Origin of the sequence: Flavobacterium arabinosi, assembly GCF_048158725.1 — a bacterium.
GTDB classification, from domain to species: Bacteria; Bacteroidota; Bacteroidia; order Flavobacteriales; family Flavobacteriaceae; genus Flavobacterium; species Flavobacterium arabinosi.
In genome coordinates this window covers 57,672-115,342 of sequence record NZ_JBLNKX010000002.1, presented here as the reverse complement: position 1 = coordinate 115,342, position 57,671 = coordinate 57,672, and the positions used below count along the sequence as shown (strand labels likewise).

Annotated in this window: 50 protein-coding genes (2 of these 50 cut by a window edge); 33 read left to right on the top strand and 17 right to left on the bottom strand. The window is 33.7% G+C overall.

Going from position 1 to position 57,671, the window contains the following annotated elements:
* The 5 genes from ACM55K_RS04605 to ACM55K_RS04585 all read left to right on the top strand — a co-directional run.
* A protein-coding gene (locus tag ACM55K_RS04605) for a sigma-54-dependent transcriptional regulator (protein WP_416849079.1) crosses the window boundary here: on the top strand, window positions 1–193 show its final stretch. 971 nt of this gene lie to the left of the window's left edge; only the last 193 of its 1,164 coding nucleotides appear in the window; its start codon lies off the left edge, out of view; its stop codon occupies window positions 191–193.
* Window positions 194–280: 87 nt separating this feature from the next.
* Window positions 281–1,021 carry a DEAD/DEAH box helicase gene (locus tag ACM55K_RS04600; protein ID WP_416849078.1) on the top strand — a complete coding sequence of 247 codons (741 nt, stop codon included), beginning with the start codon at window positions 281–283 and terminating at the stop codon, window positions 1,019–1,021.
* Between the two features lie 16 nt (window positions 1,022–1,037).
* Entirely contained in the window at window positions 1,038–1,256 is a 219-nt protein-coding gene (locus ACM55K_RS04595; RefSeq protein ID WP_291249006.1) for a DUF2007 domain-containing protein, read from the top strand.
* A gap of 23 nt (window positions 1,257–1,279) precedes the next feature.
* Window positions 1,280–2,077 carry a Cof-type HAD-IIB family hydrolase gene (locus ACM55K_RS04590; RefSeq protein ID WP_416849077.1) on the top strand — a complete coding sequence of 266 codons (798 nt, stop codon included), beginning with the start codon at window positions 1,280–1,282 and terminating at the stop codon, window positions 2,075–2,077.
* Between the two features lie 8 nt (window positions 2,078–2,085).
* Window positions 2,086–2,607 carry a GNAT family N-acetyltransferase gene (locus tag ACM55K_RS04585; RefSeq protein WP_416849076.1) on the top strand — a complete coding sequence of 174 codons (522 nt, stop codon included), beginning with the start codon at window positions 2,086–2,088 and terminating at the stop codon, window positions 2,605–2,607.
* Between the two features lie 104 nt (window positions 2,608–2,711).
* On the opposite strand, the gene ACM55K_RS04580 is transcribed toward ACM55K_RS04585, so the two are convergent.
* Window positions 2,712–4,745, bottom strand: a complete 2,034-nt coding sequence (locus ACM55K_RS04580) for a S9 family peptidase (RefSeq protein ID WP_416849075.1) — start codon at window positions 4,743–4,745, stop codon at window positions 2,712–2,714.
* Window positions 4,746–4,904: 159 nt separating this feature from the next.
* On the opposite strand from ACM55K_RS04580, the gene mtaB reads away from it, so the two are divergent.
* Window positions 4,905–6,233, top strand: a complete 1,329-nt coding sequence (gene mtaB / locus ACM55K_RS04575; protein WP_416849074.1) for a tRNA (N(6)-L-threonylcarbamoyladenosine(37)-C(2))-methylthiotransferase MtaB — start codon at window positions 4,905–4,907, stop codon at window positions 6,231–6,233.
* Between the two features lie 258 nt (window positions 6,234–6,491).
* Here the strand turns inward: mtaB and ACM55K_RS04570 are convergent, their stop codons facing one another.
* Both ACM55K_RS04570 and ACM55K_RS04565 read right to left on the bottom strand, forming a co-directional pair.
* Window positions 6,492–7,208 (bottom strand): 3-ketoacyl-ACP reductase, encoded by a 717-nt coding sequence (locus ACM55K_RS04570; RefSeq protein ID WP_416849072.1) that lies wholly within the window; start codon window positions 7,206–7,208, stop codon window positions 6,492–6,494.
* A 150-nt stretch (window positions 7,209–7,358) separates the two neighbouring features.
* A complete protein-coding gene (locus ACM55K_RS04565; RefSeq protein ID WP_416849071.1) occupies window positions 7,359–8,180 on the bottom strand; it encodes a DUF6929 family protein in 822 nt (273 codons plus the stop codon).
* Between the two features lie 173 nt (window positions 8,181–8,353).
* Here ACM55K_RS04565 and ACM55K_RS04560 point away from each other — a divergent pair, with 173 nt between their 5' ends.
* From ACM55K_RS04560 to ACM55K_RS04550, 3 genes are all read left to right on the top strand, one after another.
* Window positions 8,354–9,235, top strand: coding sequence for a PPK2 family polyphosphate kinase (locus ACM55K_RS04560; protein WP_416849070.1), 882 nt, complete (start codon window positions 8,354–8,356; stop codon window positions 9,233–9,235).
* Between the two features lie 187 nt (window positions 9,236–9,422).
* Window positions 9,423–10,871 (top strand): PhoX family protein, encoded by a 1,449-nt coding sequence (locus tag ACM55K_RS04555; protein ID WP_416849069.1) that lies wholly within the window; start codon window positions 9,423–9,425, stop codon window positions 10,869–10,871.
* A gap of 88 nt (window positions 10,872–10,959) precedes the next feature.
* On the top strand, window positions 10,960–12,732 hold the full coding sequence (locus tag ACM55K_RS04550) for a cytochrome-c peroxidase (protein ID WP_416849068.1): 1,773 nt from the start codon (window positions 10,960–10,962) through the stop codon (window positions 12,730–12,732).
* Window positions 12,733–12,777: 45 nt separating this feature from the next.
* Here the strand turns inward: ACM55K_RS04550 and ACM55K_RS04545 are convergent, their stop codons facing one another.
* Window positions 12,778–13,329 carry a hypothetical protein gene (locus ACM55K_RS04545; RefSeq protein WP_416849067.1) on the bottom strand — a complete coding sequence of 184 codons (552 nt, stop codon included), beginning with the start codon at window positions 13,327–13,329 and terminating at the stop codon, window positions 12,778–12,780.
* 233 nt (window positions 13,330–13,562) lie between these two features.
* Between ACM55K_RS04545 and ACM55K_RS04540 the strand changes: the two genes are divergently transcribed.
* From ACM55K_RS04540 to ACM55K_RS04530, 3 genes are all read left to right on the top strand, one after another.
* The gene (locus ACM55K_RS04540; protein ID WP_416849066.1) at window positions 13,563–14,942 is read left to right on the top strand and encodes an MATE family efflux transporter; all 1,380 of its coding nucleotides are present in this window, start codon (window positions 13,563–13,565) and stop codon (window positions 14,940–14,942) included.
* 81 nt (window positions 14,943–15,023) lie between these two features.
* Window positions 15,024–15,932 carry a prohibitin family protein gene (locus ACM55K_RS04535; protein ID WP_416849065.1) on the top strand — a complete coding sequence of 303 codons (909 nt, stop codon included), beginning with the start codon at window positions 15,024–15,026 and terminating at the stop codon, window positions 15,930–15,932.
* Window positions 15,933–16,001: 69 nt separating this feature from the next.
* A complete protein-coding gene (locus tag ACM55K_RS04530; protein WP_039110009.1) occupies window positions 16,002–16,232 on the top strand; it encodes a hypothetical protein in 231 nt (76 codons plus the stop codon).
* A gap of 2 nt (window positions 16,233–16,234) precedes the next feature.
* On the opposite strand, the gene meaB is transcribed toward ACM55K_RS04530, so the two are convergent.
* From meaB to ACM55K_RS04515, 3 genes are all read right to left on the bottom strand, one after another.
* The gene (gene meaB, locus ACM55K_RS04525; RefSeq protein ID WP_416849064.1) at window positions 16,235–17,323 is read right to left on the bottom strand and encodes a methylmalonyl Co-A mutase-associated GTPase MeaB; all 1,089 of its coding nucleotides are present in this window, start codon (window positions 17,321–17,323) and stop codon (window positions 16,235–16,237) included.
* A 95-nt stretch (window positions 17,324–17,418) separates the two neighbouring features.
* A complete protein-coding gene (locus ACM55K_RS04520) occupies window positions 17,419–18,066 on the bottom strand; it encodes an NAD(P)-dependent oxidoreductase (protein WP_416849063.1) in 648 nt (215 codons plus the stop codon).
* Window positions 18,067–18,122: 56 nt separating this feature from the next.
* The gene (locus ACM55K_RS04515) at window positions 18,123–18,530 is read right to left on the bottom strand and encodes an Rrf2 family transcriptional regulator (protein ID WP_416849062.1); all 408 of its coding nucleotides are present in this window, start codon (window positions 18,528–18,530) and stop codon (window positions 18,123–18,125) included.
* A 144-nt stretch (window positions 18,531–18,674) separates the two neighbouring features.
* Between ACM55K_RS04515 and ACM55K_RS04510 the strand changes: the two genes are divergently transcribed.
* From ACM55K_RS04510 to ACM55K_RS04500, 3 genes are all read left to right on the top strand, one after another.
* Complete coding sequence (locus tag ACM55K_RS04510) at window positions 18,675–19,586, top strand: AEC family transporter (RefSeq protein ID WP_416849061.1); 912 nt, start codon at window positions 18,675–18,677, stop codon at window positions 19,584–19,586.
* 27 nt (window positions 19,587–19,613) lie between these two features.
* A complete protein-coding gene (locus tag ACM55K_RS04505; protein WP_416849060.1) occupies window positions 19,614–20,840 on the top strand; it encodes an MFS transporter in 1,227 nt (408 codons plus the stop codon).
* A gap of 277 nt (window positions 20,841–21,117) precedes the next feature.
* Complete coding sequence (locus ACM55K_RS04500) at window positions 21,118–21,756, top strand: peroxiredoxin (RefSeq protein ID WP_416849059.1); 639 nt, start codon at window positions 21,118–21,120, stop codon at window positions 21,754–21,756.
* A gap of 91 nt (window positions 21,757–21,847) precedes the next feature.
* Here ACM55K_RS04500 and ACM55K_RS04495 read toward each other — a convergent pair whose 3' ends face one another.
* The 7 genes from ACM55K_RS04495 to ACM55K_RS04465 all read right to left on the bottom strand — a co-directional run bounded on the left by ACM55K_RS04495 (window position 21,848) and on the right by ACM55K_RS04465 (window position 29,984).
* On the bottom strand, window positions 21,848–22,729 hold the full coding sequence (locus ACM55K_RS04495; protein ID WP_416849058.1) for a DMT family transporter: 882 nt from the start codon (window positions 22,727–22,729) through the stop codon (window positions 21,848–21,850).
* A gap of 7 nt (window positions 22,730–22,736) precedes the next feature.
* Window positions 22,737–23,318, bottom strand: coding sequence for a GDP-mannose pyrophosphatase NudK (gene nudK / locus ACM55K_RS04490; RefSeq protein WP_416849057.1), 582 nt, complete (start codon window positions 23,316–23,318; stop codon window positions 22,737–22,739).
* Between the two features lie 61 nt (window positions 23,319–23,379).
* Entirely contained in the window at window positions 23,380–24,651 is a 1,272-nt protein-coding gene (locus tag ACM55K_RS04485; RefSeq protein WP_416849056.1) for an adenylosuccinate synthase, read from the bottom strand.
* Window positions 24,652–24,712: 61 nt separating this feature from the next.
* On the bottom strand, window positions 24,713–25,168 hold the full coding sequence (locus tag ACM55K_RS04480; RefSeq protein ID WP_035670620.1) for a Fur family transcriptional regulator: 456 nt from the start codon (window positions 25,166–25,168) through the stop codon (window positions 24,713–24,715).
* Between the two features lie 120 nt (window positions 25,169–25,288).
* A complete protein-coding gene (locus ACM55K_RS04475; RefSeq protein ID WP_416849055.1) occupies window positions 25,289–27,511 on the bottom strand; it encodes a RelA/SpoT family protein in 2,223 nt (740 codons plus the stop codon).
* 99 nt (window positions 27,512–27,610) lie between these two features.
* Window positions 27,611–29,158, bottom strand: coding sequence for a serine hydrolase (locus tag ACM55K_RS04470; RefSeq protein ID WP_416849054.1), 1,548 nt, complete (start codon window positions 29,156–29,158; stop codon window positions 27,611–27,613).
* 40 nt (window positions 29,159–29,198) lie between these two features.
* The gene (locus tag ACM55K_RS04465; RefSeq protein ID WP_416849053.1) at window positions 29,199–29,984 is read right to left on the bottom strand and encodes a TrmH family RNA methyltransferase; all 786 of its coding nucleotides are present in this window, start codon (window positions 29,982–29,984) and stop codon (window positions 29,199–29,201) included.
* A gap of 150 nt (window positions 29,985–30,134) precedes the next feature.
* Between ACM55K_RS04465 and ACM55K_RS04460 the strand changes: the two genes are divergently transcribed.
* From ACM55K_RS04460 to ACM55K_RS04440, 5 genes are read left to right on the top strand one after another with little or no spacing between them, the layout of a single operon-like run.
* The gene (locus ACM55K_RS04460; RefSeq protein ID WP_416849052.1) at window positions 30,135–30,737 is read left to right on the top strand and encodes a trimeric intracellular cation channel family protein; all 603 of its coding nucleotides are present in this window, start codon (window positions 30,135–30,137) and stop codon (window positions 30,735–30,737) included.
* A 32-nt stretch (window positions 30,738–30,769) separates the two neighbouring features.
* Complete coding sequence (locus tag ACM55K_RS04455; protein ID WP_416849051.1) at window positions 30,770–31,723, top strand: FemAB family protein; 954 nt, start codon at window positions 30,770–30,772, stop codon at window positions 31,721–31,723.
* Complete coding sequence (locus tag ACM55K_RS04450; protein ID WP_416849050.1) at window positions 31,720–32,829, top strand: DegT/DnrJ/EryC1/StrS family aminotransferase; 1,110 nt, start codon at window positions 31,720–31,722, stop codon at window positions 32,827–32,829. Before ACM55K_RS04455 ends, ACM55K_RS04450 begins: the two co-directional genes overlap by 4 nt.
* Window positions 32,829–34,316 (top strand): oligosaccharide flippase family protein, encoded by a 1,488-nt coding sequence (locus ACM55K_RS04445; RefSeq protein WP_416849049.1) that lies wholly within the window; start codon window positions 32,829–32,831, stop codon window positions 34,314–34,316. The genes ACM55K_RS04450 and ACM55K_RS04445 overlap by 1 nt, the downstream gene beginning before the upstream one ends.
* The gene (locus ACM55K_RS04440; RefSeq protein WP_416849048.1) at window positions 34,309–35,064 is read left to right on the top strand and encodes an acyltransferase; all 756 of its coding nucleotides are present in this window, start codon (window positions 34,309–34,311) and stop codon (window positions 35,062–35,064) included. Before ACM55K_RS04445 ends, ACM55K_RS04440 begins: the two co-directional genes overlap by 8 nt.
* A gap of 13 nt (window positions 35,065–35,077) precedes the next feature.
* Here ACM55K_RS04440 and ACM55K_RS04435 read toward each other — a convergent pair whose 3' ends face one another.
* Window positions 35,078–35,965: a glycosyltransferase gene (locus tag ACM55K_RS04435; RefSeq protein ID WP_416849047.1), complete on the bottom strand. Its 888-nt coding sequence runs from the start codon at window positions 35,963–35,965 to the stop codon at window positions 35,078–35,080.
* 46 nt (window positions 35,966–36,011) lie between these two features.
* Between ACM55K_RS04435 and ACM55K_RS04430 the strand changes: the two genes are divergently transcribed.
* Genes ACM55K_RS04430 through ACM55K_RS04420 form a run of 3 tightly spaced genes read left to right on the top strand, consistent with a single transcriptional unit; the run spans window position 36,012 to window position 38,624 of the window.
* Complete coding sequence (locus ACM55K_RS04430; protein WP_416849046.1) at window positions 36,012–37,115, top strand: glycosyltransferase; 1,104 nt, start codon at window positions 36,012–36,014, stop codon at window positions 37,113–37,115.
* Window positions 37,116–37,122: 7 nt separating this feature from the next.
* Entirely contained in the window at window positions 37,123–37,527 is a 405-nt protein-coding gene (locus ACM55K_RS04425) for a sugar 3,4-ketoisomerase (RefSeq protein ID WP_416849044.1), read from the top strand.
* Window positions 37,524–38,624, top strand: a complete 1,101-nt coding sequence (locus tag ACM55K_RS04420; RefSeq protein WP_416849042.1) for a glycosyltransferase family 4 protein — start codon at window positions 37,524–37,526, stop codon at window positions 38,622–38,624. Before ACM55K_RS04425 ends, ACM55K_RS04420 begins: the two co-directional genes overlap by 4 nt.
* Before the next feature lie 11 nt (window positions 38,625–38,635).
* On the opposite strand, the gene ACM55K_RS04415 is transcribed toward ACM55K_RS04420, so the two are convergent.
* Entirely contained in the window at window positions 38,636–39,523 is an 888-nt protein-coding gene (locus ACM55K_RS04415) for a glycosyltransferase family 2 protein (RefSeq protein WP_416849040.1), read from the bottom strand.
* Window positions 39,523–40,209, bottom strand: coding sequence for a cell division ATP-binding protein FtsE (locus ACM55K_RS04410; protein ID WP_416849039.1), 687 nt, complete (start codon window positions 40,207–40,209; stop codon window positions 39,523–39,525). Before ACM55K_RS04410 ends, ACM55K_RS04415 begins: the two co-directional genes overlap by 1 nt.
* Before the next feature lie 247 nt (window positions 40,210–40,456).
* Between ACM55K_RS04410 and ACM55K_RS04405 the strand changes: the two genes are divergently transcribed.
* From ACM55K_RS04405 to ACM55K_RS04360, 10 genes are all read left to right on the top strand, one after another.
* Window positions 40,457–43,471 carry a tetratricopeptide repeat protein gene (locus ACM55K_RS04405; protein WP_416849037.1) on the top strand — a complete coding sequence of 1,005 codons (3,015 nt, stop codon included), beginning with the start codon at window positions 40,457–40,459 and terminating at the stop codon, window positions 43,469–43,471.
* Between the two features lie 88 nt (window positions 43,472–43,559).
* Window positions 43,560–44,423, top strand: a complete 864-nt coding sequence (locus tag ACM55K_RS04400) for a PhzF family phenazine biosynthesis protein (protein WP_416849035.1) — start codon at window positions 43,560–43,562, stop codon at window positions 44,421–44,423.
* Window positions 44,424–44,546: 123 nt separating this feature from the next.
* Entirely contained in the window at window positions 44,547–46,304 is a 1,758-nt protein-coding gene (locus ACM55K_RS04395) for a TonB-dependent receptor (RefSeq protein ID WP_416849033.1), read from the top strand.
* A 56-nt stretch (window positions 46,305–46,360) separates the two neighbouring features.
* Entirely contained in the window at window positions 46,361–46,810 is a 450-nt protein-coding gene (locus tag ACM55K_RS04390) for a hypothetical protein (RefSeq protein ID WP_416849032.1), read from the top strand.
* Between the two features lie 207 nt (window positions 46,811–47,017).
* Window positions 47,018–48,694 (top strand): asparagine synthase B, encoded by a 1,677-nt coding sequence (gene asnB / locus ACM55K_RS04385; RefSeq protein WP_416849030.1) that lies wholly within the window; start codon window positions 47,018–47,020, stop codon window positions 48,692–48,694.
* A 198-nt stretch (window positions 48,695–48,892) separates the two neighbouring features.
* Entirely contained in the window at window positions 48,893–50,836 is a 1,944-nt protein-coding gene (gyrB, locus tag ACM55K_RS04380) for a DNA topoisomerase (ATP-hydrolyzing) subunit B (RefSeq protein ID WP_416849029.1), read from the top strand.
* Window positions 50,837–50,914: 78 nt separating this feature from the next.
* Window positions 50,915–51,850, top strand: coding sequence for a malate dehydrogenase (mdh, locus tag ACM55K_RS04375; RefSeq protein ID WP_416849028.1), 936 nt, complete (start codon window positions 50,915–50,917; stop codon window positions 51,848–51,850).
* A 226-nt stretch (window positions 51,851–52,076) separates the two neighbouring features.
* Window positions 52,077–55,052 (top strand): protein translocase subunit SecDF, encoded by a 2,976-nt coding sequence (secDF, locus tag ACM55K_RS04370; RefSeq protein WP_416849027.1) that lies wholly within the window; start codon window positions 52,077–52,079, stop codon window positions 55,050–55,052.
* 140 nt (window positions 55,053–55,192) lie between these two features.
* The gene (locus ACM55K_RS04365; RefSeq protein WP_416849026.1) at window positions 55,193–55,804 is read left to right on the top strand and encodes an acyloxyacyl hydrolase; all 612 of its coding nucleotides are present in this window, start codon (window positions 55,193–55,195) and stop codon (window positions 55,802–55,804) included.
* 147 nt (window positions 55,805–55,951) lie between these two features.
* Window positions 55,952–57,671 carry the 5' portion of a T9SS type B sorting domain-containing protein gene (locus tag ACM55K_RS04360; RefSeq protein WP_416849025.1) on the top strand. Its footprint extends 554 nt past the window's final position, so only the first 1,720 of its 2,274 coding nucleotides appear in the window; the start codon lies at window positions 55,952–55,954; its stop codon lies beyond the right edge, outside the window.

The following is a 57,671-nucleotide window of genomic DNA, read 5'->3' as shown; positions in this document are numbered from 1 at the left end:
GTATTTTGCAGATAAGATTGCTTCTGAGCAAGGAAATGCCATAAAAAAGTTCTCAAAAGATGCGATCTATTTGTTGCAAGAATACGATTGGACAGGAAATATCCGTGAATTGCGAAATGTAGTAGAACGCTTGATTATCCTTGGCGGAAGCGAAATTTCCGAGAATGATGTGAAGTTATTCGCATCGAAATAATTAAATAATTTAAAGATTAAATAATTTAAAAAATTAATGGAGTACTCTTTTAATTTTTGAATATTTAAATCTTTCAATCTAAAATAAATGAAACTAAAAAAAATAAACGAAGCGTTACAAGAAGCCTTAATTGAAAATGGTTTGACTGAGGCCAATGCCATGCAAAAAGAAACATTTTCGACCATGAAAAGTGGTTCGGATTGTATTATTATTGCACCAAAAGGAAGCGGGAAATCAACTACAATTGTGCTGAATGTAATCCAGAGATTGGTAGGTGCAACCGAGGAATCACCAAGGGCGTTGATTATTGTCGAAGACAAAGCCAAAGTATTGGAAATGGAATCACTTTTTGAAAAATTCGGAAAGAATTCTAATTTAGAAGTCTATGGGGTTCATGATAAAGGGGATATGGAATACGATAAAAATTATATTTCTAGCGGAATTGATGTATTGATTGGGACTCCAAATAAGTTAAGTGAAATGTTTACCACTGCCGGTTTTAATGTAAACCGATTGAAAATGTTTATCCTTGATGATGCAGACCCAATTTTGAGATTGCGTCATGAAACTAAAATCATGCGTATTTCGAATAGCATTGTCAGAACCCAACGTATTATTTTTTCGGAGCAATTTACAGAACGAATAGAAGTCCTTGCTGAAAAAATGCTAGTGGAGCCTTTTGAATTCGATTTTGATGGAGAGGATGAAGAAGAGGATGAAGAAGAGGATGAAGATGGTGAAGATTTTGAGGAAGAAGAAGATTTCGAGCCTGAAGTTGGAGATGACTTCGAGGAGCAAGAAGGTGATGAAGAAAATGGTAATAAATAATTAAATAAATAATAAGATGGGATTAATGAAAGTGTTTTCGGGAAGTGAAATTTTAGCTTTAGCGTTACAACAGAGAATTGAAGCAATAGGAGTTGATACCGTTTTAAAAAACAACATACAATCAGCTCGATTAGGAGGTTTTGGAAATTCAGATTTAGCAGTGGAATTGTTCGTTCAGGAAACCGAGTTTTCAAAGGTGAATCCCGTTATTGAAGAATTCAGAATGAGTATTTAAACGCATTCACAATAAAAAACAGAATGAAATATAAAATGTTAGTTTTGGACATGGATGACACTTTGTTAACCGATGACCATATCATTTCAAACGAGAATAGAGAGATGTTGTCTAAGGCCCAGGAACTGGGGGTTTATGTTATTTTGGCATCCGGACGACCAACACCTGCGATGATTGCTTACGCCAAAGAATTGCAATTGGATAATTCTTATATGATATCGTATAATGGAGCTGTAATTACTGATTTAAAAGAAGATAAAATCATTTTTGAGCAAACGTTAACCCAAGAACAAATTCATGAATTGTATGATTACAGTTTAAAAAGTAAGACACATATTATTACATACCTTGATGGGAAAATTGTGAGTGAGACGGATTCTGAATACATTGATATTGAAAAAAATATCACCGGTTTAGAACACAATAAAGTCGTTAGTTTTAAAGAGGAGGTTAAATCGGCAGCCATAAAATGTATTTTATTGGAAGAGCCCAGTTATTTAAAAGAAGTTGAAAAAGACTTGAGAGCAACCATGCCTCATCTTAGCGTATGCATGTCAAAACCTTTTTTTCTGGAAGTAGCGCAAAACGGAATTGATAAAGGTGCCAGCATCAAATTTTTAGCCGAAAGATTGAATATTCATCAAAGTGAAATCATAGCCGTTGGAAATGCGGGAAATGATTTGACCATGATCGAATATGCAGGATTGGGGGTTTGGGTAGATAACGTAGATCCAGAATTAAGAGATAAAGGAGATGTTATTGTAGCTTCAAATAATGATCACGGTGTGGCTGAAGTGGTGAGACGATTTATTTTGAATTAAATAATAGTATGAAATCCATTGAAACAGAAAGATTAATTTTGCGGGAATTGCTCCCTACGGATGATATTGGAATGTTTGAACTTGATTCTAATCCTGAAGTGCATAAATATTTAGGGAATAAACCGGTAACTCATATTGACGAAAGCCGAGCTTATATTGAAAATATAAGACTGCAATATTTGGATAATGGAATTGGTCGTTGGGCAGTAATTCTGAAAGAAACCAATGAGTTTATTGGTTGGTCTGGTTTAAAATTAAATAAAGATTTAGTTAATAATCACGAAAATTTCTACGAAATCGGCTATCGATTTATTCAGAAGCATTGGGGAAAAGGATTTGGAACAGAATCTTCAATTGCTTTTATGGAATATGGTTTCAATGAAATGAAAATTGATACTATTTACGCTTATGCCGATTCAGGTAATAGTGGTTCCAAAAATATCCTTGAAAAAATAGGAATGCAATATGTTAATTCTTTCGTATATGATGGCGAAGATGAAGTTTGGTATGAAATGAAAAATCCTCGGTAATGCTAGATTAGCGAGGATTTTTTAGTTCTTAAAAAAAAGTATGTTTAATAAGAAGTTGCTTAAAAGTTAACTCCGTATTAATTATTAGATTAAACGGAATGATTTTATTTATTTTTAGCCTCGTAAGTTACCGTGTCAATATCAACAGTAATTTCCTTTAATCTTTTTGCAACATTTTCGGGCATTTCTAGTTGGTATTTTCCTCCTAAAACTTCCGCTAAGAATTTTTCGGTTTCGGCATACATTGCCATTCTGTTTATCGGTTTTGCAAATCCATGACCTTCATCATCAGCCAGCAGGTATGAAACTTGTTTCCCTTTTTCTCTCAAAGCAACAACAATTTGTTCAGCTTCGGCTTTTTTAACTCTAGGGTCGTTTGCACCTTGGATTATCAATAAAGGTTTCACAATTTTATCTGCACTAAACAATGGGCTAGCATCGTGTATTCTTTTTTTACCTTCTTCCGTATTTGGATCACCAACCATTCCGTATAAAAATGCTCTGCCAGATTCCCAATAGGCAGGTATTGATTCTAATAGTGTAAAGATATTACTTGGTCCAACAATATCAACACCACATGCATATAAATCTGGAGTAAAAGCTAAACCAGCCAAAGTTGCATAACCTCCGTAGCTTCCTCCCATAATAGCCACTTTGTCTTTATTTACAATTCCTTCAGAAATTAAATGCTTAACACCCCAAGTAATATCGTCCTGCATCAGTTTTCCCCATTGTAAATCACCAGCATTTAAAAATTCTTTTCCATAGCCACCACTAGATCTAAAGTTAGGTTGAAGAACGGCATATCCTCTATTGGCTAAGAATTGTGCTTCTGCATCATAACCCCAAGTGTCTCTTGGTCCTTTTGGTCCACCATGAACTAAAATTACTGTTGGTAAATTCGTACTGTTTTTTCCAACGGGCAAAGTTAAATACCCTGTAATTTCTAAACCATCGCTACTTTTATAACGAATAGATTTCATTGGAGCTAAATATAGTTCAACCTTTTTTAAAGCAGGTCTTGGTACATATTGTGAAAGTAATTCTTTGGTTTCTGAATTAAAAAAGTAAACTTCAGCCGCAAATTTGTCTCCCCAAACTGCTATCAAAAATTTCTTTTCATCTTTGGTTTTACTTTGAAAATCTACTTCTCTACCTGGAAATTTTAATTTTAGGAATTTGTAATTTTCTTCCCATTTTTTATCTTTCCAAGTGTAAATGGTTTTGTCATCTGTATAGGACGTAGAAATTAATTTTCGGGTTAGTTCACTAACTTTTAGACTACCGAAATCAACTCTGTTTTTCGGATCACTTTCTATTTTGGTCATTTTTTGAGTGTCTAAATCCATTAAAAATAGGGTCGAAAGATTTAAATCACCTTTGTTGGTTACAAAATAGGCTTGCTTGTTGTCCGGTGTCCAGCTGGTAATATAAGCTTGTTCTGTTACTGATGTTTCATAGATTTGAGTCAGTTTGTCTCCTTCTTTTTTAAATATCGCTGTAGTTCCTTTGTTATCGGTTTTAGATAGTACTCTTAAATTTTCATCCCAGTCAAAGTCATACCCTGTGACCCTATCTTTGTTTTCGTATATTTGAGTAAGCTCGCCTGTAGATATTTTAAGTTGGTATAAATCGTGCCAAGCCTTATCCCTGTCATTTAATGAAATCATCATCAAATCTGGATTTTTCTTGCTAACCAAGTTTATTTGTGCTGTAACTTCTTTTAAAGGGGTTAGGTTTCTGGAAACTGGAACCTTGTTTGTTTCTGTTGCTGTCATTGGGTCAACGGCAAAGACATTGACATTTTCATCCCCATTCTCATCTTTTACATACAAAATATATTTGCCATCGCTTGACCAGAAATAGCCATACATTGGGCGTTTACTATTGGTAAGCGGACGTGCTTTTTCAAAAGGTTCGTCAAATTTTTTAACCCAGATATTCATTATTCCTTCATATACTTTCATGAAAGAAATCCATTTTCCATCCGGGCTTAATTGTCCGCCGGAAATTTCGGGATTACCAAAAAATAATTCCCTGTCTAAAACTGGAATTGTAGTCTGATTCGTTTCGGTTTGAGCCATCATACTACTAATAGTGATGAAGAATACAAAGAGGCATAAGGATTGTTTTTTCATAAAATAAAGTTTTAAATGGTTTACTGCTTAGTTACTGTTTTAAAAAATAGTTATAAGAAATTTATCTTTTTATTTCTAGGGTTTTCTTTGTAAATTTGCAAACTATACTTGCATCAATGTAAATATAATAAGAAAATACGTAAGTAGTTGATTATCATCATGAAAAATAGAAAAAAAGTTGCTTTTTATACGCTTGGTTGCAAATTGAATTTTTCGGAAACCTCTACAATTGCCCGTAATCTTCAAGATGAGGGTTTTGATCGGGTAGATTTTGAGGAAGTGGCTGATATGTATGTGATTAATACGTGTTCGGTTACTGAAAATGCAGATAAGCAGTTCAAGCAAGTAGTGCGAAAAGCAATGAAATTGAATGATAAAGCCTTTGTGGCGGCGGTGGGTTGTTATGCGCAATTGAAGCCGGAAGAATTAGCGAGTGTAGATGGTGTGGATTTAGTTCTTGGTGCTACAGAAAAATTTAAATTGGCAGATTATATTAATGATTTGTCTAAAAATGATTTTGGGGAGGTGTATTCCTGTGAAATTGCCGAAGCTGATTTTTACGTGGGAAGTTATTCGATAGGAGACAGAACCCGCGCTTTCTTGAAAGTGCAGGATGGTTGTGATTACAAATGTACCTATTGTACGATTCCATTAGCTAGAGGAATTTCGAGAAGTGATGAATTGGAAAATGTGTTGAAAAACGCTTCTGAAATTTCGAAACAAAATATTAAGGAAATTGTTCTTACCGGAGTAAATATTGGCGATTACGGAAAAGGGGAATTTGGAAATAAAAAACATGAACATACATTTTTAGAATTAGTTCAAGAATTAGATAAAGTGGAAGGAATCGAAAGATTGCGAATTTCGTCTATTGAACCGAATTTATTGAAAAATGAAACGATAGAATTTGTATCGAAAAGCAGGACGTTTGTACCGCATTTTCATATTCCGTTACAATCAGGAAGCAATGATATTTTGAAATTGATGAAACGTCGTTACCAACGTGAAGTATATACCGAAAGAGTAAATAAGATTCGTGAAGTTATGCCACACGCTTGTATTGGTGTAGATGTGATTGTTGGTTTCCCTGGAGAAACAGATGAGCATTTCTTGGAAACCTATCATTTTCTGAATGATATGGATATCTCGTATTTGCATGTTTTCACGTATTCAGAACGGGATAATACAGAAGCGGCAGCAATGGAAGGTGTTGTTCCTGGAAATGTTCGGGCCAAGCGAAGTAAAATGATGCGCGGTTTGTCGGTTAAAAAACGTCGTGCTTTTTATGAGAGTCAGTTGGGAACAAACAGAACTGTTTTGTTTGAAAGCGAAAATAAAGAAGGATATATTCACGGTTTTACGGAAAATTACGTGAAAGTAAAAACACCTTGGAATCCAGAATTAGTAAATACATTACATGAAATCAATTTGACCAAAATTGATGAAGACGGAAGTGTGCGAATGGATTTTGTAACTGTTTTGGTATAAAAAGATAATTTTTTAGCACAATTAATAGGTTCCGCTACGAATTTAGTCACTAATTTTTAATCTTAATTTTAAGGTATTAACACAAACCTATTTAAATCTTTTCAATGCTTGGTTAAAGAATTCGAAAAGGTAATAAGAGTTATAAAATCTGCTGAATCTGCAAAATCTGCGTGAAAAATTTTTAGCACGCAGATTTTGTAGATTTTTGCAGATTTTTTTTGCACAATCTGTTTTGTCATTTTCTTTGTTTAAATGGTATTACGGATTTGTAGACCAAATACTGCTGTTTTTTATAAAAACGCGTCGGTTTAATTTGAGTTGTGCGATAATTAATTCAGCCATGTCTTCAGCTTGCATGACTTTATCGGGATTACCGTCAGTCAATTTTAGTTCTTTTGCCATATCAGTAGCAACAGTACTTGGCGTTAATGCCGTCACACGAATATTATGCTTTCGAACTTCCTGCATCAACGATTCCGTCAATCCTAAAACTGCAAATTTAGAAGCGCTATAAGCACTGGTTAAAGCATTGCCGCTTAATCCAGCTGTTGAAGAAATATTGATGATGTCACCTGTTTGTCTTTCAATCATATTTGGCAAAACGGCACGGGTCACATAATAAGTTCCCATTAAGTTTACCTGAATAATGCGTTCCCAAGCGGCTGGTTCTAGTTCTAAGAATTTTCCAAAAGCAGCAATTCCGGCATTATTGATTAAAATATCAATGGTTCCAAATTCAGCCAATGCTTTTTCTACAGCACTATTTACTGAATTGATATCGGCAACATCAGCGGTTATTGTAATTGCTTTTACTCTTAAAGATCGCACTTTTGCAGCTACGCTATCTATTTCCTCCTGTGTTCTGGCAATTAGAATCACATTTACACCTTCTTTGGCTAAGGCCAAAGCGATAGCTTTTCCAATTCCTTTTCCAGCTCCTGTAATTAGAGCATTTTTATTTTTTAAGTCAGTCATTTTTTTTAAATATTTGGTGCCAATAAAAGGCTTAGTTTACTGTAAAAGTACCTCGTTTTAAATTTGAAATCTATTTTGGGTTTCTATTTAATCTAAATTTAACGTTGTAATATTTTGGCTGAAACTAATATTTTTTATCTAATTGATTTTTTACTTTAAATCTAAAGTCAATTTGTAAATATCCGTTTCCAGAGCTTCGGTGTCTTTATCTTCACAGAGCAGGAATTCGATTTTTTCTTTTGACTGATTAAATAAAGTTACTCCTTCGAATTTGTGGGTTTCTGATACCTTTTGAGTAAATTCAACTTCGAAAGTTTCTAATGATAAAGCTCCTATGAAACTTCCGAATACTTCTCCGTCCTCATATGTTGAGGTCGTATTTTCTGCTGCTGCCAAAAAATAGATTTTATCTGCCACGAGAATGGCATCGGTAAAGGTAGCTTCGATGTTTTGGATTTTTGGCAATGGGATTGGGGAAAAGTGAATGTCATTTCCTTCTTTGTCTAAAACAAAGATACCATTTTTAGATTGTGCTCCATTTCCCCGTTGAAACAAATGCCATTTTTCGTTGTGAAATAAAGCACCTTCTATGTTTAAATTGTCATCTGAAATAGAAGCGGTTTGTTTTATTTTTCCATAAATAGCCGACAAATCTTTGTCTTCTATTGCTGTAGAAGTAAGATCGTAACTGACGCGTTTGTTTCTGTTGGGCGTGGAACCAGAACCGAAAAGATAGAATTTATTTCCTTTTTGGGTTATGGATTCAAAATCGAATTTGTCCTTTTTTGGAATGTTTTCCTGACTGTTTTCGAAGAGCTTTATTTTATGGAGTTCTTTTTCTTGGATGTTGTATTTGTAAAGAAAAGAGCTGTTGTCAGAGATAATAAATAAGGAATCGTCTTTGTAAATGAGTCCTGAGGCGGAACCAATGCCGTTGATTTGAAATAGTAATTCGAGTTGAAATGGTAGCATGTTTTTTATTTTGAAAACGGATGCCCTAGCCCAGACAGAAGTGGAAATCCTTTTATTATTTTTCTTTAAAATAATAAAAGATTGCAACGAATAGCTGGAAATAGCTCCTGAAATTCATCAGGATTAATCCTTATTATTTCTTATATTTGAGATGTAAAGATAAAATATTTCTTATGAAGTCTATAAAACCCGATGATTTTAAAGTGATTGGCAAAATTGAATTGTCTAAAATCCCTACGAACTTGTTTAGCAAAGCCGATGATGATGATAAAGAAGAGAAACTGGAGAAGGTGCAGGTGAAATTGAGCGAAATACAAGATGTGATGTATGCGCACAATCGCTATGGCGTTTTGGTTTGTCTGCAAGGCATGGATACTTCGGGGAAGGACAGTATGATTCGGGAAGTTTTTAAGGAATTTAACTCACGTGGTGTTGTGGTTCATAGTTTTAAAACGCCGAATTCAAGCGAGTTAGAGCATGATTATTTGTGGAGACATTATTTGGTTTTACCAGAAAAGGGAAAGTTTACGGTTTTTAACAGATCGCATTATGAAAACGTTTTGGTCACCAGAGTGCATCCTGAATATATTATGAATGAGAATTTGCCGGGAATTGATAGTGTTTCAGCTATTACCGAAACATTTTGGGAAAATAGAATGCAGCAAATCAATAATTTTGAGAAGCACATTACTCAAAATGGAACTATTATGCTGAAATTCTTTTTGCATATGAGTAAAGAAGAGCAAAGACAACGCTTGTTACGTAGACTGGAAGAACAAAAACACAATTGGAAATTCTCAACCGGTGATTTGAAAGAAAGGGAACGTTGGGATGATTATATGCATTATTACGAAGAAGCAATTAATAAAACATCTACTGACTATGCGCCTTGGTATGTCATTCCTGCTGATGATAAAGAGATGGCCCGTTATATTGTAGCCAAAATTATTTGGGAAGAAATGCAAAAACATACTGATATTAAAGAACCTGAAATGGATGAAAAAATCAGGGAGAATATTGAAATGTATAAAGAGATTTTAAAGAAAGAAAAATAGTTTGAATGATTTTATTTTGAAAGTTATTTCAAGTTTATCATTGTATTACTTTACCGTTAGTATGTAAATTTATTGTTTTTTAGAGTTGGATACCCTATTGAACTCTTGGCTTTTTGTTAATATTCAGTTCATTTGAAGTTAAAATTCAGTGCATTTCTTTGCCTTGAATTTAAAACTATCGACCAAGATGAAAAGAATTATTTTACCAATGTTATTTTTAGCTTCATTAATCTCTTGTGAGAATGATGCTAAATCTTCGAAAGAAACTACCGATGTAGTTTTAGCAAACCAATCTGTAACACCAGTATTATTGAAAAAACAAGCAGGTTTTGAAAGCTTGGAGCTTTTTTCACTGATTACTTCAGATGATGTTTTGGCAGGTAGTCCAAATTATGTTTTTGGTGGTTCAGCTGACGGATCAGGATTGTTGAAAAATTCAGATGGGACTTTTACTTTTTTAGTAAATCAAGAAGATAATTTTGCAGTTTCCAGAATTACTTTAGACAAAACATTCAAACCTACAAAAGGGGAGTATTTGTTGAATTCTAATGGAGGAACTTGGAGATTATGCGGTGCTACTATGGCAACTGTTGCTGAACATGGTTTTGGACCACTTTATTTAACGAGTGGTGAATCAGGTGAAGAATCTCGTACTCATGCTTTAAATCCTTATGGGGATGTTGGGTCAGCCTCTGTTTCTAAAGAATTAGCGGGTTTAGGAAGATTAAGCGCAGAGAATGCTTTGCCTTTAAAAAAGACTGCCTTTGCAGGAAAAACTGTTGTTGTAATAGGTGATGATGATTCCGGTACTTATGGAGGTCAGGTATTTATGTATGTTTCCAATACCGTTGGTGATTTAGCGAATGGTTCTTTATACATGATGAAAAGGACAGATGACAATCAAAGGGAAAAAGATATGGCTGTTGGTCAAACGTATCCTGTTTCGTTTGTGAAAATCGAAAATCATACTACAATGACAGGAGCCCAAATTAACGCATCGGTAAATACGCTGAAAGCGATTAAATTTGGTAGAGTAGAAGACTTAGATTACAGAAAAGGAGGAGATGTGGCAGATCGTGAAATCTACTTTAATGTTACCGGTCAAAATACTACAGGAATTAACACAGATGCTTCAAGAACAAAATACGGTAGAGTTTACAAGTTAAATTTAGACGCTGCAAATCCTTTGACAGGAACTTTACAAGTGATTCTTGACGGTGACGATCGTACAGGAATTGCTGGAAAATTTCAAAATCCAGATAACATTTGTGTTACAAAAAACTATGTATATGTGCAGGAAGATGCGAATGGATATGGAGACGAAACGCATGATGCTTACATTTATCAGTACAATATTGCAACTAAACAATTTAAAGTTGTAGTAGAGTTAGATCACCGTCGTGATGCGACTGATGCTGCAAAATATAATGTAGGAGGAACAAGTAAATTTGGAGATTGGGAATATGGAGCATTAATTGATGTGTCGGAACAAGTAGGAATTGACGATACTTTTTTATTGAGTGTGCAGCCACATACTTGGAGAGGAACAAAATATAAAGGAGTTGATGGAGGAACAAATCGTCCAAATGAAGATCAAGCCAGTCAAATTGTAATTATCAAAGGACTTGCCAGATAATTGATCTCTAAATTAAACAGTTACAAAATCCACGGTTTCTTATTAGGAATCGTGGTTTTTGCTTTTCTCCTCATTTTTAAAATTTCTTATGAAAAATTTCTTTTTTCTTTTACCATTGATGTTCCTTTTCTCTTGTAAAAATCAACACAAGCACGAAAAAATAAATGATTTGTTTCAATCGGATATTCGGGTTTTAATTCAAGATGTTGCTCGAATGGAACTCTTGGTGAAATCAGATTCTATTTCGACACAAATTCAAAAACAATTTCTGGAAGCACATCAAAGCTATAAAAAAGTAGAAATGATTAGTGAATATTATTTTCCTGTTGTTTCTAAAGCGATTAATGGTCCGGCACTGGATGAATTTGAAGAAGATGAAGGAAAAACAGTTCCTCCTGAAGGATTTCAAGTAATTGAAGAACTGCTTTTTCCAAGGTATGACTATCGATCAAAAGAAGAATTGCTAAAAGAAATAGGAATCCTTTCTGCCAATTTAAAACGATTAGACAAAGTTTCGCAAACTAATGAATTAACGGATTCCCATGTTTTCGATGCGATGCGTTTAGAGGTTTTTAGAATTATCACTTTGGGAATCACCGGATTTGATTCTCCAATTGCCCAAAATTCTATTCTGGAAGCAGTATCTTCATTAGAAAGTATCGAAAAATACTATCAAATTTATGTTGACAATTCAGAGGAATCGACTTCTAATTTAGTTTTGAAAGCAATTGAAGAAGGAACAGCATATTTGAAAAAGAATACCAAGTTTAATGAATTAGACCGAGCTGTTTTTATTCGAAAATTTTTAAATCCGTTAAGTAAAGGGTTGTATAAAACTCAAATGGCTTTGAAAATTCCTTTGATAAAAGAAACGAGAGGATTAAAAACAACTGCCCAAACGCTTTTTGATAAAAGTGCTTTTGATGCCGAAGCTTTTTCAGCATTTCCAGATTATGAAACGACTCCAGAAAAAATCGAGTTAGGGAAATTATTGTTCAACGATCCTATTTTGTCCGGGAATAATTCTCGTTCCTGTGCTTCCTGTCATCATGCTGACAAAGCTTTTACCGATGGATTAGAAAAAGCAGTTTCATTAGATGGACAATCGTTGGTTAAAAGAAATACGCCAACGCTATCTAATATTGCTTTTCAACGTGTTTTCTTTTCAGACTCCAAAGTCAATTATCTGGAAGACCAAGCTGTAGCTGTAATTACAAATGAAAATGAAATGCACGGTTCTTTGAAAAAGTCAGTTTTGGCTTTAAAAAAGGATGCGAGGTATGTTACTAAATTCAAAAAAGCATTTCCAAAAAGCGCTATAGATGAATTTGCAATAAAAAATGCATTAGCATCTTATATCAGATCTTTGAGTGATTACAATTCAAAATTTGATGAATATATGCAGGGAAATGAAACTTTTGATTTGGATGAAATTGCTGGATTTAATTTATTTACCGGAAAAGCAAAATGTGCTACTTGCCATTTTATTCCATTAACTAACGGAACAGTACCACCGAGTTTTGTAAAATCCGAAAGTGAAGTATTAGGTGTTCCTGATGCAACTAAAAAAATGGATGCTGATTTAGGAAAATTCGAATTAACAAAAGCTAAAATTCATCGCAATTCTTTCAAGACGCCTACTTTAAGGAATGTTGCGTTAACAGCTCCTTACATGCACAATGGTGTTTTTAAAACCCTGGAAGAAGTAATTGATTTTTACAATGAAGGTGGTGGAAATGGATTGGGATTTAATTTACCAAATCAAACTTTACCTGAGGATAAACTGAATTTAACGGACTTGGAAAAACAGCAACTTATTCTCTTTATGAAGACTCTAACGGATAAAAAGTTTTATAAATAGAAAATGCCCTGATTTTCAGGGCATTTTTTTTAAAGACTATATGTTTTATAGCTCAAAACCATAAGCTAAACGAACTCCTACTTGTCCAACACCTTTTCCTATAGAACCGTTGTTGTTCACTTTTGCAAAGTCTGAATAGTGCTCGTAGTGTAATGATACATCAATGTATTTTGAAGCATAACCAATAGTAGGCGATAATAATAAAGACGTTTTGTTGTAACCATTACTTACTGCAAAAGCAGCACCAGCTTCTCCCATTACATAAAATTGGTCATTCCATACAAAAGCTTTAAAACCTGCTTTAGCTGGAATAAATCCTAAATCATTACCGTCTGCTTTACTTACAAATAAGTTACTATAACCAGTTGTCAAAGTTAAAGAGTACCTTTTTGACAAATCGTATTGAACTCTAGCATCAGCTCCTAGTGCTAATTTGTATGGATCACTAACGGAGTATCCTGCATTTACACCAAATCCTAAACGGAATCCTTGATCATAATTAGTAGCTTCTTTTGTTTCTTGTGCTTGTACATTGCTAGCAAACATCATTGCTATTGCGAATACAAATAACATTTTGATTTTTCCTGTGCTTTTCATAGTTGTAATTTTTTATTAATAATTTTTTTTGGTGCTGTCTTGATTTTTATTTGATTCAAAACAACGTTACAAATGTATAGCCCGCAATTGCTCGGAATGTTATAGAATTAATGGGTTTTGTTATAGAATTCCTCTTTATATGTAAATAATAACTAAAAGAGAGGCTTTATATTTTCAATTGTATCAATACAATTGAAACCTTCTAATTATCTTTGCCAACAAAAAAATAGAAAGTGAATTTATCTCAATATACCAAAGAGTTTTCTTATAATATAAAATTAGCTTATCCTGTAATTTTGGGAATGCTAGGCCATACATTAATAGGTATTGTGGATAATTTCATGGTAGGTAATCTTGGTTCCACTGAGTTGGCAGCTGTTTCTTTGGGTAATAGTTTTATCTTCATTGCATTATCTTTAGGAATAGGTTTTTCTACAGCTATAACCCCATTGACTGCCGAGGCTGATGCCGAAAAAGACGATAAAAAAATCCGAACTACTTTTCACCATGGATTACTGCTGTGTACGGTTCTGGGAGTAGCGTTATTCATTTTGACGGTATTGTCTAAACAAATAATGTACTTGATGCACCAACCCAAAGCAGTGGCAGATATGGCTGCGCCTTATATTGATTGGGTGGCTTTTTCTTTAATTCCGGTTATAATGTATCAAGGATACAAACAATTTGCAGACGGTTTAGCGAAAACAAAATATTCGATGTATGCTATTTTTATGGCAAATGTAGTGCATGTGTTTTTTAATTATGTGCTGATTTATGGATTTTGGATTTTTCCAAAATTAGGAATTCTAGGTGCAGCCTTAGGAACGGTAATTTCAAGAATTATGATGGTGGTTTTTATGCATTATCTTATGAAAAGAAATGAAGCTTTGAAACGTTATTTCAAGAATTTTAGTTTCAAAGAAATACGGAAATCAGTTTTGAAAAAAATTATCAATCTAGGTTTGCCTTCGGCGATGCAAATGCTGTTTGAAGTCACTTTATTTACTGCGGCGATATGGCTTTCCGGTTCTTTGGGAAAAAATAGTCAGGCAGCCAATCAAATAGCACTGACTCTTGCTTCATCAACATTCATGGTAGCCATGGGGTTGAGTGTTACCGCGATGATTAGAGTGAGTCATACCAAAGGAATGAATGATTATAAAAATTTAATAATTGTTGCCCGCTCTATTTTTTTACTAGCGATTATGCTAGAAACACTTTTCGGGATTATTTTTGTTGTTTTCCATAATTACTTGCCACATTTATTTTTGAATATGACTGATTCGGCACAAGTATTAGATAATAATGAAATAATAATTATAACAGCTAAACTGCTTTTAGTAGCAGCAGTTTTTCAAATTTCAGATGGTATTCAAGTAGTGGTTTTGGGTGCTTTAAGAGGTTTACAAGATGTGAAAATCCCTATGTATATTACGTTTGTTGCGTATTGGGTTATCGGTTTTCCAATTTCTTATTATCTAGGAAAATATACTTCTTTGCAAGCAGTAGGAATATGGATTGGGCTTTTGGCGGGATTAACAGCTGCCGCTTTATTTTTGTATATTCGCTTTACGAGATTAACAAGAAAATTAGTTTTAAAGAATCATAATTAATTATGTTCTTACAATGTAACTTCTAAATTCTTTACTCGTATAATAAGCATACAAACCAAACCTAACCAACCAAATAAAAAAATGATACTATTTATTATTCTTGGAATAATTTTATTGATTACAAGTTTTTCATTAAAAAGCAATGTAAATCCGTTTTCAAAATTTGCAAATGTTCTAAAAATTATTGGCGTTTTAGTAATTGCTTTAGGGCTTTTTTCTTCGATGTTCAAACAGATTGATGCGGGAAAAGTGGGAGTTCAATCGCTATACGGAAGTGTTCAGCCTGATGTTTTGGAAAGTGGATTGCATTTGATAAATCCATTATTGGATGTAACCGAGTTTGATATTCAAACTCAAAACTACACCATGTCAGCAGTTCATGGAGAAGGTGCTCAAGCGGGTGACGATGCGATTCGTGTTTTGTCAAATGACGGTCTGGAAGTGGTAATTGATTTGACCGTTTTATTCCGTGTTTCACCAGAATCTACACCTAAAATTTTTAAACAAATTGGTGTTGATTATTCCGATAAAATTGTTCGTCCCGTAACAAGGACCCGTATTCGTGATAACGCTGTTTATTATGATGCAGTCGCTTTATATTCTACAAAAAGAAACGAATTTCAACAACGAATTTTCAAAACAATAGAGGCTGATTTTAAAACCAGAGGATTGGTTTTAGAGCAATTGTTAATTAGAAATATTAACCTTCCTACATCAGTAAAAGCATCTATTGAAAGTAAAATCAATGCCGAACAAGATGCTCAAAAAATGACTTTTGTACTTCAAAAAGAAAAACAGGAAGCCGAACGAAAAAGAGTGGAAGCACAGGGTATTGCTGATTATCAAAGAATTATTTCTACTGGCTTATCAGATAAACAATTGCAATACGAACAAATAAAAGCACAAAAAGAACTGGCAGCTTCTCCTAATACTAAAATCATTTTTATGAATGGTAGAGGAAATGCACCAGTTATACTTTCTGATAAATAGATTTTTTAAAAGTTTATTCGGTTATTTGTTTAATCGAATGAACAAAAACAACGATTAAAACATAAAAAAATGGAATTACCAAAATTTTTACTAGGCGACAATACTGATTTTCCGGAAGATATTTTCATCATACACTTAGATTACCCAAGATTTATTATCAATTTAAAAGATGATGAGGTAGAGTTCATGGAAGAAGCGGAAGATCTTGATGAAGGTGAATTGAATGCAGAAATGGAAGGATTGATTGTTCTTGCGAATGAATTTTACGATAGGGAAATGGAGCGTTACGAGAAAGAGTAAATTTATTTTTTAAAATACTTTTCCAATAATAATTGAGCGGCTGCAAAGGGTGAAAGTTCATCATTTTGTACCGCTTTTTTTGTGGAATCTAATAATTGCTGAATTTCAGGATGATTGTAAAAATTCAATTTCAACTGTTCGTTGATGGTTTCTAACATCCAATATTGGTTTTGCTCTTTTCGCTTTTCAAAGAAATAATTGTTCTCTTTTGTCAGTTCCAGAAATTGGGCAATAGTTTTCCAAACAGCGCTAATTCCTTCGTGAGTAATTGCACTGCAAGTTGAAGTGGTAGGAATCCATCCTGATTTTTTAGCCGGAAAAAGATGTAATGCGCTATTGAACTCTACTTTTGCTAAGTTCGCTTTTCTAATGTTATCGCCATCGGCTTTGTTGATTACGATTGCATCTGCCATTTCCATAATGCCACGTTTGATACCTTGCAATTCATCGCCGGCACCGGAAATTTTTAACAGTAAAAAGAAATCTACCATGCTGTGAACAGCGGTCTCACTTTGACCAACTCCTACAGTTTCAATAATAATAGTGTCAAACCCGCAAGCTTCACAAAGCGTAATCGTTTCTCTGGTTTTTCGAGCAACACCACCCAATGTTTCTCCTGATGCAGAAGGACGAATAAAAGCATTTTCATCTTTAACCAATTCTTCCATTCGGGTTTTATCACCCAAAATACTTCCATGCGAAATAGTGCTACTGGGATCAACGGCGAGAACTGCCACTTTTTTTCCTAAACTGGTCAAGTGTTTTCCAAAAGCTTCAATAAAGGTGCTTTTTCCAACACCGGGAACACCAGTAATTCCTATTCTTACGGATTTATTGGCATGAGGTAAACAAGCATTTATAACTTCATTGGCTTTTGCCAAATGATCGCTATTCGTGCTTTCGACCAGTGTAATTGCACGACTCAGCGCCGTTATATTTCCTGCTAAAATCCCCTCAACCAATTCTTTTGGGGAAGGTTGAATTTTTCTGAATTTTTTAATGTGCGCAACAGCGATTGGACTGATAATTTCTGGGGGAGAAATTCCAGGTTTTTCGTGTAAGGCGCTAGGATGCTGTTTTTTATTCGACAAAACTTTTTATTTGAAGAGTAAAAGTAGTGAAAACAAAAACAGTTTCAAAAAGCGATTGCCTTCAGAAACTGTTTATTTAAAATTATTGTTGCTAATTAATAGGCTGCTGTAAAACGTACTTGATGGTGTTTTGGATTTTCAGCTTCATCAGCTATAACAACTGCTAAATCTTCCACTGACAAAATACTTCTTTGATTTTCGTCTAAAACTGGAGTGTCTAGTCCCAAACGGTATTTTCCGGTTCTTCCTGTAGTAATTCCTTGGTGCATTTCAAAAGCCGGACTGAAGAAAGCCCAATCCAACTCTTTTTCCTCTTTAATAATGTTCAAATAATCCCTTGCTGCTGTCGCTCCTGTATAATATTCTTTCGGAAAATCGGGGGTGTCCACCGCTTGTAAATTGGGTGCAACGAACAAACTTCCTCCGCCACCAATGGTGATAAAACGTTTCACGCCTGATTTTTTAACCGCTTCCTGAATCGCTTTCGATCCTTCAAGAAAATCGGTATATAAATTTGGATTGGTCCATCCGGCACTGAAAGCATTTATTACCACATCATTTCCGGCAATAATCGTAGACATTTCTTCAACGTTATTTATGTCTGCTTTCTCCCATTTGATAGTTGAATTTCCATCATTTTTAGGATTTCTTGCTATGGCAGTAACCTCGTGATTTCGATTTACTAATTCATTTAAAATAGCGGAACCTACAAATCCTGTGGCTCCAATAATTGCGATTTTCATAATGGTATGTATTTAAAAGTAATAAAAAATGTTACAGTTTAAGTCAAAAAAATAGTTTAAAATTTATTCGAAAAATCTTCCAATGAAATCCCGCTTAATTGCAAGCTGATTTTTTCGTTGATGTTTTCATATAAATTTTCTAAATTTTTGTTAATTTTCTTTCCTACAAGGCAATCTGGATTGGGTTTATTTTTTGAGAAACCTAAATTTACCGTGTCAAAAGTCATTTTAAAAATGGCGTCTAATGAAATACTTGATGCAGATTTCAGCAATTTCGTTCCTCCATTTTTGCCTTCTTTACTTTCTACAATATTGTTTTTCTTCAGGTTTGCTATTTCCTTTCTTACCAAAACTGGATGTAAATTCATGCTTCCCGCTATAAATTCAGAAGATAAATATTCCTCTGGAAATTTAGAAAGTAAAGTAAGGATATGGATTGTTATTGCAAATTTACCTGAAAGCATACTGTAATAAAATATATTACAAATATACAAGTAAAATTGAAATTAGCAAGTTTTTTGTTTTTTTTATATAATGAAAAATCAAAATGGTGATTTCCTCTTTTTCTAAATAAATTTAAATGGTATTTTTGCATTCAATTCTACACTATGAATAACATTATCCTAATCTTCGTTTGTCTATTTCTTGGAATCGCATTGCAAAAAGTGAAACGTTTTCCGTCCAACACCTACAAGATTTTAAATAATGTGGTTATTTATATTTGTCTTCCTGCTTTGGCCCTGTATTATATCCCTAAAATAGAGTGGGATAATAAGCTGTTGTTTCCTATTGGTGTAACATGGATTGGTTTTACAGTTTCATATTTGTTTTTTAGCTTTTTAGGAAATAGATTTGGATGGTCAAAAAAACTTACGGGTTGTTTGATTATAACTGCCGGTTTGGGAAATACTTCCTTTTTAGGCTTTCCAATTATACAAGCTTTATATGGCGAAGAAGGCTTAAAAACTGCCATTTTAGTTGATCAGCCGGGTACTTTTGTCGTGCTTTCAACATTGGGAATTCTCGTGGCCACTTTATTCTCTAGTGGAAGCCCCAATGGATTTCATATCGCCAAAAAAATACTGTTCTTTCCTCCATTTATTACTTTTCTGTTGGCTTGTTTAATGAATGTATTCGATTTTGATTTCCACGAATATATACAGCTTGGTTTGCAAAAAGTAAGTAGTGTAATGACTCCATTGGCCATGCTTTCCGTTGGGTTGCAATTGCGATTTGATAGAAAAAGTAAACATTGGAAATTCTTGGGATTGGGACTTTTGTACAAATTAATATTGACTCCGACTTTAATCTATTTATTGTATGTCGTAATTTTAGACCAAAATTCAAAAACGATTCAGGTATCCATCATGGAAGCGGCTATGGCTCCAATGATTACAGCAAGTATTTTGGCTACTTCCCATGGTTTAAAACCCAGATTGAGTAGTATGATGATTGGTTTTGGAATACCATTGTCATTCGTAACACTAGTGTTTTGGTATTTCGTGGCACAGTTTATTTAATTTTTAGATCCTTTTTATTAGTAGAATATGAATATTTCCTCAGCAACAGCGTCACAAACCATCAACGCCCCAATCGTTCAAAAAACAGTATATTCGGTTTTATTTTCAATAGCTTTTGCTCATTTGTTAAATGATTTAATGCAATCAGTTATTCCATCGACCTATCCAATATTAAAAGAGAATTTTAATCTTAGTTTCACTCAAATTGGATTGATAACATTCGTTTTCCAACTTACAGCTTCTATTCTGCAGCCTTTTATAGGTTTTTATACGGATAAATATCCTAAACCATATTCTTTAGTAATTGCGATGTTATTTACTATTACCGGATTGGGATTTTTATCAATTTCGACTTCTTTTTGGATGTTGTTGGTATCAGTTGCATTTGTAGGAATTGGGTCATCTATATTTCATCCGGAAGCATCTCGTGTTGCTTATTTAGGGTCAGGAGGAAAGCGAGGTTTGGCACAATCTATTTTCCAATTGGGTGGAAATTCAGGAAGTGCAATTGGTCCTTTATTAGTAGCACTGGTGGTTGCTCCTTTTGGACAATCGAATATAATATGGTTTGTAATAGTGGGAATTTTGGGAATCATTATTTTGTCCCAAATCGCGCTGTGGTATCAAAATCACTTAAATCTTCGAGCTGCAAAAAAAATAGTCACTGAAGAGGATGCTGTCCCATTGTCCAAAAGAAAAATTAATATAGCATTAGCAGTTTTATTGTTGTTGATATTTTCCAAGTTTTTCTATATGGCGAGTATGTCAAGCTATTTTACTTTTTATCTCATGCATAAATTTGGGTTAACAATACAAGAATCTCAGTTTCATTTGTTTCTGTTTTTAGCTTCGGTAGCGGCAGGAACATTAATAGGCGGTCCGTTAGGTGATCGTTTTGGAAGAAAATATATCATTTGGATTTCGATACTTGGAGCTGCGCCATTCACTTTATTATTGCCTTATGCTGATTTATTTTGGACAGGAGTATTGTCGGTTATCATTGGAATTGTTATCGCTTCGGCGTTTTCAGCAATTTTAGTTTTTGCACAAGAATTAATGCCAGGAAAAGTGGGAATGATTTCGGGACTGTTTTTCGGTTTTGCCTTTGGTATGGGAGGTTTAGGTTCGGCAATTTTGGGTTACGTTGCAGATCAAACCAGTATTGAATACGTTTATAAATTAAGTTCTTTTCTACCGCTGATTGGGGTTTTTACTTATTTTTTGCCTAATATGAAAAAGAATATTCCTTCTTAAACTATTTGTTTTTTGGAGCTTTTTCCCGCTATCCGTTACAATCTTTATAGCAGTAAACCTTCTAGGATTTACTGCTATAAAGGATTTTCACTTTTATCGAGGCTAGTGATTTCGGTCCCAATAAATATTTTTTGGGTACCCAAATGTTTATTGTAATGTAGAATAACCATCAGCTTCATCTTGTTAATTTTTTATTACAATTTTAAGATTTGTTTTAATTTTTGTTAGCCTTAATTCAATAACTTAGACTGTTAATAATCACAAAAAAGAAATTATTATGGCAACACTACGATTAGGCGATATTGCTCCAGATTTTGAAGCAGAAACTACACAAGGAAAGATAAAATTTCATGAATGGTTAGGAGATTCTTGGGGCGTGTTATTTTCGCATCCTGCTGACTTTACCCCAGTTTGTACCACTGAATTAGGGACTGTGGCTAATTATTATCCTGAATTTGTAAAGAGAAATGTAAAAGTAATCGCATTGAGCGTTGACGGATTAGATTCTCATTTGGAATGGATTAATGATATCAATGAAACGCAAAATACAACGGTTAACTTTCCAATTATTGCTGACGAAGACAAACATATAGCACAATTGTATGATATGATTCATCCTAATGCCAATGAAAATTTTACAGTTCGTTCGGTTTTTATAATTGGACCTGACAAGAAAATAAAATTAACCTTGACTTATCCAGCCTCAACCGGAAGAAATTTTGATGAATTACTTCGTGTAATTGATAGTTTACAGTTGACAGCACATTATAGCGTTGCAACACCGGCAAACTGGAAAGATGGAGAAAAAGTGGTTATTTCAACAGCTGTTAAAGATGAAGATATTGCCGCTAAATTTCCAAAAGGATATGAAAGAGTGAAACCATATTTAAGAATGACTCCGCAACCCAATAAGTAATTATTTTCTCGGACAAGACTTTAGCATAAAAAAAGTGCAATGAAAATAGGTTCATTGCACTTTTTGTTTTTATAAAAGAGACTAAAAATAGTTATTTCCTATTGGTTATCAATAAACCGGTAATAATGATTCCCATGCTTATAATTTGAGTGATTACAATAGCCTGACCCAGAAAAAAATACGCTAAAATTCCACTGAACACCGGAATTAAATAATAGATTAATGCTGTTTTTGAGGTGCCTATCAGCCGAATCGCTTCGTTCCACAAATAATAGGAAACCAGTGAAGCAAAAATGCCGACATAAGTGGTTGCCAATACTGTTTTAGTATCAAAAAATACTTTTTTATAATATAAATGTTCCCAAACATAAAATGGGAGAAGGAAAATTGTGCCAATAACAAAGACACTAAATAAAAATACTTTTGGGGTTAACTCATCTGGTTTTTGTCGAACTAGTATCGTATAATAGGCAAAAAAGAAGCAGGCCACAAGCATCAACAAATCCCCAATTGTAAAGTTGATATGCAGTAAAGCATCTAGAGATCCTTTGGTAATAAGAACAAGAACACCTGTGATTATGGTTGCAATTCCGACTATTTTCGTGTTGGACACTTTCTCTTTAAAAATAATTCTGGAGAGTACCACAATAAACAACGGAATCGAAATAGCTATTAAAGATAAATTGACAGCGCTTGTTGTTTTTCCTGCAAAGTAAATTAGTGTATTAAAAATAGTGATGCCTAATACCGCTGTACCCATGAGATACCGAATGTGTTTCTTTATAACGGTAAAACTTTCAATGGTACTTTTAATTGCAAATGGGGCCAAAACAATACAAGCGATTGTCCATCGCCAAAAAGCCAGTCCAATAGGAGGAATATGCCCTTTAATTCCACTGGCGATTACCATATTTACGGACCAAAGTAGAGTGGCTAATAAAGCGAAAAACGCTCCTTTAGTTTGATTGCTCATCGTTAAATTAAACGAGATTTTTTATTTTTGCGTATTGTAACAACATGATTGTCTTGGCATCTTTTATTTCTCCAGATTCAATCATAGCGTAAGCTTCGTCATAGGTCATTTCTAAGACATCAATATTTTCCTCTTCATGTTCGACTCCACCACCGTCACTTACTTTCATGGATTCATCGTATTCTCCAACGAACAAATATAAAATTTCAGTTACTGCTCCTGGAGACATATATGTTTCCATTATTTTGTCAACTTTAGTAATGCGGTATCCTGTTTCTTCTTCGGTTTCTCGAATGATGCATTGCTCCGGATGGTCTTCGTCCAAAAGTCCTGCGCAAACCTCAATCATCATTCCTGTTTCATTTCCGTTAAGGTAACTTGGCAAGCGGAACTGTCGGGTTAGAATAACAGTTTTTTGTTGGGTGTTGTATAGTAAAATGGCAGCACCGTTTCCTCGATCATAAACTTCTCTTTTTTGGGTAATCCAAGAGTCGTCTTTTTTTTGATAATCAAAAGTTACTTTGTTTAAAATGTACCAATTGTCAGAAAGTAATTCGGTTTTTTGTATTTTAATAGCTGGGTTTTTCATTCGTTGGGATTGGTTTATGAACTAAAAAAAACGCTCTGAATTTTCAGAGCGTTAAGTAATATTATTTTAGAATAGTTTGCTTTCTATCTGGTCCAACAGAGACAATCTTGATAGGAACTTCAACTTCTTTTTCTATGAATTCAATGTATTCTTTCAATTCGATCGGTAATTCATCATAGGTTGTCATACCAGTCAAATCAGCTTGCCATCCTTTGAAATCTTGATAAACTGGAGTTACATTTTCCGGCTCGATGTTATAAGGAAAGTGAGAGATATTTTTTCCTTTATAATTATATTCAGTACATACTTTTAAAGTTTCAAATCCTGAAAGTACATCCCCTTTCATCATCATCAGTTGTGTTACACCATTAATTTGAACGGCATATTTAAGTGCCACTAAATCCAACCATCCACAACGTCTTTGTCTTCCTGTAACCGATCCAAATTCATTTCCTACACGTGCCATAGTTGCACCATCTTCGTCAAAAAGTTCAGTTGGGAATGGTCCACTTCCTACTCGTGTTACGTACGCTTTGAAAATTCCGTAGACTTCTTTTATTTTGTTTGGAGCAATTCCTAAACCAGTACAGGCACCAGCAGCAGTTGTATTAGATGAAGTTACAAATGGATAAGTTCCAAAATCAACATCTAATAATGAACCTTGAGCTCCTTCACATAATATTGATTTACCCGCTTTTTGAGCTTGGTGTAAATATTCTTCACTATCAATAAAGTCTAGCTTTTTTATTTCTTCGATTGCTTCAAAAAATTCTTTTTCTAATTCTTCTAAGTTGTATTGAATAGCAACATCGTAGAATTCAATCATGGCTTCATGCTTGTCAGCCAAAGCTCTGTAACGATCTGCAAAATCTTCTAATTCAATATCTCCTACACGAAGACCGTTTCTTCCGGTTTTGTCCATATAAGTTGGGCCAATTCCTTTTAATGTAGAACCAATTTTTGCTTTCCCTTTAGATGCCTCAGAAGCTGCGTCTAATAAACGGTGTGTTGGCAAAATTAAATGTGCTTTTCTTGAAATAATTAATTTGCTTTTGATGTCTAAATTAAATTTCTCAAGACCTTCAATTTCTTTTTGAAAAACTACAGGATCTATTACAACTCCATTTCCAATAATGTTTATGGCAGTTTTATGAAAAATACCAGAAGGAATAGTTCTAAGAACATGTTTTATTCCGTCAAATTCCAAAGTGTGTCCTGCATTTGGTCCACCTTGAAAACGAGCGATAATGTCATAATTTGAAGTAAGAACATCAACAATTTTTCCTTTTCCTTCATCTCCCCATTGTAATCCTAGTAATAAATCTGCGGTCATTCTATGTGTTTTATTTGTAGTTAGTTTTTATATTCAAAAGACAACTAGTAAGCTGTCTGTACTATTTTTGTTTTTTTATTCCGTATAAATACAAGGAATGATTGGTAATTTCAATGTCAAATATTTCCTCGATTGTCTTTTTAATACTTTGAATTCTTGGATCACAAAACTCAATTACTTCGCCAGTATCGGTCATAATGATATGATCGTGCTGTTTGTCAAAGTACGATTTTTCGTAGTGCGCCTGATTTTGTCCAAATTGATGTTTACGAACCAAAGCACAATCCAATAACAATTCAATAGTATTGTAAAGTGTTGCTCTACTGACACGATAGTTTTTATTTTTCATTTTAATATAAAGATTCTCTACATCAAAATGTTCTTCGCTATCGTATATTTCCTGAAGGATAGCATAACGTTCAGGAGTTTTGCGATGCCCTTTTTTTTCAAGATACATTGTAAAAACATTTTTTACAATTTCTTGGTTTTTTGTGTTATCTGTGGAAATGAGTGTCATATGTGGGCAAAGATAAATTTTTTAGTTTAAAGTTTAAAGTTTCAGCTTTGTTTAGTTTCAAGTTTTTTTAGTTTTTAGCTGAGAAGCGGGTAACCTGAAACAAAAAATTTCGGAACTTTTCTACGTTTTATATACTCTTGTTACCTTGTCAATTCCGTCAATTTTTTTGATGTTGTTGATCATTTTTTTCAAAATAGTATTGTTTTGAACAATTACAGTCACTTGACCATGAAAAATTCCTGCATCTGTACTCAAAGAAATACTTTGAATATTAACATGCATATTGTTTGAAATTACCTTTGTTAACTGGTTCGTAAGTCCTAAAACATCCATTCCCGTTATGTTTATTATAGCTTTGAATTCTTCTTGTGATGAGTCAATCCATTTGGCTGTCATAATTCTGTAAGCATAATTAGATTGCATTCCAATGGCATTCGGACAATCTTTTTTATGCACTTTTATTCCTTCATTGATGGTTACAAATCCAAATACATCATCACCCGGAATTGGGTTGCAACACGGAGATAATTTGTAATCCAGTTTGTCATGTTCCTTTCCAAAAACGAGCAAATCATAATTACTGCTTATTATTGGCTTATGAATATCTTCATCGGCTGTACTACTTGCGGAACGTTTTATTTTATTTTTGAAGAAATTAATAAAAGTATTGCTTTTTTGAGCCGCATAATCTTTGAGTTGCTGATTCTCTATGGCGCCGATTCCGACTCTATAAAATAAATCTAAACTTGTTTTTAATTTGAAAAAGTTGACTAACTCGTTAACAACGGATTCATTTAAAGTTATTTTTAAATGTTTTAATTTTCGAGTAAGCAGTTCTTTTCCTTCTTCCCCAATTTTCTTGGTATTTTCGTTTAGAACGTTTTTAATTTTCGTTTTGGCTCTCGAAGTGGTTACATAGTCTAACCAGTTAGAAGTTGGTTTTTGATGTTGTGAGGTGATAACTTCAATTTGATCCCCACTTTTTAATTCGAAATTCAAAGGAACTAATTTGCCATTGACACGGGTTCCTCGGGTACGAATTCCTATTTCTGAGTGAATGCTGAAAGCAAAATCGAGTGAAGTGGCTCCTTTTGGCAAAGATTTTATTTCACCTTTTGGAGTAAATACAAAGATTTCTTTAGAATATAAATTCATTTTAAAATCTTCCACAAAATCTACTGCATTTGTTTCAGAACTTTCTAAAGCTTCTTTTAATAAATTCAGCCATGCATCGAGTTCATTTTCTTCAGTAGCTCCATTTTTATATTTGTAATGTGCTGCATACCCTTTTTCGGCGATTTCATCCATACGTTCACTTCGTACCTGAACTTCTACCCAGCGGCCTTTTGGTCCCATAACGGTAATGTGTAGGGCTTCATAACCAGTAGATTTAGGCGAAGAAATCCAATCGCGTAAACGACTGGGACTCGGTCTGTAATAATCGGTTACTATGGAATAGATTTTCCAAGCAAGAAATTTTTCTTCGTGTGGAGTTGATTTGTATACAATACGAAGAGCAAACTTATCATAAACTTCATCGAAGCTTACATTTTGCGCTTTCATTTTTCTGCGAATGGAGTAGATTGATTTTGGACGACCTTTTATGATATAATCAATTCCTTCGGCATCCAATGCTGTTTTTAGCACATCAGAAATGTCTTTTATGTAGGCATCCTGTTCTTCTTTGGTCTCTTTTATTTTGCTTACAATTTCATTGTAAATAGCTGGTTCTGTATATTTTAACCCTAAATCTTCGAGTTTTGTTTTAATGTTGTATAAACCCAATCGATGAGCAAGTGGTGCATATATGTATAAAGTTTCTGACGCAATTTTGGTTTGTTTGTCTTCTTGCATCGAATCCATTGTTTGCATATTGTGCAAACGATCGGCTAATTTTATAAGAATTACTCGTACATCATCATTGAGCGTCAAAATCATTTTACGGAAGTTCTCCGCTTGTATTGATGCATTTAGATCCTTTTGTACCATTGAAATTTTTGTCAATCCTTCAACTAGTTGTGCTACTTTAGGATTAAATAATCGTTCAATATCTTGCACTGTCATTAGCGTGTCTTCGACTACATCGTGCAATAATGCAGCAGCAATAGACGTGGCACCCAAACCTATTTCGGAAGCAACAATTTTTGCAACAGCAATGGGATGGAAAATATAGGCTTCGCCTGATTTTCTTCGTTGATCTTTATGGGCATCTACGGCAACGTCAAAAGCTTTTCGGATCAGTTTTTTATCTTCATCACTTAAGGTTTGATAACTTATGCGGAGCAACTCTTTGTATTCTTGAGCAATTGCTTTATTTTCTTTTTCTGTATCTATTTCTATCATAACGGCATGGTTCAATTCCTAAAAATAGAAATTAGTTAGGAGATATGCAAGTAAAAAAGGGTTTGGAATATAAAATCCAAAATTGAATTACTAAGATTATTATTGTACTCTTTTGAAATCCAAATCCTGAAAATCATAACTGAAATCAGTTAATTCAGAAATTGGCTTCATTTTTATAGTCACTGCTTTTCCGGTTGCGTCACATTCAAAAAACAAATGCGCATCAGCATTAAAATAGGCATTATTCCATTTTACCACAAAATTGTTTTCTTTGTAGAAAAAAACTTCTCCTGAAAGTTGAGGAGAGCGTTTTGCAGCAAAATATAATTTTCCTTTTCTTTCTGAAAGTACTACTTCACCAAACCAATTGTCTTTATATGTTCCAATGAAACTTTTGAAATCAATTTTAATTTTCTCCTTTTTATTTTTTGATACACTTGCCCAAACATCATCGGATACTTTATCAGCAGAGGCTTTATTTTCTTTTAAAGTAGTGCTGTATTTCGTCACGTAATCTTCTGATTGTATCCCCAAATAACTGTCTTTTACAGTATTGGTAATCGCTGAAAATGCAGCGCCAGATTGTTGATTTGTCAATACCACAATACCTAAATTCAGTTCTGGAATAAGGGTAACTTGAGTTACAATTCCTCGCAATCCTCCCGTGTGGGCCGCTTGTTTGTAACCTTTAATATCAGTTAAATACCAACCCAAACCATAAGAACTAAAATGGGTGTTGTAAGGGGGTTTTGTGGTTGCCGGAATTATGGTTTGAGGAGTCCACATTTCGGTATGTTCTTTTTCGGAGAATAATTGTTGGTTTGCGGTGTCGTATTTTCCATTGTTCAATTGCATAATCATCCATTTGCTCATGTCGCTTACACTGGAGTAAATCCCTCCAGCCGCATCCGATACTTGATCTTTGCGTCTCGAAATCACTTTCAGTTTTCCGTCAATTGGGACGTGAGGAGCAATAATATTACTGGTGTCTTTTAATCGTACAAATGATGCTGCACTATAATCCATTCCCAATGGTTTCATAATGCGTTCTTCCACAAAATCACACCAGCTTTTTCCGCTTGCCATGTGAATCACCTCTCCAGCAACTATGTATAACAAATTATCGTAATCAAATTTTGTTCTAAAAGCAGAAACAGGTTTTAAGTACTGCAAATTCTGAATAATGTCTTGCTTTGTAAAATCACTTCCGCTAGGCAATCTCATTAAATCGCCTGCTCCACGACCAAGTCCGCTTCTATGAGTCAGTAAATCACGAATGGTAAATTCTCTGGTTACATACTCATTATACATCTTGAATTCGGGAAGATATCGAGTTACTTTATCGTCCCATTTTAGCTTTTTTTCATCAACTAACATTGCCAAAGCGGCTGTTGTAAACGCTTTGCTGTTTGAAGCTATTGCAAAAAGGGTATTTGCATCGACCTTTTCGTTTGTCAAAATTGATTTTACTCCATATCCTTTGGCATGAATTATCTTTCCGTCTTTTACTATAGCAACTGCAATCCCGGGAACGTTAAATGTTTTTAACGAACGTTCCACTAATTCATCGACTTGAGAAGAACTGATTTGTGCGAAAGAAAATGTAGTTGCGATTAACGTTATTGCAACGAATAATTTATTTTTCATATTATTTATATTTTCTTTTTTTAAATCTGAAACCTGCAATCTAAAACCCTCTTTGTCTTTTGGCTTCAAAAATCAAGATGGCTGCGGCAACTGAAACATTCATGGAATCTATTTCGCCTTGCATTGGAATTATAATATTTTGTGTGGCTTCTTTTCGCCATTCTTCTGTCAATCCTGTGGCTTCCGTACCCACAACCAAAGCGGTAGGCGTAGTGTAATCTTGTGTATGATAGGCCGTCGAATTTTGCAAAGTAGCACAATAAAAATTGATTTTTCTTTCTTTCAAAAATGCAATAATTTCTGATGTTGTTCCGGTTGCAATTTGGTTGGTGAATAAACAACCTACGCTGGAACGCACAATATTTGGATTGTATAAATCGCTTTTTGGGTTGGCAATAATCACGGCATCCAGATTGGCAGCATCGGCAGTTCGTAATAAAGCACCAATATTGCCTGGTTTTTCGGGAGCTTCGGCAACAAGAATCAATGGGTTTTCAGATAGTTTTAAATCGGATAATTGCAACGATTTGGTTTTGGCCACAGCCAAAATACCTTCGGTGGTATCACGGTAAGCGAGTTTTTGATAGACTTCCTTGTTGATTTCTATCAGTTCCGCATTCTTAGATAATTGACGAGCTTCGGCTTCTGAACAAATTTCAGGTAAAAACAATAGAGTTTCCATTTCGTAACCGCCTTTTATGGCAATCGAAATTTCACGTTTTCCTTCAATTAAGAATGTTCCGGATTGTTTGCGTGCTTTTGCTTTTTCCTGCAATAACACTAAAGATTTTATGAATGGATTTTGTACGGAAGAAATTTGTTTCAATGGAAAAGTCGCTTGGTTACTAAGGTGCTAAGTTACTACCTTTTTTTAAATTCTAAAATCCAATAACTGCTCTATTAGAAAACACCGTTATTGCAGTTATTAAGGAGTATTTTCTTTAAATTTGTAAAAATCCTAAATCCTAAATTATTAGTGTTTCATATATTAGATATTATCGGTACGATGGCTTTTGCCATGTCAGGTGCATTGACTGCAATGAATAAAAAGCTGGATCCTTTTGGCGTTTTTATCATTGCTTTTGTAACTGCTGTGGGTGGAGGAACGTTGCGGGACATCATGATTGGCAGAACACCGGTGGGATGGATGCTGGACTTGGAGTATGTATATGTAATAATCATGGGATTTGTTTTAGCCATCATTTTTAGAAAAAAATTCGACCGGTTACGAACTTCTTTATTTTTATTTGACACGATTGGATTAGGGGTTTTTACATTAATTGGTCTTGAAAAAGGAATAAATATTGGACTTCATCCTGTTATATGTATTGCATTAGGAACCATGACGGCCTGTTTTGGAGGTGTGATTCGCGATATTTTATGTACTGAAATCCCAGTTATTTTCAGAAAAGAAATTTATGCTACGATTTGTATTTTAGGTGGAATTGTTTTTTTTCTCCTTCGAAAATTGAATTTGGATAATGATGTTTTATACTTAACCACTTCTTTAGTTATCATTTCAGTTCGCTTGATGGCCGTGAAATACAAATGGTATTTGCCTACTTTAGAACATAAATAAAAAATGCTTAATTTCACGAAGTCTAAAACCAAATGGTGAAAAATTATTCCGTTAAACAATATCAGGAAAGTGATTATGAAAATTGGAATGCCTTTATCGGTCAAGCCAAAAATGCTACTTTCTTATTTCATCGTGATTTTATGGAATATCATAAGGATCGATTTCAGGATTTCTCGTTGATGATTTTTGAGAACGAAAAACTAGTAGCTGTTCTGCCAGCAAATAAAGTTGGAGCAATAGTTTATTCACATCAAGGATTGACTTATGGCGGATTAGTTTATTCCCCTAAAATAAATGGAGAAAAAGTAGAACATATTTTGGATTCTCTTTTGTCTTTTTTTAAAGGAAATGGGATACAATCTTTTTATTTAAAACCAATTCCTTTATTCTATTCTTCAAAAGGCAACGCTGAAATGGATTTTTTCATGCTTAAAAAAGGAGCGTTTTTGGATAAAAAAGAAATGAATTTAGGCATCTATTTAGCAATGCCTTTGACGATTTCAAAAAGTAAATTAAAGCATTTCAGGAAAATTGAAGAACTCGATTTAGAACTGGTGGAAGAATATCAATTTGAACCATTTTGGGAATTGGTTTTAGCGCCAAGACTATTGGAGAAATATGATGCCAAACCCGTACATACGCTACAAGAAATAACAGAACTAAAAGAAAATTTCCCTAATAATATCAAACAATTTTCAGTATATTATGAGGGTGTTATTATTGCAGGCATTACACTATTCGAAACTGAAACTGTTGTAAAATCGCAATACGGAGCCACAACTAAAAAAGGGGAGGGGTTGCGCGCATTGGATTTTTTATTTATCAATTTAATACAAAAATACAAGAGAGAAGGAAAGCTTTTTTTTGATATGGGTATCGTTAATGATGACAATGAAAAAGGGTATCACGCAGGACTTTTGAAACAAAAAGAAGAATTAGGTTGCTCTGTTTATAGTCAGGATTTTTATAAAATGAATCTTATATGATACCATTTCTCGATTTAAAAAAAATAAACGAGCCTTATGAAACCGCTTTTCAAGAAAAATTGAAAACAGTTTTAGCCAATGGTTGGTATATTTTAGGGAATGAAGTCAAAGAGTTTGAAACCAATTTTGCCAAGTATTGCGGAACTGACTATTGCATCGGGACAGGAAATGGTTTTGACGCTTTAGTTTTGATTTTTAAAGCCTATATACAATTAGGGAAATTACAAAAAGGCGATGAAGTTATTGTTCCAGCAAATACTTATATTGCCAGTATTCTAGCTATTTTACAAGCAGATTTAATTCCTGTTTTGGTCGAGCCGAGGCTAGAAACCTACAACATCAATCCAGATTTAATTTCAGAAAAAATTACTTCGAAAACAAAAGCAATTTTAGTGGTTCATCTTTACGGACAACTGGCTGAAATGGATACGATAAATGAAATTGCTGTTGCAAATGATTTACTGGTTATTGAAGATGCGGCTCAGGCTCATGGTGCAATCAGAAATCAATCAGAAATCAATCAGAAATCAAGCGTAGCGTATAGTTTTTATCCCGGAAAAAATTTAGGTTCATTGGGCGATGGCGGTGCTGTTACCACAAATGATTCGGAATTGGCCAAAACCATTCAGTCGCTTAGAAATTATGGCTCGGAAACGAAATATTACAATGATTATATCGGCGTAAATTCAAGACTGGACGAATTACAAGCCGCTTTCCTAAATGTAAAATTACCCAATTTAGACACTGAAAATGAAAAGCGAAGAGTAATTGCCAAACGCTATTTATCTGAAATTAATAATGATAAAATAATTCTTCCAACAGTGTCATCGCGAGGAACGAAGCAATCTAATCATGTTTTTCATTTGTTTGTTATTCGAACACCAAACAGACTTGATTTACAGGAATATTTACATCAAAATGGAATAGAAACGTTTATCCATTATCCAATTCCACCACACAATCAAAAGGCTTTGTCATTTTTGAACCATTTGTCTTTTCCGATTACCCAAAAAATTCATGACGAAGTATTGAGTTTGCCTATAGGTCCTGTTTTGACAATGGATGAAGTGGATTTCATTATTTCAATTTTAAACAAGTATCAATAGTGCCTGATAGTAAAGCAGCATATCATCAAATTATTAAAACCACTTCGCTTTTTGGCGGAGTACAATTTTTCACTATTCTTATTTCTATAATTCGTACCAAATTAATTGCTATTTTCATTGGTTCGGCAGGAATGGGAATTGTTACTTTATTGAATTCAGCTATAAATGTTATAGGGGGTATTACGAGTTTAGGAATTGAAACTAGTGGGATTAAACATGTTTCGAGCAATTATAAAAATGATGATTTAAGTAGTATAGCGACTATTGTAGCAATAGTAAAAAGGCTTGCATTATTAACGGGAATTTTAGGATGTCTTGTTACTATTTGTCTTTCAAGTTGGTTGAGTCAGTTAACTTTTGGGAATTCAAATCATGCATTTTCGTTTGTTCTTATTTCGATTACGCTGTTGTTTAGACAATTAATGATCGGGGAATTTGTGGTTTTACAAGGTTTAAGGAGAATGAGACTTTTGGCGAAAGCCAATTTTTACGGAAATTTGTTTGGATTGCTGTTTTCAATTCCATTGTATTATTACTACCGGATTGACGCTATTGCCCCTACAATTATTATCGCTTCACTTTCGTCATTGCTGTTTTCTTTTTTTTATTCGAAAAAGATAGAATTGAATAAAATTGTCATTTCGAATAAACAATTGACCAGTGAAGGGAAAAGCATCATTAAACTGGGAATTCTTTTGACATTAAGTGGTCTGTTTACTTTGCTTTCAACCTATTTAATCCAAATTTATGTTGGAAAACAAGGAGGTTTAGAACAAGTAGGATTTTATAACGCTGGTTTTACGTTGTTGAATTCTTATGTTGGAATAATTTTTACGGCAATGAGTACCGATTATTTTCCAAGATTAGCTTCAATAAGTGATGAAAACGAAAAAGTCAGAATAAGTGTGGTTCAGCAATCTTTCATCTCAATATTGATTATAACACCTATAATTATCCTGTTTTTAACACTAATTCCGCTCATTGTAAAAATTATTTATACGCCAAAATTCATTTCGATTATTCCAATGGCTTGTTTCGGGATATTAGCCATGTTATTCAGAGCAGTTTCCTGGTCAATGGGGTATATTTTGATTGCCAAAGGAGATTCAAAAATGTTTATCAAAACGGCTTTTGGTTTTAACCTTATTTCGTTAATTTTAAATGTTTTAGGATATCATTTTTATGGATTAGAAGGACTTGGAATTAGTTTTTTTGTCTTTTATTTGATTCATTTTTTTGGATTAAAAATAATTACTAAAAAAAGATATGGCTTTTATTTTGACTCCGATTTTTATAATATTTATGGTATTTGCTTTTTGATGTGCTTGGCTACTTTTTTATTTCGATATATTCCAAATCCGATTATAAAATATAGTTTAATGTCAGCAATGGTGTTGCTTTCAATAGTTTTTGTATTGTTTCAAATGAATAAAAAAATGGAACTGAAAAGTTTGTTTAATGCTATAATTAAAAAGCACAATGATTGAAGTTTTAAAAAATAATTATAGAAAAGCAAAATCAGGTTATAAAAAACTGCAATTGTACTATGCTGTAAATTGGACTAAAACGCTCTATTTTAATTTCAAAAAATTTCCTTTCAGTACTGCCAAAAAACTACCTGTATTTTTTTATGGAACGGTAAAATTTGCCTCAATAGCCGGTAAAATAGAAATTGAAGGGAAAATTAAAAAAGGAATGATTGGTTTTGGACAGCCTTATGAACTGAATACGCTCCACAAGGGAATTGCCGAAATTAACATTTTGGGAAAAATAGTATTCAAAGGACATGTTCAATTTGGTAAAGATTATTTTATCTACATCGGTGAGAATGGTTATTGTGAATTTGGTCACATGTCATCTTTGGGATCTTATGCTAAATTAGTGTGTATTGAAAGTATTGTGTTAGGTAGTTATGCTCGTTTTGGTTCCGAATGTCAAATTATTGACACTAATTTTCATCCCATGATGAATACGATTACGGAAGAAAAATTTAAAATGACAGCGCCAATCGTGATTGGAAATTATAATTACGTAGCAAGTAGAGTTTCTATCATGCAGAACACTAAAACTCCGGATTACTGTACCGTTGCCTCCAATAGTTTGTGTAATACCGATTATACTTCTTTTGGATCCGCTATTTTAATTGGCGGTATTCCCGCAAAATTTATAAAAGATTCTATTTCCCGAGATTGGGAGGGGGAAAAAGATTCGTTAGATGATTATTTAATTGTCTAGTTTATGAAGTCAGTTAATGAATTCTCAATTTAACTTCCAGCAAAATATACTTTACTACTAATGCGATATTGGATGTTTTATAAGCCAAAATCATCTCAAAATGAATTCGTTTTAAGATGGCTTTATTTTCTTCTTTTGTTTTATTGAGATCAATTGCTTTTTTTAAAATCAAATAGGTGGAGTAATTTATTTTTTTTGCTCTTGAATCTTTCTTCTTAAAAAAATCGGTTCCTAAGGAATTCGGAACAATCCTTTTCTGCATTAGGATTTCGTCTATAAAATCAAAATCATAAATTCGGGATGCACGAATCCAAAAATCTAAATCTTCGTAAACCAGCGTTTCATCATAGCCATTTAAATGATCAAAAACAGTTTTTTTTATCATCGCCGAAACGGAACAAATACTATCTCCGCCAGAAAGAACTGATTTATAAATATCACCTGTTGTTCTCGGGGTAATTACTTTTTGAAAACTATCAATAGGGAAATAATAAGATTCAAATTCGCCTTTTTCAGTGATTAATTCAACATTTCCATATACAATTCCCAGATTTTTGTAAGTTGTGTTTTTGAAAGCATTTATTTGTGAAGTAACAGAGTTGTGAAGTAACACATCATCCGCAGCCAAGTCAATAATATATTCTCCTTTGGCTTTTTTGAGTGCTTTATTGAACGATTTTGTACTTCCTAAATTAGTTTTATTTGCAATAAATTGAATTTTCGGGAAATTAATAGCCCATTTTTTAATCACTGATTTAGAATTGTCAGTACTGCAATCATCAACAATAATAAGCTCTACATCCGGATAATCTTGATTAATTACTGAGAATAAACTCTCCAAAACATACTTTTCCTGATTGTAACACAAGCAAATAATGGTAACCAATGGATTGTCTTGCATATTTTTTTAAAAGAGTTATATTTGATACGAAAATAACAAATCGATAATGATTTTGCCTAACAAAAAAATTAAAATTGCTTTAATTGGTTATCGATTAAGTCATGGTGGAGCCGAAAAAGTGATGGCTGTCTTGTCTCAGTTTTTTGAAAAAAAAGGAATAGAAATTCACAATATTATTGTTCTCGATGAGGTTTCCTATTCCTATTCAGGAAAATTAGTCAATTTGGGAAAAATGAAAAATAGTACCAATGGACTTTTTAATAAATGGAATCGGTTGGTGTTTCTTAATAAATATCTTGGCGAAAATGAGTTTGATTTTATAATTGACTTCCGGTTTAGAATAAAACCCATTCAGGAATTGATAATAGCAAAATGGCTCTATAAAACGAAATCTATTTTCATGGTTCATAGTTATTTAATCGATCATTATATGCCTAATTGGTCTTTTCTTACTCGTTTGATGTACGGAGATTGTTATAAAATGGTCTGTGTTACTGATGAATCCAAAGCATTAATAGAAAGAAAACACCAGCTTAAAAACATTGCCAGAATTTATAATCCAATCGATGTTGATGCTATTGTAGAAAAGAGTAAGGAGTTAAATGACCTTCCTTATGATTATATTATTGGCGTAGGCCAAATGGAAACAAACATCAAACAATTTGATAAATTGATAGAAGCGTATTCGAAATCTATTTTACCAAAAAGCAATATTCATTTAGTCTTATTAGGAGAAGGGGAACGAAAAATGACACTTCAAAAGTTAGCCAAAGAGAGAAATATTGATGATAAAGTACATTTTTTAGGATATCAAAATAATCCGTTTAAGTATTTAAAAAAAGCGAATTTTTTCGTTTTGAGTAGTTTAAATGAAGGTTTGCCTAACGTTATTTTAGAATCATTGGCTTGCGGAACTCCAGTTGTTGCGTTCGATTGTTTGTCAGGACCCAATGAAATGATTCACCATAAAGAAAATGGATTGCTAGTCGAAAATCAAAATATTGAAAAACTTACGGATGCCATGAATATATTTGTAGAAGATGGGAATTTATATCGATATTGCAAACAAAATGCACCGCATAGCGTGCAGTCTTTTTCGGTTTTAGCTATTGGACAGCAATGGCTGGATTTGATGAAAATTAGTTTGTAACACAATTATGACAACATTAAAAGACATACAATTACTTAAATTGCCCGTTGTAGAAGATACACGCGGGAATCTGGCATTTATCCAAAATGATGTTTTGCCATTTGAATTTAAGCGTGTTTATTATCTTTTTGATGTACCCAGCAATTCTTTTCGAGGCAGTCATTCTCATATTAATCAAAGTGAAGTCCTAATTGCTTTGAGTGGAAGTTTCGAGGTTGTTTTAAGTGATGGATTCGAAAAAAAATCATTTTTTTTGAATAAACCAAATATTGGATTGTATATCCCAACAGGAATGTGGCGTGAGTTAGAAAATTTTTCTTCTGGTGCAGTTTGTTTAGTTTTTGCATCTGATATTTATAATGAAAACGATTACATCAGGGATTTTGATGAATTTTTGATGTCCAAAAAATGAAACTGCTATACGTCGTTCCAAACATAAATAACGAAGGTGGCGTAGCCAGAGTCCTTTCGATAAAAGCCAATTATCTAGTTGAAAAATTGGGATATGAAGTGCATATTCTGACTCAAAACGAGGGATTTTCTCCTTTGTTTTATTCTTTCAATTCCAATATTGTTTTTCATGATTTACTATTGAAAGGTAATTTTTTTCAGTTTTTTAAATCTTTTTCAAAAGGGTTAAAAAGTAAAATCAAGACAATTCAACCGGACATTATTGTTGTTTGTGATAATGGTTTAAAAGCATATGCTATTCCTTTTATTTTAAAAAATAAAGTCCCTCTGATATTAGAAATGCACAGCTCCAAGTTTATTGAAGAAGGAGAAATTAAGAAAAATGTTTTTACCAAATTGCGATCCAATTTTGTTTTTGTTTTGAAACAAAATGGAATAAAAAAATACGATCGATTTGTTGTTGAAACTAGCGAAAGCATTTCAGAATGGAAAGTGAAAAATGCAATTGTAATTCCGAATCCCTTATGGTTTACTTCAGAAAAATTCAGCACTTTAGAAAGTAAAAAAGTGATTGCTGTTGGAAGACATACCTATGAAAAAGGATTTGACAGAATGTTGAAAATCTGGAAAAAAGTGGTTATGAAACATCCCGATTGGATATTGGATATTTATGGAAAGTCAAATAAAAATATCGATTTAAGAGTATTGGCTGAAAATCTGGATATTTCTAAAAATGTGATTTTTTATGAACCGGTTCGTAATATAGAAGAGAAATATTTAGAGGCTTCTTTTTATTTAATGACGTCTCGATTTGAAGGTTTTGGGATGGTGTTAATTGAAGCAATGGCTTCTGGATTGCCCTGTATTGCTTTTGATTGTCCCTGCGGACCAAGAGCAATAATTTCTCAAAAAGAAGATGGTTTTTTGATTGAAAATGGAAACGAATCGGATTATGTTAAAGCAATTGAAGTTTTAATCGAAAATGCGTCTTTAAGAAGAGAAATGTCAAAAAAAGCTAAATTATCGAGTGAAAAATACAACATCGATGAAATTATGCAATCTTGGAATCAATTATTTATTGGAATCAAAAAGAGTTGAAATTTGAACCATTATTTTGAATTTAACGTACACAAATACCCGATTCTAAACATATTAAAAACCAATAGATTGGGATTGTCTCCCGTCAAATTTTTAAACAGTGACTTTTCAATAATTGAATATAATTTCGAAATTATAAAAGTTGATTTTGTTCTTTTTAAAAAATGATACAGTTGAATCAGTTTTATAAAATCGATAGCAATTTTTTCTTCTTTGTACAGCGTAATTAAATTTTCTAACGACTCTTTAGTTTTGTTTAAATAATCTAAATTGGTGTCAATTTCTCCATGTTCAACTGGGTTTTCTATATGATTTACTTTGGATTTTAATAAACTCAAGTGATAGGAAAGTTGGGTGTCGTCATGACCGTATTTTTTTATGTTTTTGTCAAATTTTACTTTGTCAAAACAGTCTTTTTTTATCACGGTATTATTGAAAAGTAACGATTGGAACTGATTTTTATTTCTGTTTACGGCAGCTTTATCTTCAAAGAATCTTCCGTATTTCCATCGTAGTTTTTGATTATCGGAAGGGCATTTTTCAGGATGTAAGCGACCTCCGTACAGAATATCGAAATCAGTAAAATTTTCGATGTATTTCTGTATGTAATTATCATGAATGATTAAGGAGTCGCCATCAATAAAAAGCAAATAGTTAAATTGTGCTTTCTCTGCGAGGGAATTTCTGTTTTCACGATGCGCCAGATTTTTTTTTAAGGAATCAAAACTACAATTTGATAACGCATTTATATTTTCATTGAATACGTTCAAACTCGATTGTGAGGCATCATCCTGACATAAAATCTCAAAAGTTATTCCGCAATCCGTACATTGTTTGTGCAATTCTAAAACGAGAGGGTAAACATTGTAATTGTATATTGGAACAAGAATAGAAAGCATTATGCGGTTCGCTGCTGAACCACTTCGAAAATTTTGGCATCTTCACATTTTAATGTTTTTGAAGGAAATTTCATCAACAAAGCATAATCGTGAGTCGCCATAATAATGGTTTTTCCGTTGGCATTGATATTTTTTAATACTTCCAATACTTCGACACTTGTTTGAGGATCAAGGTTTCCGGTTGGTTCATCTGCAAGAATTAATTCAGGATCGTTAAGCAAAGCTCGGGCTATTGCCACACGTTGTTGTTCACCGCCAGAAAGTTGATGTGGCATTTTATTACCAAATTCTTTCATACCAACTTTATCTAAAACTTCGTCAATTTTTCGTTGCATTTCTTCATTGTCAATCCAGCCTGTAGCTTTGAGTACAAATAACATATTGTCTTTTACAGTTCTGTCTGGCAGTAATTTGAAATCTTGAAAAACGATTCCAATCTTTCTTCTTAAAAACGGAATGTCATCTTCTTTCAAAGTGGCTAAATCAAAATCGACTATATGACCTTCTCCTTCAGTCAAAGTTAAATCACCATATAAAGTTTTCATTAAACTACTTTTTCCGGAACCTGTTTTTCCAATGATGTAAAGGAATTCACCATGTTTTACGTCTAAGTTTACGTGGGATAAAATAGATTTACCTTCTTGATAAATGTTTACATTTTTTAAAGACAGTACGGATTGTGACATAATTTGCATTTGTTTATGGGGTAAAAGTAATAAGATAACGGTTCTATTCAAAATAAATTCTATCCAATTAAATAGAATTCCGGTAATTAAAATAATTATTGGAAAGCCAAATAGTTTAAAGCAATGGATATATTGCAATGAAAGTTAAATTTTACAGTGTTTAAAAGAATGTTCATAATAAAAACGAATTGCGATTCGTTATAGAGTTCAGAATATAATACATTTGAATTATTAAAATAAAATCACAATGCGTAAAATTTCTTGGCTCTTCTACTTCCCGATTTTCATTATAACTGCTACTATTACAGCACAAAAATCAACTATTTATACTAGCGATTCAAAAGATTTCAATAAAGCGGTTTCCTTATTTAATGATGCGCAATATGCATCTGCGCAAATTATTTTTAATAAAGTTAAAGAAACTGCCACTACTGAAGAGCTGAAATCGGATTGTGCCTATTATGCTGCTAACTGTGCCATTCGTACTAATCAGGCAAACGCTGATGAATTGATGGAACGATTTGTTTCGGATTATCCAACAAGCGTAAAACAGAATCAGGCATATATAGAAGTGGCTCATTATCATTTTGATCAAGGAAATTATCCGCAAGCCTTAGAATGGTTTGATAAAGTGGATGAAAGCCAATTGAGCACTAGCGATCGAGATAAATTTAACTTCCAGAAAGGCTATAGTCTTTTTAATGCTAAAAAGAAAAAAGAAGCAACAGTCTATTTGAATAAGGTGGTTAATTCAGCTGAATATGGTTCTCAAGCTAAATATTACTTGGGATTCATGGCTTATGAAGGAGACGATTACAAACAAGCCACAAAATATTTCGACGAAGTTTCGGGCGAAGAAAAATACAAAGAGAAGCTTTCGTATTATCAAGCTGATATGAACTTTAAGTTGGGAAATTTCCAAAAAGCAATTGATTTAGGCGGAAAAGCCATGTCTAAATCAAATCCTGCCGAAAAATCAGAATTGAATAAAATCATTGGCGAAAGCTATTTTAATTTAAAAAAATACGACACTGCAATTCCCTATTTGGTCGCCTATAAAGGCAAAAAGGGAAGATGGAATAATACCGATTTTTATCAATTGGGATATGCGTATTACAAACAAAAAGACTACGAAAACGCGATTTCACAGTTTAATAAAATTATTGGCGGAAAAGATTTTGTGGCTCAAAATGCCTATTATCATTTGGGAGAAAGTTACCTCAATACCGATAAGAAACAACAAGCTTTGAATGCGTTTAAAAATGCTTCAGAAATGAATTTTGATGCCGCTATTCAAGAAGATGCCAGTTTGAATTATGCAAAGTTGAGTTATGAATTAGGGAATTCCTATCAGAGTGTACCGGCAGTTTTACAAGCTTTCTTGAACAAATATCCGGATAATGCAAGCCGTTCAGAGGTTGAGAAATTATTGATTGATTCTTATATTTCTTCTAAAAATTATAAAGGAGCCTTAGTCTTATTAGAAAAAAACAAATCACCAGAAAATAAATTAGCGTATCAAAAAGTGCTTTTTTACAGAGGTTTGGAATTATATACCGATGGAAATTATGAAGAAGCGTTGAAAATGTTTTCGAAATCTATTAGCGAACAAAGAGATGCTGTTTTTACCGCTAGAGCCACTTTCTGGAAAGGAGAAACAGAATATGTTTTGGATGATTTCAAAAGTGCTTTGTCGAGTTTTAAACAATTTGTAGCTTCATCCCAAGCCGCAACTACACCGGAATATAAAAACAGTAATTACAATATTGCTTACACGTATTTCAAATTGAAAGAATACGATCAAGCAGGGAATTATTTCCAAAGTCAAATAGAAAAAGTGAAAGACGATAAAATGCGTTTGAATGATTCTTATTTGCGTTTAGCGGATTGCCGTTTTGTAACTTCAAAATACGGAGCAGCGATGGATGCCTATGTAAAAGTTATAGAATCCAAAAGTGTAGATGCTGATTATGCGTATTTCCAAAAAGCAATTTGTTATGGATTTATTGCTAAAAATGATAAGAAAATAGAGGAGCTGAATGCCTTTTTACAATTGTATCCAAAATCAGAATACAGAGACGATGCTCTTTTTGAACTTGGAAATACGTACGTTGCTGAGAATAAAACGGATCTTGCGGTAAAAACATACGACAGACTAAATACGGAATTCAAAAGAGGTTCTTTTACTTCCAGAGCAATTTTGCGTCAAGGTTTAGTCTATTACAATTCGGATAAAGACGAACAAGCATTGGTGAAATTTAAAAAAGTAGCCGCTGATTTTCCTAAAACTCCGGAGGCATTAGAAGCTGTAGCAACCGCTCGTTTGATTTATGTAGATAGCGGAAGGGTGGATGAATATGCGAACTGGGTCCGTACTTTGGATTTTGTCGCTGTTACTGATGCAGAACTTGATAATGATACCTATGAAGCTGCTGAAAAGCAATTTCAGCAAAATAATACGAAACAGGCAATTGCAGGATTTAGTGGGTATGTTGCTAAATTTCCAAGAGGAATTCATGCTTTACAGGCTAATTATTATTTAGCGCAATCTTATTTTTCTGATGGAGCAGAAAGCAAGTCTATTCCTAATTATGAATTTGTAATTGCACAATCCAGAAGCGAATATACAGAACAATCTTTGTCGCGATTGGCTCAAATTTTCCTTAAAAACAAAGACTATGATAAAGCAATACCGGTATTATCTCGTTTAGAAACCGAAGCTGATATTTCTCAAAATAAAACATTTGCACAATCGAATTTGATGAAGTCGTATTACGACAAGAAAGATTATCCAAATTCAGTTATTTATGCCGAGAAGGTTTTAATGAACCCTAAAACGGATGATAATGTGAAAAGTGATGCGCAAATCATAATTGCCCGTGCCGCAATTCAGACGGGTGATGAGGCAAAAGCCCGAACTGCTTATGCAAAACTAATGACGATTGCTAAAGGAGAATTGGCTGCTGAAGCGTTGTATTATGACGCTTATTTTAAAAACAAAGATGGGAAATTTGAAGTGTCAAATGTTGCGGTTCAAAAATTAGCGAAGAATTATTCGAGTTATAAATATTTTGGGGCCAAAGGATTAGTCTTGATGGCAAAAAACTTCTACGGATTGAAAGACAGTTATCAAGCGACCTACATTTTGGAAAATGTGATTCAAAATTTCACTGATTTTCCAGATGTTGTTTCAGAAGCGCAAAGAGAATTGGACGCGATTAAATCCGAAGAATCCAAAACAAATTCATCAATTACCAAGTAAAGAAGTCAGAAGTAAGCGATTGGAGTAAGGAAATAAGAAAAATAGGCGTGAAATTTTTTAAATAATTGAAAGCCAAAAAACATACGGAATGAATATACCTTTTTACATCGTTGATGTTTTTGCAGAGAAAAAATATGCAGGCAATCAATTGGCTGTTTTCTTAGAGGCTGAGGCCTTAAGTGCAGAAGTGATGCAAAAAATTGCCCGTGAAATCAACTTTGCGGAAAGCACCTTTATAACTAAGCTTGAGCCGGAAAATAGCGTTGCGGAAATCAGAATTTTTACTCCAGAGCATGAAATGAAGTTTGCGGGACATCCAATAATAGGGACATCTTGGGTTTTAATGAATAGAATATTTGAAAATCAACCTGAAAAGATTACGTTGTCAGTTCCAATCGGCGAAATTCCAATTCATCAATCGGGAGATTTGGTATGGTTGCAGGCGGCTCAACCAGAGTTTTTGGATACTTTTTTAGCAGAAGATTTTTTATCCTTCAGCAATTTAAGCACTGCTGATTTTGATGCTGAATTTCCCATTCAAGAAGTTACTACAGGAAGTGCTTTTGTAATTGTTCCTATCAAAAATAAAAAAGCATTGGAGCATTTAATTCTTGACAAAGTTAAAATGAATGAATGGTTGCATGGGCATTGTAAAACAAATCATAGAGCCTTGTATTTTTATTGTTTAGAAGAAACAATGCTCATGAGTAGAATGTTGTATGTAGAAGATAATCAACTTAAAGAAGATGCTGCTACTGGTAGTGCCAGCACTTGTTTGCAAGCTTTTCTTTTAAAATATTATTCCTCAGAAATTAAGATTGTCAATCATCAGGGAGATTTTATTAATAGATCATCTCGAATTTATTTTGACGGAAAAGTAGCTGAAAATCATTTTGATATAAAGATTGGTGGGAAGACGCAATTCATTGCAAAAGGCGAATGGGAAGTTTAATTACAAGGTTACGAGTTATAAATAAGAAGTAAAAAAGAGTCAAGAGACAAGAAGGAAGGTTAGTGATTAAACAATTTTAAAAATCTTGTTTCTTTCTTCTTTATCAAAAAACAACAATAAAACATGAGAATCAATTTCCAAAATAAAATAATTATCAGTCTGTTACTTATTGCGTTTCAATTTTCGTTCGCACAAAAAAAAGAACAAATTGGAACAGAAACGGTAAATGTTGTGAAGCCTTATACGCCAACAATTTCGGATGCTTTCAAAGTAAAAGAAACGCCTGCACTTGAAGAGGAAGGGAATACTAAAAAAGAAACGATAAAATACACCATTTTCTCTTTTCCAGTAGCCTCAACTTTTACTCCGTCTAAAGGAAAGGCAGAAGGAGTGGAGAAAGAAAAACAGGAACATTTATTTAAGAATTATGCCACTTTAGGAGTGGGGAATTACGGAACCTTCATTGGAGAATTATTTGTAAATCACGATCTAAATAGTACAGATTATGTTAGCGGAATGTTTCGTCATCATTCGTCGCAAGGGGGTATTAAAGGGGTAGCGTTGGATGATCGTTTTTATGATAGTGCGATTGATTTAACGTATGGATCCAATCAAAAAGAGGTATCATGGAATTTAGATTTGGGATATCAAAATCAAATTTACAATTGGTACGGATTACCTACTGATTTTGGAAGCACAATGATTCCGTCTGATAGGAGGACATTGATTAATGGAATCAATCCGCAACAAACGTATAATACAATCTCGCTTGGAGGAAAAATAGATTTTAACGAGAGTATTTTAAATAAAATGAGTGTTAAATTTAATCATTTTTCGGATCTTTTTGAATCTTCAGAAAATAGATTTTATGCCAAGCCAATATTGAAATTTGATGTGATGGAAAGCGCTGTGAAAACAGATTTAATTGTTGATTATGTTGGCGGAAGCTTTAAGAAAAACTATTCAAATACGAATGCACAACCTGTGAAATATGGTTTTACTAATTTTGGTATTGCACCAAGTTTTGTAATGCAAGAAGACGATTGGACGCTGAATATTGGCGCTGGATTGTTTTATAGTTTGGACAATGAAAATAGCAATAATAACTTTTTTGTTTACCCACAAATCAATGCTTCCTACAAAGTTGTTGGTGATTTGATGATTTTCTACGCCGGTGCCGAAGGAAACTTGGAACAAAACTCATATCAGGATTTTGTAAGTAAAAATCCGTTTCTATCGCCTACATTAAATATTGCGCCAACAGATAAGCAATATGATATTTTTGCAGGATTAAAAGGAAAATTAACTAACAATGTAAGTTATAACATTAAAGGTTCGTATGTGAATGAAAGAAATAAAGCGTTGTTTAAAAGCAATGATTATAATGAGAATGCTACAAATCAAGAGTACGCTTTTGGGAATTCCTTTCAAGTGGTTTATGACGACATGAGAACATTGAGTTTTTATGGAGAATTAAAAGCTGATTTTTCTAAGGATGTGTCTTTTGGAATCAACGGGACTTTTAATAGTTATACCAATGATTTTCAAAGTGAAGCCTGGAATTTACCAACCGTAAAAATAAATTCAAACATTAATTTTAATATTACGCCAAAATGGTTCGCTGGTGCAAATGTATTTTACGTAGGGGAGCGTAAAGATCAAAAGTTGAATACTGATGTAGTATATGTAGTTCAGCCGGGTCCTTTTACTTTACCTTCCTATTTTGATGTGAATGCAAATGTTGGATTCAAATACAGCGACCGATTGACAGCCTTTTTAAAAGCTAATAATATTACCAATAGAGCCTATGAAAAATGGTTGAATTATCCGGTTCAAGGTTTTCAAGTGATTTTAGGAGTGAATTATAAATTTGATTTTTAAATATTTATTAAAACGCTAACAGGGTTTTAAACCCTGTTAGCGTTGTGAATCTACTTATGACTTTCAAACAAAAAATACATACCCATTACCTGCAATTAGTTCAGGATCGCATCGATGTTTTCAAAGATATGATTGTGGCGCTCACCGAAGATTCTAAGAACGATGCCAAAGGTTCTGCGGGAGATAAACACGAAACAGCCTTGTCTATGATGCATATTGAGCAAGAGAAACTCAATACCAAACTTAGAGAAGTGTTAACTCAAAAAGCTGTTTTAGACAAAATCGACGCCACTACAATTGCCGAAACAATTATTGTAGGGAGTTTAGTAAAAGCCAACGGGATTTATTTATACCTGAGTTTGGCACTTCCCAAAATCAATATGGAAGGAATCAATATTATCGCATTATCACCACAATCGCCTTTAGGAAATAAACTAATGGGGAATTTAATCGGATTTACCTTCGATATTAATGGTACGAAGTATTTAATTGAGAATATTGAATAAAAATCCATTATAATCCGTGTTATCTTCGTTCTATTTACAATCTGAAACTTCAAAAACTGTTTTTGTTGTTTTTTAATTACATTTTAAGTGTAAAATTCAGTATTTGATTTTAATTTAAAACCAAAATAGCTATTTGTGTTTTAGGAATGTAACTGTTGTTGCATCTTTGCCCTATCAAAATAAACAAAACAATAAAAATATATAGTTATGTGCGGAATAGTATGTGCCTTTGATTTAAAACAAAAAGCGGAAGTTTTAAGACCGCAAGTATTAGAAATGTCTAAAATTATCCGTCACCGTGGACCGGACTGGAGTGGAATTTTCAGTAATGAAAAAGCCATTATGTCTCATGAACGTTTGGCGATTGTGGATCCAGCTTCTGGTAAACAACCTTTATTCAGTGAAGATAAACAACTTGTTTTAGCAGCGAACGGTGAAATTTACAACCACAGAGAATTGCGTAAACAATTTGAAGGAAAATATAATTTTCAAACGGAAAGTGACTGTGAGGTTATTTTAGCACTTTACAAAGAAAAAGGACCTCATTTTATAGATGAAATGAATGGGATTTTTGGATTTGCTATTTATGATGTTGAAAAAGACGAATATTTTGTTGCTCGTGACCACATGGGAATTATCCCATTATACATTGGTTGGGATCAACACGGAACGTTCTATGTTGCTTCAGAATTGAAAGCTTTAGAAGGATATTGTACCAAAATCGAATTGTTTCCTCCAGGACATTATATGTCAAGCAAAGACGGAGAATTTGTACAATGGTACAAAAGAGAATGGGTTGATTATGATGCCGTAAAAGACAACGTAACCAGCATTGACGAAATTAAAGTAGCTTTGGAAGCTGCTGTTCACAGACAATTGATGAGCGATGTGCCTTATGGAGTATTGCTTTCTGGGGGTTTAGATTCTTCTATTACTTCGGCTGTAGCCAAAAAATATGCGCAAAAAAGAATAGAATCTGGGGATGTTGCCGATGCTTGGTATCCTCAATTGCACTCTTTTTCGGTAGGATTAGATGGTTCTCCAGATTTAGCGGCAGCTCAAATAGTTGCAGATCATATTGGAACCATTCACCACGAAATAAAATTCACTATTCAAGAAGGTTTAGATGCTGTTCGTGATGTAATTTACAACTTGGAAACATACGATGTCACTACGATTAGAGCATCAACACCTATGTGGTTAATGGCGAGAGTTATTAAATCAATGGGTATTAAAATGGTATTATCAGGTGAAGGAGCGGATGAGTTATTTGGAGGTTATTTATATTTTCACAAAGCGCCAAATGCAAGAGAATTCCACGAAGAAAACGTACGTAAATTAGGAAAACTTCACATGTATGACTGTTTGCGTGCAAACAAAAGTTTAGCTGCATGGGGAATTGAAGGACGTGTGCCATTTTTAGATAAAGAATTTATGGATGTAGCGATGAGAATCAACCCACAAGATAAAATGATAAACAAAGAGCATCCAATGGAAAAATGGGTGGTTCGTAAAGCTTTCGAAGATATGTTGCCACCAAGTGTAGCTTGGAGACAAAAAGAACAATTTAGTGATGGAGTAGGATACAGTTGGATTGATACTTTGAAAGAAGTAGTGGCTGTAGAAGTTTCTGACGAACAATTAGCAAATGCTAAGTACAGGTTTCCTTTGCAAACGCCAACTTCTAAAGAAGAATATTATTATCGTTCTATATTTCACGAGCATTTCCCTAGTGATGCTGCAGCTTTATGTGTTCCACAAGAAGCAAGTGTAGCGTGTAGCACGAAAATTGCTTTAGAGTGGGATGAAGCATTCAAAAACATGAATGATCCTTCAGGAAGAGCGGTTGCTAGTGTACATGATGATGCATATATAAAAGCATAAAAAGATTTCTTGGTCTAAATAGTTTTAGATTTTACAAGTAAGAAAACGCTCTCCATTTCGAGAGCGTTTTTTTTGTCTTAAAAATCAACATAATGTTAATAACTTAACTGCTTAAAAAGTGATTTTAACGGTAATATAATTTGCGTTTTTATATATTTGCGTGTTAGACAAAAATTACATTTTTTTAGAATAAAATATATGAGCGAAGAAATCAAGAAGGACAATTATTCAGCAGATAGTATTCAAGCATTAGAGGGAATGGAGCACGTAAGAATGCGTCCGTCGATGTATATTGGAGATGTGGGTGTTCGAGGACTGCATCATTTAGTTTATGAAGTAGTAGATAACTCTATCGATGAGGCAATGGGAGGCCATTGTGATACGATAATAGTTGATATAAATGAAGACGGGTCTGTTTCTGTTGAAGATAACGGACGTGGTATTCCAGTAGGAATTCATAAAAAAGAAGGAGTTTCGGCTCTGGAGGTTGTAATGACCAAAATTGGTGCTGGAGGAAAATTTGATAAAGATTCCTATAAAGTTTCTGGAGGACTTCACGGTGTTGGGGTTTCGGTGGTAAATGCATTGTCAAACCATTTGAGAGCTACTGTTCATAGTAGTGACGGAAAAGTATACGAGCAAGAATATGAAAAAGGAAAAGCGCTATATCCGGTAAAACAAATCGGTGTAACTGCAAAAAGAGGGACAATTGTTACTTTTTACCCAGACGAAACCATTTTTACTCAAACTACGGAGTTTTCTTATGATACTTTATCGGCTCGTATGCGTGAATTGTCATACTTGAACAAAGGAATTACAATCACATTTACGGATAGAAGAGAAAAAGATAAAGACGGAAATTTTGTTTCTGAAATCTTCCATTCTACAGAAGGTCTAAAAGAATATATCCGGTATTTAGATGGAAATCGTGAGCCTATTATAGCCCACGTTATTTCTATGGATAATGACAAAGGAGAAATTCCAGTTGAGGTGGCATTGATTTACAATACAAGCTACACGGAGAATATTTTTTCTTATGTAAATAATATCAATACGCACGAAGGTGGAACGCACTTACAAGGTTTTAGAACTGGTCTTACTAGATCGTTGAAGAAATATGCAGATGCTTCAGGAATGTTGGATAAACTGAAATTTGATATTTCAGGAGATGACTTCCGTGAAGGATTGACAGCTATTATTTCTGTAAAAGTTGCGGAACCACAATTTGAAGGGCAAACCAAAACTAAATTAGGAAATAGAGAAGTTGTTTCGCCTGTAAGTCAGGCTGTTGGAGATATGATTGAAGCTTATTTGGAGGAAAATCCAAATGACGCTCGTATTATTGTTCAAAAAGTAATTCTTGCAGCACAAGCACGTCACGCGGCCAAAAAAGCGCGTGAAATGGTACAGCGCAAAACCGTAATGGGTGGCGGTGGATTGCCGGGGAAACTTTCGGATTGTTCGGAGCAGGATCCTGCAAAATGTGAAGTGTATCTTGTCGAGGGAGATTCGGCAGGTGGAACTGCAAAACAAGGTCGTGATCGTGCATTCCAAGCTATTTTGCCATTACGTGGTAAGATTTTGAATGTGGAAAAAGCAATGGTTCATAAAGTTTTTGAAAACGAAGAGATTCGAAATATTTTTACGGCTCTTGGAGTTACCATTGGAACTGCCGAAGATAGTAAAGCATTGAATATTGAAAAATTACGCTACCATAAAGTAATTATTATGTGTGATGCCGATGTCGATGGTAGTCATATTTCTACTTTAATCTTGACGTTCTTCTTTAGATTTATGAAAGAATTAATTGAAGAAGGTCATGTATATATTGCAGCACCTCCGTTATATTTAGTTAAAAAAGGAAACAAGAAAGAATACGCTTGGAATGATGCGCAACGTGATCAAGCGAATGAAAGAATGGGCGGAAGCGCAGGAATTCAGCGTTATAAAGGTCTTGGAGAGATGAACGCAGAACAATTATGGGAAACTACAATGGATCCAAGTTTCAGAACGTTACGTCAGGTAACTATTGACAGTTTGGCGGAAGCCGATAGAGTATTCTCTATGTTAATGGGAGACGAAGTGCCGCCAAGAAGAGAATTTATTGAGAAAAATGCAGTTTACGCTAATATAGATGCTTAATTAAAAAGTTTATTCGTTGATTGGTTATTTGTTTAATCGATTCAACGGTTAAACAAATAACCAAATAAACATAGAAACATGAAAGTTACCATTGTAGGAGCAGGAAATGTAGGTGCAACCTGTGCAGATGTAATTTCTTATAGAGGAATTGCTAGCGAAGTAGTATTATTGGATATTAGAGAAGGTTTTGCTGAAGGTAAAGCTTTGGATATTATGCAGTGCGCTACAAATACTGGTTTTAATACCAAAGTATCAGGTGTTACTAACGATTATTCTAAAACGGCAGGAAGCGATGTAGTGGTAATTACATCCGGAATTCCAAGAAAACCAGGAATGACTCGTGAAGAGCTAATAGGTATCAACGCAGGAATTGTGAAAACTGTTGCTGAAAATGTATTGAAGCATTCGCCAGATACTATTATAGTGGTAGTTTCTAACCCTATGGATACAATGACTTATTTGGCTTTGAAATCTACAGGATTGCCAAAAAACAGAATTATAGGTATGGGTGGAGCATTAGATAGCTCTCGTTTTAGAACGTATTTATCTTTGGCTTTAGACAAACCTGCAAATGATATTTCGGCAATGGTGATAGGTGGGCATGGTGATACGACTATGATTCCTTTAACGCGTTTGGCATCTTATAATGGAATTCCGGTAACTGAATTTCTTTCGGAAGAGGCATTACAAAAAGTAGCTGCTGATACCATGGTTGGTGGAGCGACACTTACGGGACTTTTGGGAACTTCTGCTTGGTATGCTCCAGGAGCTTCAGTTGCTTATTTGGTAGATAGTATTTTGAATGATCAAAAGAAAATGATTGCTTGTTCTGTTTTTGTTGAAGGCGAATACGGTCAAAATGATATCTGTATAGGTGTACCTTGTATTATTGGTAAAAATGGAGTGGAAGAAATTCTTGACATTACACTAAATGAGCAAGAAAAAGCCTTATTTGCTAAAAGCGCTGATGCAGTTAGACAAATGAATGATGCCTTAAAAACAATTTTGGTATAATATTTTAATTATAAAACAGAGAAGACTGCACTTTTGCAGTCTTTTTTTTGAGATTAATCAATAAATAAATTGGTTAATCTTAACGTTAATTATATATTTGCTCGGTTTAAAAAAAATGATGTAATTCCTGATATTCTTTTTTGGTTGCAAAAATCGATGGCAGGGCCTACTCTATAAGGTTTAAAACAAAAATAAATAAATAAAAAATAATTAATTTTTAGTAATAATGCAGAATAAAGGACTTATTAAATTTTTCGCAATTCTATTTGCATTGGTAAGTATTTACCAACTTTCTTTCACTTTTGTTGCAAGCAAAGTAAAAAATGATGCAAAATCTTTTGCTGGTGGGAATCCTGAGAAAGAAGTTAAATATTTAGATTCTATCGGTAAAGAAAAAGTATTTAATCTTGGATTTACTAATTTTACTTTTAATGAAGTAAGTGATAAGCAAATCAATAAAGGTCTTGACTTAGAAGGAGGTATTAATGTAATACTTCAAATCTCTGTTAAAGATATATTGAAAGGATTATCTAATAATTCTAAAAATCCAGTTTTCAATAAATCTTTGGCTGACGCTACTGCAGATTTACAAGGAAACAAATCGTATTTAGATAAGTTTTTTGATGCTTTTGAAGCAAATTCAAAAGGAACTGTAAAATTAGCTTCTCCTGATATTTTTGCAAACAGAAGTTTGCAAGGTGAAGGTGGAGTAGATTTTCAGATGACAGATGCGCAAGTACAAAAGGTAATCAAAAGAAAAGTTGATGAATCTGTAGAAAGTGCTTTTGGTGTATTAAGAAAACGTATTGATAAATTTGGTGTTACACAACCTAATATTCAAAAATTAGGAGAATCTGGAAGAATCCTTGTGGAACTTCCTGGAGCTAAAGATGTAGACAGAATTAAAAAGTTATTACAAAGTACTGCTCAATTAGAGTTTTGGGAAACGTATAAAATTGAAGAAATTGGTAACTTTTTAATGGCGGCAAATGAGTCATTGAAAAAAACTGAAATTAATAAAGTTCCGGTTAAAACTGTTGCAAAAGATTCTTTGAGCGCTTTGTTAACTGACGGGAAAGATTCAGCAGCTACAACTAAAGGAAATAATCCTTTATTGGATAAAATTATTGGTCAAGGTGGAGGGCCTGTTTTAGGTCTTTTCTCTCCAAAAGATACTGCTATTGTAAACGGATATCTAAAAAGAGCTGACATTAGAATTTTATTAGCTGGGGACCAACGTTATGCAAAATTTGTATGGGGTAAACCAACTACTATTAAAGATGCTAAAGCAAAAGACATTGATGCAGTTGAATTATATGCTTTAAAAGGAAATAGAGACAATGTGCCTGCAATGGGTGGTGGAGTTGTGACTGATGCAAAAGATACTTTTGATCAATCAGGAAAACCAGCTGTTTCTATGCAAATGAATAACCAAGGTGCTAAAGCTTGGGAAGAATTAACAGGTAGAGCGTATACACAAAAAAGCAATATTGCCATTGTTCTGGACGATATTGTATATTCAGCTCCGGGGGTTTCAAGTGGTCCAATTTCTGGAGGTAGATCTGAAATTTCAGGAACTTTTGATGTTACAGAAACTAAAGATTTAGCGAATGTTTTAAGAGCAGGTAAATTACCAGCTGCTGCAGATATCGTTCAATCAGAAGTAGTAGGGCCATCCTTAGGTCAAGAAGCAATTGATAACGGAACAACATCTGCACTTGTAGGATTGCTTTTAGTATCACTTTGGATGATTGTTTATTATGGAAAAGCAGGTTGGTATGCTAATATTGCATTGGCAGTTAACTTACTGTTCTTATTCGGAATTTTAGCAAGTTTAGGTGCAGTATTAACATTGCCTGGTATTGCCGGTATCGTTTTAACGATGGGTACTGCAGTTGATGCAAATATCATTATCTATGAAAGAGCAAAAGAAGAGTTGCGTGCCGGGAAAACATTGGGTGAAGCAGTAATTGCTTCTTACAGTTGGAAAGGTGCAATGCGTTCTATTGTAGATGCAAACGTTACGCATATTTTAATTGGTGCAGTATTGTTTATTTTTGGGTCAGGACCAATAAAAGGTTTTGCAACAACATTACTTATCGGTATTGTTACCTCTTTGTTTACTTCTATATTTATCGCAAGAATTTTTATAGATAAGAATATTGCTGGTAAAAATGACTTGTCATTTGTTACTAATTTCTCTAAAAACTTCTTCACTAACTTCCATTTTGATTTCTTAGGTGTTAAAAAATGGACCTATTTGTTCTCAAGTATTGTTGTTGTTGTTAGTTTTGTGTCTTTATTTACAAATGGTTTAGATCAAGGTGTAGATTTCGTTGGAGGTAGAACTTTTCAAGTGCGTTTCGAAAAACCAGTTAGCGCTGAAATAGTAAAAGCTGAATTGACGAAAGTATTTGAAGGAAGTGCTGAAGTAAAAATATTTGGTAATGATAACCAATTAAAAATTACTACTAAATATAAAGTACAAGAACACGGAACTCAAGCTGATGAAGAAGTAAATAAGTTATTGTATGATAATTTAAAAGTGCATTTCTCTACAGGTTTAACTTATGATAAATTTGTAAATGCTTATGATGGTAAAAAATTAGGTATTTTACAAGCTTCAAAAGTTGGTCCAACAGTAGCAGAAGATATTAAAGCTAATGCCTATTGGGCGGTTCTTGGAGCTATGTTAATCGTGTTTTTATATTTGTTTATTAGTTTTAGAAAATGGCAATATGGTTTAGGGGCGATTGCTGCTGTAGCGCATGATGTTATTTTCGTATTGGGAATTTACTCCTTGTGTTATAAATTTATGCCTTTTGGTATGGAAATCGACCAACATTTTATTGCTGCGATTCTTACTGTTATTGGGTACTCAATGAATGATACCGTTATTGTATTTGACAGGGTTCGTGAATTTTTAGACGGAAAAACTAAAGGTAACTTTGGAGAAATTGTAAACAAATCAATTAATTCAACGATGTCTAGAACGATTAATACTTCTTTAACAATGATCGGTGTATTATTAATCATGTTTGTTTTTGGTGGAGAATCAATTAGAGGATTCATCTTTGCAATGTTAGTAGGTATTATTGTAGGAACTTATTCATCATTGTTCATAGCTACACCAGTGTTGGTAGATACAATTTCAAGAGAAGACAAAAAATTAATCGAAACACAACATTTAGTTGAAGCTTAAGATTTATTTTTTATAATTAACGAAAGATCCAACGTAAGTTGGATCTTTTTTTTTGATAAAATTGGTAGGCTAATTTCAAATGACTAATTTTATCTTATAGTTTAAGAATAGTATATCGATTAAAATTAAAACATCTTTTTATGTATAAAAGAACTCTTTTTATTTTAATTATTATTAGTTGTAACATCTTTTATGCTCAAAATATAAATCATAAAATGAAACTTGGTTTTCATTATGGATTCGGAAATGAAATAAAAAATAATGATTTTTCACACACAAATAACTATTATAAACTTCAATTGTATTGCGCTTTAAAATCTGGAAAGAATTTTAAGTATGAACTAATAATGCAGCCAGAACTCAATCTTGCTAAACATCAGCTTTTGAATGTTTATTTCATACAGCCAGATGATCCAAATTATATAGAAAAACGACAAAAATTTTCTAATTTGAGAAATGTAAAGGAATACGTTTTGAATTTAGGTTTTATTATAAGAAAGCCAATTTCAAAATCATTTAGTATATACTTATTAGGTAGCGTTGGACCTATGATTATCGATAATGAAACGGAGCGACTTTCAAAAGGTTTTGCTTTTTCAGATGTTTTAGCTTTAGGATTTTCTTCAAAAATTGACAAAATAACATTTGATATAAGGCCCAACATTCGTCATGTTTCCAATGGAGGACTTCAAAGCCCAAACCTTGGGTTTAATACTATAAATATTGAATTTGGTTTTTCTTTTTCCATTTAAATCCTTTTTCAAAACGTATTCCTTTACATTTCTCAAATTAGATATTATTTGAAAGTTTATATTATCAAAGTATCAAATTTTATATATTTACTAAATATTTGTTAAATCAAATTACTGTACCATAGATCAAATAAAAACCTGCGAATAATGGAAAAATTAATCAAGTCTTTCGTCTTTATTTTTTTGATTACTATTTTGTCTAATATTAGTCTATATGCTAAGAATAGGGGTATTAGTCATGAAAGAAAAAATGTCGGAATTGATATTAGTTATTTGGTTCCATCTTTCGAAAGTATTTATATTTATGACGCTGTTTTAAAAAAAAGGAATCTAATAAATATAGATCCAAATCCAAATAGTGTTGCTAGTCCGCCAACTGTTACTACTCCTGTTTATTATTGTCAAAATAGTGTTGCAGTACCATTAACCGCAACTACTTCTGCTGGAGGAACTTTAAATTGGTATGGGACTAATGCAACGGGAGGAATACTATCTTCAACAGCTCCGACTCCTTCAACAGCTACATTAGGAGCTACATCATATTATGTGAGCGAAACTGTAGGAGGTATTGAAAGCACCCGTTCTAAAATTGATGTAATTGTGGTTGCCGATAATGGGGCAGTTATTTTACTTTTTAGGTGTGATCCTTCACAAGTTTTGCCAGCTGATAAAAATAGCTCAGTTATGTTTGATTGGGCAAATAATCCTTTAATTAATAATAATTCTTATAATTATTCATACTCAATTCAGGGAGGTCCTATTGTCACTGGAAATACAACATTATCACATCAACAAGTTTTTGGGATGTTGCCTGGGCAATCTGCAACGTTAACATTATCGGCAGCAACATTTCCATGTGTCCCATCACAAACTATAACTTGTAGTGTACCTTGTGGGAGTTCAACTGTAATACCTAATTTCCCTGCAATAGTACCCTTTTGTTCAGGAACTGTAGCGCCAATTTTGCCAGCAACATCGCCAAACGGAATTACAGGAACTTGGTCTCCGGCAATAATAAATAATACAACCAGCGGAAGTTATGTATTTACTCCAAATCCAATATTATTTCCTTGTGCTACAACCCAAACGCTACCGGTAACAGTTGTACCATTGGCAACACCAACTTTTACAACTATTCCAAGCACAGTATGTCAAAATGCAACAGCACCAATTTTACCAACCAGTTCTACTAATTCTCCTGCAATTACTGGTACTTGGAGTCCAGCCACTGTTAATACGGCAGTTTTAGGTCCAGTAACTTATACTTTTACCCCCAATGCAGGCCAATGTGTTTCAGCTTTATTAACAACAGCTTCTATAAATATTGTGCCAGTTGTAACGCCTAATTTTGCTACTATTCCTCCTTTTTGTAGTGGAACTACTGCACCTCTTTTGTCTAGCACCTCCCCGAATGGAATTGTTGGTACTTGGTCACCTTCGATAGTCAGCAATACGACAAGTAGGAATTATTTATTTACGCCAAATACGAATCAATGTGCAACAACTCAAACCTTGAGTGTTGTCGTAACACCAAAAACAACTCCAAACTTTGCGGCTATACCTGCTTTTTGTACCGGAACTACAGCGCCAATACTAGCTTCTACATCTCCAAATGGGATAAGTGGTACTTGGTCTCCTGCGACAATTAATAATACAACAAGTGGAAGTTATGTTTTTACACCAAACGCAACGCAATGTGCAACTACACAAACATTAACCGTAACTGTTAACCCACTGATTCAGCCTAATTTTATTGATTTATCAATTTGTTCCGGAACTACTGTACCTCTTTTGTCTAACACATCTCCGAATGGAATTACTGGAACTTGGTCACCGGCAATTATTAATAATATTACGAGTGGGGCTT

Excerpts from the sequence above, each read along its gene's own strand:
- ACM55K_RS04600 (WP_416849078.1), top strand. The coding sequence starts at position 281 with ATGAAACTAAAAAAAATAAACGAAGCGTTACAAGAAGCCTTAATTGAA.
- ACM55K_RS04595 (WP_291249006.1), top strand. The coding sequence starts at position 1,038 with ATGGGATTAATGAAAGTGTTTTCGGGAAGTGAAATTTTAGCTTTAGCG.
- ACM55K_RS04590 (WP_416849077.1), top strand. The coding sequence starts at position 1,280 with ATGAAATATAAAATGTTAGTTTTGGACATGGATGACACTTTGTTAACC.
- ACM55K_RS04585 (WP_416849076.1), top strand. The coding sequence starts at position 2,086 with ATGAAATCCATTGAAACAGAAAGATTAATTTTGCGGGAATTGCTCCCT.
- ACM55K_RS04580 (WP_416849075.1), bottom strand. The coding sequence starts at position 4,745 with ATGAAAAAACAATCCTTATGCCTCTTTGTATTCTTCATCACTATTAGT.
- mtaB (WP_416849074.1), top strand. The coding sequence starts at position 4,905 with ATGAAAAATAGAAAAAAAGTTGCTTTTTATACGCTTGGTTGCAAATTG.
- ACM55K_RS04570 (WP_416849072.1), bottom strand. The coding sequence starts at position 7,208 with ATGACTGACTTAAAAAATAAAAATGCTCTAATTACAGGAGCTGGAAAA.
- ACM55K_RS04565 (WP_416849071.1), bottom strand. The coding sequence starts at position 8,180 with ATGCTACCATTTCAACTCGAATTACTATTTCAAATCAACGGCATTGGT.
- ACM55K_RS04560 (WP_416849070.1), top strand. The coding sequence starts at position 8,354 with ATGAAGTCTATAAAACCCGATGATTTTAAAGTGATTGGCAAAATTGAA.
- ACM55K_RS04555 (WP_416849069.1), top strand. The coding sequence starts at position 9,423 with ATGAAAAGAATTATTTTACCAATGTTATTTTTAGCTTCATTAATCTCT.
- ACM55K_RS04550 (WP_416849068.1), top strand. The coding sequence starts at position 10,960 with ATGAAAAATTTCTTTTTTCTTTTACCATTGATGTTCCTTTTCTCTTGT.
- ACM55K_RS04545 (WP_416849067.1), bottom strand. The coding sequence starts at position 13,329 with ATGAAAAGCACAGGAAAAATCAAAATGTTATTTGTATTCGCAATAGCA.
- ACM55K_RS04535 (WP_416849065.1), top strand. The coding sequence starts at position 15,024 with ATGATACTATTTATTATTCTTGGAATAATTTTATTGATTACAAGTTTT.
- ACM55K_RS04530 (WP_039110009.1), top strand. The coding sequence starts at position 16,002 with ATGGAATTACCAAAATTTTTACTAGGCGACAATACTGATTTTCCGGAA.
- ACM55K_RS04520 (WP_416849063.1), bottom strand. The coding sequence starts at position 18,066 with ATGAAAATCGCAATTATTGGAGCCACAGGATTTGTAGGTTCCGCTATT.
- ACM55K_RS04515 (WP_416849062.1), bottom strand. The coding sequence starts at position 18,530 with ATGCTTTCAGGTAAATTTGCAATAACAATCCATATCCTTACTTTACTT.
- ACM55K_RS04510 (WP_416849061.1), top strand. The coding sequence starts at position 18,675 with ATGAATAACATTATCCTAATCTTCGTTTGTCTATTTCTTGGAATCGCA.
- ACM55K_RS04505 (WP_416849060.1), top strand. The coding sequence starts at position 19,614 with ATGAATATTTCCTCAGCAACAGCGTCACAAACCATCAACGCCCCAATC.
- ACM55K_RS04500 (WP_416849059.1), top strand. The coding sequence starts at position 21,118 with ATGGCAACACTACGATTAGGCGATATTGCTCCAGATTTTGAAGCAGAA.
- ACM55K_RS04495 (WP_416849058.1), bottom strand. The coding sequence starts at position 22,729 with ATGAGCAATCAAACTAAAGGAGCGTTTTTCGCTTTATTAGCCACTCTA.
- nudK (WP_416849057.1), bottom strand. The coding sequence starts at position 23,318 with ATGAAAAACCCAGCTATTAAAATACAAAAAACCGAATTACTTTCTGAC.
- ACM55K_RS04485 (WP_416849056.1), bottom strand. The coding sequence starts at position 24,651 with ATGACCGCAGATTTATTACTAGGATTACAATGGGGAGATGAAGGAAAA.
- ACM55K_RS04480 (WP_035670620.1), bottom strand. The coding sequence starts at position 25,168 with ATGACACTCATTTCCACAGATAACACAAAAAACCAAGAAATTGTAAAA.
- ACM55K_RS04475 (WP_416849055.1), bottom strand. The coding sequence starts at position 27,511 with ATGATAGAAATAGATACAGAAAAAGAAAATAAAGCAATTGCTCAAGAA.
- ACM55K_RS04470 (WP_416849054.1), bottom strand. The coding sequence starts at position 29,158 with ATGAAAAATAAATTATTCGTTGCAATAACGTTAATCGCAACTACATTT.
- ACM55K_RS04455 (WP_416849051.1), top strand. The coding sequence starts at position 30,770 with ATGGTGAAAAATTATTCCGTTAAACAATATCAGGAAAGTGATTATGAA.
- ACM55K_RS04450 (WP_416849050.1), top strand. The coding sequence starts at position 31,720 with ATGATACCATTTCTCGATTTAAAAAAAATAAACGAGCCTTATGAAACC.
- ACM55K_RS04440 (WP_416849048.1), top strand. The coding sequence starts at position 34,309 with ATGATTGAAGTTTTAAAAAATAATTATAGAAAAGCAAAATCAGGTTAT.
- ACM55K_RS04435 (WP_416849047.1), bottom strand. The coding sequence starts at position 35,965 with ATGCAAGACAATCCATTGGTTACCATTATTTGCTTGTGTTACAATCAG.
- ACM55K_RS04430 (WP_416849046.1), top strand. The coding sequence starts at position 36,012 with ATGATTTTGCCTAACAAAAAAATTAAAATTGCTTTAATTGGTTATCGA.
- ACM55K_RS04425 (WP_416849044.1), top strand. The coding sequence starts at position 37,123 with ATGACAACATTAAAAGACATACAATTACTTAAATTGCCCGTTGTAGAA.
- ACM55K_RS04420 (WP_416849042.1), top strand. The coding sequence starts at position 37,524 with ATGAAACTGCTATACGTCGTTCCAAACATAAATAACGAAGGTGGCGTA.
- ACM55K_RS04415 (WP_416849040.1), bottom strand. The coding sequence starts at position 39,523 with ATGCTTTCTATTCTTGTTCCAATATACAATTACAATGTTTACCCTCTC.
- ACM55K_RS04410 (WP_416849039.1), bottom strand. The coding sequence starts at position 40,209 with ATGTCACAATCCGTACTGTCTTTAAAAAATGTAAACATTTATCAAGAA.
- ACM55K_RS04405 (WP_416849037.1), top strand. The coding sequence starts at position 40,457 with ATGCGTAAAATTTCTTGGCTCTTCTACTTCCCGATTTTCATTATAACT.
- ACM55K_RS04400 (WP_416849035.1), top strand. The coding sequence starts at position 43,560 with ATGAATATACCTTTTTACATCGTTGATGTTTTTGCAGAGAAAAAATAT.
- ACM55K_RS04395 (WP_416849033.1), top strand. The coding sequence starts at position 44,547 with ATGAGAATCAATTTCCAAAATAAAATAATTATCAGTCTGTTACTTATT.
- ACM55K_RS04390 (WP_416849032.1), top strand. The coding sequence starts at position 46,361 with ATGACTTTCAAACAAAAAATACATACCCATTACCTGCAATTAGTTCAG.
- asnB (WP_416849030.1), top strand. The coding sequence starts at position 47,018 with ATGTGCGGAATAGTATGTGCCTTTGATTTAAAACAAAAAGCGGAAGTT.
- gyrB (WP_416849029.1), top strand. The coding sequence starts at position 48,893 with ATGAGCGAAGAAATCAAGAAGGACAATTATTCAGCAGATAGTATTCAA.
- mdh (WP_416849028.1), top strand. The coding sequence starts at position 50,915 with ATGAAAGTTACCATTGTAGGAGCAGGAAATGTAGGTGCAACCTGTGCA.
- secDF (WP_416849027.1), top strand. The coding sequence starts at position 52,077 with ATGCAGAATAAAGGACTTATTAAATTTTTCGCAATTCTATTTGCATTG.
- ACM55K_RS04365 (WP_416849026.1), top strand. The coding sequence starts at position 55,193 with ATGTATAAAAGAACTCTTTTTATTTTAATTATTATTAGTTGTAACATC.